Genomic DNA, 51,497 nt, shown 5'->3' with positions numbered 1-51,497 from the left:
ACCGTGAAACGACTCCACGCCGATGATAGTGCGGATACCCGTGTGAAAGTAGGTAATCGTCAGGCTCCTCATGCTCCAAACAAAAACCCCACCCCAAAAAGGTGGGGTTTTTGCGTTTGAAGCGCGGTATCTGCAAATCCGCGAAGTGCGCGTTGCGCAAGCGCTAGAATCTCTCTACAGCTTTTCAAAAAGTACGGCAGCGCCGTCGATTTCCCCATGCTACGTCTAAGCGAACTCAAGCTCTCGCTCGATCATCCCGAATCGGCTATCGAAACTGCGGTTCTCGCGCGTCTCGCGGAAATCGGCGTTGGCGCGAACGAACTCGTGAGCTTTCACGTATTTCGCCGCGCACACGATGCCCGCAAGCGCGCCGATATCAAGCTCACCTACATCATCGATGTCGAGTTGCGAGACGAAGCGTCGGTGTTGAAGCGACTGGAAGCGCATCCGCATCCGCACTGCGGCGTGACGCCCGACATGGCGTATCGTTTCGTCGCAAAAGCGCCGGCGCAATCGACGATGCTGCGTCCCGTCGTCATCGGCATGGGACCGTGCGGGCTTTTCGCCGGCTTGATCCTCGCGCAGATGGGCTTTCGGCCGATCATTCTCGAACGCGGCAAAGCGGTGCGCGAGCGGACGAAAGACACGTGGGGCCTCTGGCGTCGCAACGAGCTCAATCCGGAATCGAACGTGCAGTTCGGCGAAGGCGGCGCAGGCACGTTCTCGGACGGCAAGCTCTACAGCCAGATCAAGGATCCCAAACATTACGGCCGCAAGGTGCTCGACGAGTTCGTCAAAGCTGGCGCGCCGGAAGACATTCTGTATTTGAGCCGGCCGCACATCGGTACCTTCCGGCTGGTGAGCATGGTCGAGAAGATGCGCGCGCAAATCCATCAGCTTGGCGGGGAAGTGCGATTTCAGCACCGGGTTGAAGACATCGACATCGATAACGGCAAGGTGCGCGGGCTCAAGCTTTCGACGGGCGAAACGCTGCGCTGCGATCACGTCGTGCTCGCCGTCGGTCACAGCGCACGCGATACGTTCGAGATGCTGCACGAACGCGGCGTCTACATGGAGGCCAAGCCGTTCTCGCTCGGCTTCCGGATCGAGCATCCGCAAGGCGTCATCGACAGAAGCCGCTTCGGGAAATTCGCCGGCCACGAAAAGCTCGGCGCGGCCGACTACAAAGTGGTCCATCACTGCAGCAATGGACGCGCGGTCTATAGCTTCTGCATGTGCCCGGGCGGCACGGTCGTCGCGGCGACGTCCGAGCCGGGCCGCGTCGTGACGAACGGCATGAGCCAGTATTCGCGCGCCGAGCGTAATGCGAACGCGGGCATCGTCGTCGGCATTACGCCGGATGACTACCCGGGCGGCCCGCTGGCCGGCATCGCGTTTCAGCGCAAGTGGGAAGAGCGCGCGTTCGAACTCGGCGGCGGCGACTACTCCGCGCCGGGGCAACTCGTCGGCGATTTCATCGCGGGGCGCGCATCCACTTCGCTCGGTTCCGTGGCGCCGTCCTACAAGCCGGGCGTAAAGCCGACCGATCTGAGCACCGCGCTGCCCGATTACGTGATCGAAGCGATTCGCGAAGCGTTGCCCGAGCTCGACAAGAAGATCAAGGGATTCGCGATGCACGACGCAGTGTTGACCGGTGTCGAGACGCGCACGTCGTCGCCGATCCGCGTGCGTCGCAAGGACGACTATCAGAGCGTCAATGTGGAGGGGCTTTATCCGGCGGGAGAGGGCGCGGGCTACGCTGGGGGCATCTATTCGGCTGCGATCGACGGCATCGAAGTGGCGGAAGCGGTCGCGTTGCAGATGATGGCGCAGCACGCCGAGACGGTCTGATCGTCCGCGCTCCCAACGAGGTCGCGAACATGCCATCCGATGCGCTTCTCATCACCAATCGAGCGGTTGCTGTCGTCTTGCCGAAGCAGCCGTTCGTCGATTGGATCAACCGCGCCGATCCGGCACCAGACCCGCAGCGTCCCGTTCTTTTCGACGAGGCGCGCGACGACCCAAACACGTTCCTGATTCCATGCGGAGGCGACGATGTTATTGAGTCCGCCGAGAAATGGATCAACCGAAACTGGCAGACGATTTTCGACCAGATGCTCGACGACTGGTACACGGACGACGCATTGTGGCCGCAGAAGCGATCGCTCAAACTCTTTCGCGAATGGTGCGAAGTGCGGCTTCACGGCACAGTGTTCGACTGTTCCGACGAGCCAATCCAAATCGACCTCGGACCGGCCTGATCAAAGAAAAACGCGCCGGAACACGGCGCGTTTTTTTCACCAAAATAGAAGCCTCAAGTCACCACACCCACCTGCCAAGGCACGAACTCACTCTGCCCATACCCGTGGAGTTCGCTCTTCGACGCCACGCCTGACGCACAGTCGAGCATCATCTGGAAGATTTCGTCGCCGAGTTGTTCGATGGTCGCGGAGCCGTCGATCACGCCGCCGCAATTGATATCCATGTCCTCTTCCTGGCGTTCCCACAGCGCGGTGTTCGTCGCCAGTTTGAGCGACGGCGACGGCGCGCATCCATAAGCCGAACCGCGTCCCGTCGTGAAGCAGATCAGATTTGCGCCCGATGCAACCTGGCCCGTCGCCGACATCGGATCGTAGCCGGGCGAATCCATGAACACGAAGCCTTTCGCGTCGATGCGCTGAGCGTACTCGTACACTTCGACGAGATTCGTTGTCCCGCCTTTCGCGACCGCGCCGAGCGATTTCTCGAGGATCGTCGTCAATCCGCCGACCTTGTTGCCTGCCGACGGATTGTTGTCCATCGCCGCGCCATTGCGCGCGCAGTATTCTTCCCACCACTTGATACGCGTGAGCAGTTTCTCTCCGACCTCGCGGCTCACCGCGCGGCGCGTCAGCAGATGCTCCGCGCCATACACTTCCGGCGTTTCGGAAAGAATCGCCGTGCCGCCATGCGCGACGAGCTTGTCGACCGCCGCGCCCAATGCGGGATTCGCCGAAATGCCCGAATAGCCATCCGACCCGCCGCACTGCAAACCGACGATCAGGTGCGACGCCGGCAGCGGCTCGCGCTGCACGCGATTGGCATCGGCGAGCATTTCCTTCACCAGCGCGATGCCGCGTTCGATCGTCTTGCGCGTGCCGCCGCTATCCTGAATCGTGAAGCTCTTCAGATGCGAACCGTCCTTCAGCCCGCTCGATTCGAGCACACCGGAAATCTGATTGGTCTCGCATCCCAGACCCACGAACAGCACCGAATGAAAATTCGGATGCACCGCGTAACCCGCAAGCGTGCGCCGCAAGATGCCGAGCCCTTCGCCCTGCATGTCGATGCCGCATCCGAGACCGTGCGTCAGCGCGATCACGCCGTCGACGTTCGGGTAATCCGCGAGCGCTTCCGGATGCACGTCGCGCCGGAAATGATCGGCGATCGCGCGGGCGACCGTCGCCGAGCAGTTCACGCTCGTCAGCACGCCGACGAAATTGCGCGTGGCGACGCGGCCGTCCTCGCGGCGGATGCCCATGAAAGTCGCGGGCTTGTCGACGAACGGCGTCGGATGCAGATCGACGCCGAACTCGTGCTCGCGCGCGAAATCGGCCATCGACAGATTGTGCGTGTGGACGTGCTGCCCGCGCGCGATCGCTTCCTTCGCCACGCCGATGATCTGGTTGTAGCGCTTCACGGGCGCGCCCGCCGCGATATCGCGCGTCGCGATCTTGTGGCCCGGCGGAATCAGCCCGGCGACGACGAGATCCTCCGACGCGATCCGCGCGCCGGAGAGCAACTGACGCGTCGCGATCACGACGTCGTCGTTGGGATGCAGCCGGATGACCGCATGGTCGGTGGATGTGGTGGACATGGTTTTGTTCTCAGACTCAGACCGTGGAAGGTGCGCGACCGTCGTCGCGCCGGGCTTGCTCTTCTTCGGCGCGATTGAGCGGTTCGATCTTGCCGACAATGAAAAGATAGCTGAACGCGCCGAGGAAGCAGAAGCCGCCCGCGACGCACAGCGGAATCACGAACGAGCCCTTGGTGATCGCGAGCATCACGCCGGTGAACGTGGTGATGACGATGCCTGCCAGATTCGACGCGAAATTCTGGATGCCGCCGATCGACGCGACGTGATCCGGCGTCGGCGCGACGTCGCTCGGGAGCGACCAGATCGATGCAGCGGCGAACGCGAGACTCGCGTAAGCGATGCCGAAGAACGCGAGCATCAGATAAATGTTTTCGACGAACGCGCACAGCGTGATGACGGACGACATCAGCATGCCGCCGACCATGCAGGTCTTGCGTGCGGCGGTCAGGCTCCAGCCGCGCTTGAAGAGCGAATCGGAGATGAAGCCGCCGAGCCAGCCGCCGGGAATCGACATCAGCGCGGGAATCGTGCCGAGCGTGCCGAGCGATTTCAGCGAGAAGCCGTGCGCCTGCACGAGATAGCTCGGGAACCAGGTGATGAAGAAGTAGATCACGAAGTTCAGGCAGAAGAAGCCGAGCATCATGCCCCACAGCGTGCGGTACTTGAACAGCGACGCCCACGACACCTTGTTCTTCGGCGCAACCGGCACCGGCGCGACATCGGTTTCGCCGGTGAGATCGCCCTTCGACTTGTTACGGTAGATCAGGAACCAGCCGAGAATCCACACGAAGCCGATCACGCCGGTAATGACGAACGACGCTTCCCAGCCGAACGAGCTGATGATGAACGCGACGACCGGAATGGACAGTGCCGAACCCACGCGCGAGCCCGAATCGAAGATGCTGGTCGCGAATGCGCGCTGCGATTTTGTGAACCATTGCGACACGAGCTTCGCGCACGACGGATACGCGCCCGCTTCGCCGACGCCCAGCATCAGGCGGCAGCCGAACATGCCGACGACGCTCGTCGCAACCGCGGTCAACGCCGTGAACACCGACCACCAGCCCACCGCGAGCGGCAGTGCGATGCGTGCGCCGACGCGATCGACGAACCAGCCGAACGGCATCTGCATGAGCGCGTAGCTCCAGAAGAAGCCGCTCAGGATGAAGCCCATTTCGGCCGGGCCGATATTGAGCGCTTTTTCGATTTGCGGCGCGGCGACCGCAAGGTTTGCACGATCGATGTAATTGATCGCGATTGCCAGAAAGGCCAGAAATATCACTACCCAACGCATTTTGCGCATCGTTTGTCTCCTCAATGGGGCGGCACTTCAATGTGTTCCAGCTCGATCCGCGATGCCGGCGCGGTGAGCCGTGATTGAAAATCGGTCGGGCCGGTCGTCAGGCGGTTTCGAGTGCGTCGCGAAGACGCGTTTGTTCGATGTCGAGCTTCAGTTCGCGCGCCAGATCGATGACGGGCTGAAAGCGTCGAACTTTCTTCTCGTCGTGATTGCGCGCGATGTCAGCGAGCCGATGGACGAGAAACGGGTTCTCGAAGCGGTTGCGCACGCTCGCGAGGTAGTCGGCCGCAACGTCGCCTTTGCCGAGCGCCGCGAATACGGGAAGCACTTCGTCGCGCCACGTCGCTTCGAGCGGCTCGCGATAGGCCGGATCGCCCATCGCGTCGAGTACGGTCATGTCCGGCGAGCCGTCGCGCGTGCGCCAGATCTGCGCGAGCATCGTGTGGCCGAGATTCAGCATCAGAAGCTTGAGGCGTTCGTAGTGCGCGAGATCGTCGGTGACGACGATGTCCTCGTGCTCGCACGGCAATACCATGCCGTCCTGACGCTCGATCGCCCACAGCGCGTACGGCTCCGCGATCGCGCCGACAGGTTGTATCGGCTCCGACACGATGCGGTCCACGAGCGAATTCACCCACACGCAGTCGTTCGTCAGATAAGCGATGAACGCGTCGTCGACGTTCCAGCCGCGCGCCACGCCGATCACCAGATCGCGCAGCGTATCGCCGTTGCGCGAAACGAGTTCGCAGGGCAGAAGCGTGATCGGCGCGCCGCCGGCGCGATGCCGCGCGTGCAGCAGCACCGCGAGCTTTGCCGCGAAGCCGCGCGGCGTGCGCTGGCCGTCGAGCAGATCGGCGGTGTCTTCATCGAAAAGCGCGTACCCTGCGTCGGCGGTGTTCGAGACGATCACTTTCACGTCGCGCTTCACGCGCTCGATCAGCAAGGGCCAGTCTTCGTTCGCGTGCAGCGCTTCGGTGATGGCATCGCATTCGACCGTCATATCGATGGTTTCATCGCGCTGACGGCCACGGATGCGCACCGGATAACGCCCGGCCGAGCGCAAGGCCTCGACACGCGCGCGGCTGTCGGCGCTCGACGTCGTCTGGACGACGGTGATCTTGCCGAGCGCTTTCGCCGGATCGCGGCGCGCTGCAACGGTCACGAAAAAATCGACGTGTGCCTGCAAAAAGCGGCTGGTGCCGAATTGAAGAATCGGATTGCTCATCGTCGCGCGCGCTAGGGAGGAATTTGGTCTGGGAACGGTTCCAGATCGCCGTAAAAAAATTGGCCCACCTGGCCTTACCGGATTGCATACTAGTGTCTTGAAATAGAATTGGTCAAGCCACTTGTAAGCAGTCTGCGGACGGCAAACGCCCGCCCCACGGCGCGTCAACCCTTCCACTGATTACAATCCACGTTTTCCCCGAGACGAAAAGCAGGAGCCAGCTCGTGAGCGTCAAACCAGCCGAAACGCGTCGCCTCTATCTACAGATCGCCGACAAGCTGCGCGGGCTGATCGAACAGCAGGATTTCGCGCCGAACGGCCGCTTGCCGTCCGAGCGCGAACTGGCGCAGACGCTCGGCGTGTCGCGGCCATCGGTGCGCGAGGCGCTTGTCGCGCTGGAACTGGAAGGGCGCGTCGAAATTCGCATGGGCTCGGGCGTGTACATCGTCGCGGCGCCGTCGGCGAAGCCGGCGACGAGCGAAGCGGAACTGGGCGAAAGCCCGATCGAGATCATGAACGCGCGCGGCGTAATCGAGGGCGCGATCGCGGCGAGCGTCGCGCCGTTCGCGAAACCGAAAGAGATCAAGGCGTTGCGCGCCGTGTACGAGACGATGGCGCGCGAAGTCGCGAACGGCCAGGTGCCGATGGCGGCCGATCGCGCGTTTCACATCGCGATCGCGCAGATGACCGGCAACGACGTGCTCGTGCGAACGGTCGGCAGTCTGTATGACGAGCGGCATAGTCCGCTGTCATCGACACTACGTGGGCACTTCGAAGGAGAGGAAACGTGGGCGGCCGCGCTTGGCGAGCATCGCGAGATTCTGGAAGCACTGGAAGCGCGCGACGCCATACAGGCGCAAGCCGCGATGCAGCGGCACATGCGTCAGTCCGCGGCGCGCCTCATGACCAAACGCAAAAGCTGACGCCGGCGCGCGCTCGGAACGCGCACCGGTTTCAGACGCGCGATCGCGTCAGCCCGGATAGGCTTCATCGACCTTCAGACCCGCCAGCTTGAAGATCACGCGCAACGTTTGCGGCGCAATCTCGCGGCGTGACGCGAGCGTCGTCAGGACGAAATCCATCACCTTGGCGTACTTCAGCATGGTCAGGCACGTTTCGATATCGGTGGATCCGTCGCGCATCGATTCGGCGAGGCGCAACATCTCCACGGAAATCTCTCGTGCCATTTCGAGTTCGAGTTGCTGCTTTTCGCTCCACGCGGGCATCGCGGTCAGTGCCGCGAGCATCTCCTGAAATTGTTTCTCTGCTTTCTTGTCCGGGATCGCATCCATCGCCGTCCTCTCATGTTCATGGCGCCGGCGAGTCGCATTCGCCGCGCTGTGCGTTAGGTGTTACGTAACAAGGTGGGCGCGGGTGACGACGTTCGACGTGTCGAGGCACGGCTTGTTACTGGCTTGTTGCTCCTGCTTGCTGCATCGGTACGCAGCCGCGAGGCCACGCTGTGTCGTCTTTTCCAATGGCCTCATTGTCCGACGATGCACAATCCGTTCCATGCGTTTGCTGCCACGCATTGGCCGATCAGCCGTGGCTGGAACAAGAGCGTCTTCGCGCTTTTGGGTAAACTTCCCCTTTTGAGACGGCAGAACCAGCGGTTAGCGCACATTCGGCGCGAACTGCTCCGCTTTTTTTATTCAACACACCTTCAAGATGACCAGGAAGTCCTCCGCGTCGGCTCCGGGCACACCCGACCCATCCACCAAACACGAGATTCGTCCAGGCCAGTCGATCGAACTGCTGAAGGAACTCCATATCCTCACGCGCGACGGCAAGATGAATCAGGACAGCCGCCGCAAACTGAAGCAGGTCTATCACCTCTATCAGTTCATCGAACCGCTTCTCGCCGAAGTTCACGAGCGCCAAGGGGCCGTATCACTTGTCGATCACGGTGCAGGAAAATCCTATCTTGGGTTTATTCTCTACGATCTCTTCTTCAAGACTCTGCGCGATCGGTCACACATCTTTGGAATCGAGACGCGCGAAGAGCTCGTAAAAAAATCGGAAGAATTGGCTGGCCGACTCGGGTTTACGGGGATGTCATTTTTGAATCTGTCGGTGGCCGAATCAATTGATTCAGATCGTCTACCTGATTCGATCGATATCGTCACCGCGCTTCACGCGTGCAACACCGCCACCGACGACGCCATCCAGTTCGCTCTGCAAAAGAAAGCGAAATACATCGTCGTGGTGCCGTGCTGTCAGGCGGAAGTGGCTTCGGTGCTGCGCAAGAACAAGGGCCACTCGCTTTCGAAGAACGTGCTGACGGAAATGTGGCGGCATCCGCTGCACACGCGCGAATTCGGGAGCCAGATCACGAACGTGCTGCGCTGCCTGCAGCTCGAATCGCACGGTTATCAGGTGAGCGTAACGGAACTCGTCGGCTGGGAACATTCGCTGAAGAACGAGCTCATCGTTGCGCAATTCAAGGACTTGCCGCGCGGCCGGCCTGCGCAAAGGCTGTCTGACGTGCTGGAAACGCTCGGGCTGGACGAGTTGCGCGAGCGCTTTTTCGCGCCCGCGCACTGATCAGGACTTCTCTTTCATCCACGCTGCGAAGCCGTCGTGCCCGAGACGGCGCAGCGTTTCGATATTGCGTTCGTAGATGTCGGCCGCATCGGGAAATGCAGCCACCGCGCGATCGATGCTCGCTTCGCGGATCAGATGGAACGTCGGGTACGGCGCGCGATTCGTGTAGTTGTCGATATCGTCGGGCCCGGTGCCTTCGAACCGATAGTCCGGATGAAAACTCGCGATCTGCAATTCGCCCGCGAGTCCCAATTGATCGACGAGGCGCTCGGCGAAGAAGAGCGCGTCGTTATAGTCGGCGAAATCGGCGAACGCGTGCGGCGTGATGAAAAGCGTCGTGTCGATTACTTCCGCGTCGGTGTCGCGCAAGAGGCGAAGTTCATCGGTCAGTTCCACGACGAGGTCGTCCACGCCGCGCGCCTCGCTCACCACATAGCGAATCTGCTCTTTGACATGCACGCTCTTCGCGAACGGGCACAGGTTGAGTCCGATCACCGCGCGGGTGAGCCAGTGTCGGGTCGCCGCGATCACGTCGTCGCGGTTGCTGCTGTCATTCATGAATCTTCCTGTTTGCGATGCCCGGCGCAGGCCGCCGCGATCAGCGTGCGCGCGATGCGCGGCGCGGCGAGCAGCGGGCCCGAACCGGGGCCGTAGGTCTGGCTCGTCGCGTAGATGCCGTCGACGAGCAACGCGAGCGATTCCGCCAGTTCGACGGGATTATCCGCTCCGGCGGCCGCCGAAATTTCGGCGAGACGGGTCATCAGGTAATTTTTGTTGCGCTCGACCGATTGGCGCGCGGGATGCGCCGGATCGCCGAATTCGCACGCGATGTTCACGAACGGGCAGCCGCGGTAATCGGGCGACGACGCGCGCTTCACCAGATCTTCGAGCGCCTGGACGAGCTGTTTCGCCGGCTCGCCGGGATGTTTCGCGACGCTCGCCTCGAAGCGCCGCCGGAATCTTTCATCCATGCGCTCCAGATACGCGACGACGAGTTCGTCTTTCGACGCGAATTGCCGATACAGGCTCATTTTATTGACGCCCGCCCGCTCGACGACGGCATCGACGCCGATCGCGCGGATGCCGTCGCGATAGAAAAGCTCCTGCGCCGCGTCGAGCAATTGCTCCTGCGCGGTCGCCGCGTCCGTGCGCGCGTTGCGACGGGCGGCGGTTTTCGGCTGATCGGACGTTACTCGGGTCAAGATCGGATCCTCGATGATTTCTGCTGCATGCTTGACATGTTACCGATCGGTAACTAAGCTCGCAACTCTGATGTGACAGAACGGTAACGAAGGTTCTTGCTTGAGATAAAAATCAACCTGACGGAGCAGCGATGAATTGGGTAGCGAGACGGCTGAACGGCCGTATGCATTACGGCTGGGTCGCGGTGGGCGTCGTGTTCCTGGTGTTGCTCGCGGCGGCTGGCACGCGCGCAACGCCGAGCGTCATGATGTTGCCGCTCGAAAAGCAGTTCGGCTGGTCGCGCGGCACGATTTCGCTGGCGATTTCGATCAATCTCGCGCTCTACGGTCTCGCGGGCCCGTTCGCCGCGGCCGCGATGCAGCGTTTCGGCGTGCGCCCGACCGTGCTGGCCGCAATTGCGACGCTTGCCGCCGGCGTCGGCATTTCGTCGATGATGACCGAGCCGTGGCAAATGGTGCTCGTCTGGGGCGTGATGGTCGGCAGCGCGACGGGCGTGGCCGCGCTCACGCTGTCCGCGACGATCGTGAATCGCTGGTTCACGACGCATCGCGGTCTCGCGATGGGCATTCTCACCGCGAGTTCCGCGACCGGCCAGCTCGTGTTCCTGCCGTTCCTCGCTTCGATCTCCGAGCATTACGGCTGGCGTCCGGTGGTGTTCGTCGTCGCGGCGGCGGCGGCGATCGTGTTGCCGCTCGTCGCGTGGCTGCTGCCCGAGCGCCCGGCCGATCTCTCGCTGCGTCCGGTCGGCGAGACCGCCGACTTGCCGCCCGGCGCGCTCCCGCCGCCGAAAAATCCGATCAAGGTCGCGTTCGGCACGCTCGCGATGGCCAGCAAGACGCGCGATTTCTGGCTGCTGTTCTTCAGCTTCTTCGTCTGCGGCGCGAGCACGAACGGTTACGTCGGCACGCATCTGATCGCGATGTGCTCCGACTACGGCATGACGCAAGTGCAGGGCGCGACGCTGCTCGCCGCGATGGGCATTTTCGATCTGTTCGGCACGACGCTCTCCGGCTGGCTTTCCGACCGTTTCAACTCGCGCGTGCTGCTGTTCTGGTACTACGGCCTTCGCGGACTGTCGCTGATCTATCTGCCGTATGCGTTCGGCATCGATTTCTTCGGCCTGCCGCTCTTCGCCGTGTTCTACGGGCTCGACTGGATCGCCACCGTGCCGCCGACCGTGCGCCTCGCCACCGATGTCTACGGCAAGGAATCGGCGCCGATCGTGTTCGGCTGGGTCGTCGCGGGCCATCAGCTCGGCGCGGCGTTCGCGGCGCTCGGCGGCGGCATGCTGCGTTCGAGCCTCGGCAGCTATACCGTCGCCACGATGATCTCCGGCGGCCTGTGCCTCGTCGCCGCCGTGACGGTGCTGCGCATCAATCGCGCGGGCCGGACGATGGGCGTCGCCGCGACCTGACGATCTGCACGCGCGCGCGAGCTTGTTTATCCTTGTCGCGTTGAACGGCGCGCATCTTTGCCGATGCGCGCCGTTTGTCTTTCATCACGCCAACGAGGACCAACATGAGCACGAAACCCGCTCCGACCGATGTCGACATCCACGAACTGATCGCCGGCCGCTGGAGCCCGCGCGCCTTTTCCAATGCGCCGATCGAGCGCACGACGTTGCATCGCCTGCTCGAAGCGGCGCGTTGGGCGCCGTCGTCGAACAATTTGCAGCCGTGGCGTTTCATCGCGTTCGATCGTCATCGCGACGAAGCCGCGTTCAAGCGCGCGTTCGATACGCTCGCGCCGTCGAATCAAAAATGGAACGTGAACGTGCCGCTGCTCGTCTGCGTGACGGCCTCGACGCTCACGCCGAAAGGCGACGCGAACCGCACCGCGACTTATGACACCGGCGCGGCCGCGATGGCGCTGGTGCTCCAGGCGCACGCGCTCGGACTCGCGACGCATCAGATGGGCGGCTTCGACCGCGACGCCTTCCGTCAGGCGTTCTCGGTTCCAGCCGATGTCGAGATCATCGCGATGATCGCGATCGGGCATCACGGCGACGCGAGCGAGCTCGACGACGCGCTGCGCGAGCGCGAAGCGGCGCCGCGCGCACGCAAGACGCTGGCTGAAACGGCCTTCGAAGGCGCGTGGGACAAGGCGTTCAAGTAAGCGCGGTCAGTGCTCGTCCGCCGCCGACAGCGGACGAGCGACATCTTCGAGCGATTTGCGCTCCGCCGCGACGCCCCAGATTCCGGCGACGACCGCCGCCGCGATCATCAGCAGCGAGCCGATCAGATAGCCGACGAACACAGGGCCGCGCTCGTGCGTGTCGATCAACTGGCCGAAAAGCGTCGGCCCGATAATGCCGCCGAGCGCCGTGCCGAACGCGTAGAACACGGCGATGGCGAGCGCGCGAATTTCCAGCGGGAACGTCTCGCTCACGGTCAGATACGCGGAACTTGCCGCCGCCGACGCGAAGAAGAAAATCACCATCCACGCGATGGTTTGCGTCGTCACGGTGAGCATGCCGTGCATGAACATCCAGCCGCTCACCGTCAGCAGCACGCCCGAGATCGCATACGTCGACGCGATCATGCGACGCCGTCCGAGCACGTCGAAAAGTCTGCCGAGCAGCACCGGACCGAGAAAATTCCCGGCGGCGAACGGCAGCACGTACCAGCCGATGTGATCGCCCGGCACATGATAGAAATCGGTCAGCACGAGCGCGTAGGTGAAGAAAATCGCGTTGTAGAAGAACGCCTGCGCGGTCATCAGCACCAATCCGACGAGCGAGCGGCTGCGATGCGCCTTGAACAGCGTGTGGACGACTTCGCGGATCGGCGTGCCATCACGCGCGTGCAGACGCAGCGGCTTGACGGGCGTGTCGGGAATCTCGATGCCGTGCTGCCGGAAATGCGCCTCGATTTCCTCGACGACGTGCCTCGCCTCGTCTGCGCGGTTGTGCGTGATGAGCCAGCGCGGGCTTTCCGGCACCCACATGCGCATGAAGAGAATCGTGAGCCCGAGCGCCGCGCCGATCAGAAAGCACGCCCGCCAGCCCCAATCGGGCGGAAGCAGCGCGGGATCGAGCAGCACGATCGAGCCCGCCGCGCCGATGCCCGCGCCGACCCAGAACGTGCCGTTGATCGCGAGATCGGTCCAGCCGCGCAGGCGGGCGGGCGTGAATTCCTGAATCGTCGAATTGATTGCCGTGTATTCGCCGCCGATGCCCGCGCCCGTCAGAAAACGGAACAGTACGAACGTGGCGAGATTCCACGAGAACGCGGTCGCGGCGGTCGCGGCCACGTACAGAAAGAGCGTGATGAAGAACAGCTTGCGCCGGCCGAGCCGGTCCGTGAGCCAGCCGAACCCGAGCGCGCCGAGCACCGCGCCCGCGATATACGCGCTGCCCGCGATACCGACATCGGCATTCGAAAACTGCAGCGCCGGGCTCGATTTCAGCGCGCTCGCGACCGCGCCGGCGAGCGTCACTTCGAGGCCGTCGAGCAGCCAGGTGATGCCGAGCGCAAGGACGATCAGCGTGTGAAAGCGTCCCCACGGCAGGCGATCGAGCCGCCCGGGCAGATCGGTTTCGATGATGGCCGGGCGATCGCTGGCTGTATCGCTCAAACGGGTCTCCCGTGGCGTGGCGGTTTCGTTCATGCGTCCGGAGCGTGCTCTCGAAATCAAACAAATTGCCGCGAGGCGAGCAAGTTATATTCCGCTTTTGTCGAATAAACTCAATGGTTTAAAAATATCTGAAATGCGGTTGATGCGCCCGCGCGAACGTGTTAAAAACGCCGTCCATGTTTGAATGCGGCGTCTTCAGGACGCCGCCGATGCCCATGACTTATTGCGCGATCGATTTCGGCACATCGAATTCAGCGGTGGCTTTGCCCGACGGATTGTCGATCCGGCTGGCGCCCGTCGAAGGCGAAGCGACGACGCTGCCCACCGCGGTTTTCTTCAACACCGACGAGAATAACCAGTCCTACGGCCGCGCGGCGCTCGAAGCGTACATCGACGGCTTCGACGGCCGCCTGATGCGCTCGATGAAGAGCATTCTCGGTTCGCCGCTCGCGGACAACAGCACCGACCTGGGCGACGGCTCGGCGATCAAATACACCGATGTCATCACGCTCTTTCTGCAGCATTTGAAGCAGAAGGCGCAGGCGCTCTCCGCCGAACCGCTCACGCGCGCGGTGCTCGGCCGCCCCGTATTTTTCGTCGACGACGATCCGCGCGCCGACCATCTCGCGCAAAAGCAGCTCGAAGCGTGCGCGCACGCGGTCGGCTTGCGCGAGATCCATTTCCAGTACGAGCCGATCGCGGCGGCCTTCGACTATGAGGCCGGGCTGACGCAGGAAGGCCTCGTCCTGGTCGCCGATATCGGCGGCGGCACGTCGGACTTTTCGCTCGTGCGCGTCGGTCCGGAGCGCGCGCGGCATCTCGAGCGCAAGGGCGATGTGCTCGCGCACCACGGCGTGCACGTCGCCGGCACGGATTTCGACCGGCGCGTGGAACTCGCGACGGTGCTGCGCGAACTCGGCTATCAATCGCTCGATCCGAAAGGGCGCGAAGTGCCGAGCCCCGTGTATTTCGATCTCGCGACCTGGCATCTGATCAACACGGTCTATACGCCGAAGCGCGTGAGCGAATTGCAACTGATGCGCCATCTCTACACCGACGTGCGGCATCACGATCGGCTGATGCGCGTCGTGTATCGCCGGCTCGGGCACGCGCTGACCGCGCACGCCGAGGAAGCGAAGATCGACGTCGCCGCGGGCGGCACGACCGAAATCGACATGGAAGAGGTGGAAGAAGCGCTGCGCGTCGGGTTCGACGAGACGCAGCTCATCGCGGCCGGCGCGGACGAAACGCGGCGGATCGTCGAGGCGGCGCACGAGACGCTCAAGCGGGCGGGCGTCGCGCCGGCGGACGTGGGCGCGGTCTATTTCACAGGTGGCACGACGGGTCTGCGATTCCTGTCGGACGCGCTTTCGGCGGCGTTTCCCGGCGCGAAACCGGTATTCGGCGATCGCCTCGCCAGCGTGGCGAAAGGACTCGGAATCTACGCGCAACGCATCTTCGCCTGATGCGGATCACGCAGCCGCGCAGAAAACAAAAAACCCCGCCGAAGCGGGGTTTTTCATACGAATTCTAGCGGGTCTTAGACCGGCTTGATGTTCGCGGCTTGCTTGCCCTTCGGGCCGGTCTTCACTTCGTAGGAAACCTTTTGGTTTTCCTGAAGCGTCTTGAAGCCTTCGATGCGGATTTCCGAGAAGTGCGCGAACAGATCTTCGCCGCCGCCATCCGGAGTGATGAAGCCAAAGCCCTTTGCGTCATTGAACCACTTGACGGTACCGGTTTCCATGTTACTTGTTCCAAAAAAATGATGAATAAGGCCGAAGCCCAGGGGTGCGGAAAATCAAGGAAGGGGCAATGGGACCAACCGGAGTACCGTGATGGCGAACTCGAAAGAACCAATTCACTCGCCACTTGAAATCCTGCAAGAAGCTTTATACGGCGAAACGATTTCGCGGTCAATTAATATCCGACAACTCTGAAGGGATTTTTTTGAGATGCGTAAGCAAATTTTACAGCGCTTGCGCATCCGGTCTCGACTGGCTCAAGGAATCCCCGCTTTGGGGCGAACTTCTCTCCAATATGCACTGCATTCGAAAGGTGCAACCGTTAAACTACGCGCCTTCTTGACGGTTGCACCGATATCGCCGGCTGCCAGACATGGTCGTTGCTGGATCGGGCAACGGCGGCTCCGCGAGCCGTTTCTATTCCGGCAGTGCGAGATATTTGGAGGAAAAGTGACAGAGAAGTCGATTAAGCGAAACATCGGTCCGTTGGCGCTGATGCTGACGGGCCTCGGATCCATCATCGGGTCGGGGTGGCTGTTCGGTGCGTGGAAGGCGTCGCAGATCGCCGGACCCGCCGCGATTTGCGCGTGGATCATCGGTGCGGTGGTCATTCTGGCGATTGCGCTGACCTACGCCGAACTGGGCGCAACCTTTCCCGAATCCGGCGGCATGGTGCGCTACGCGCGCTATTCGCACGGCGCGCTGGTCGGATTCATCAGCGCTTGGGCGAACTGGATCGCGATCGTGTCCGTCATTCCGATCGAAGCGGAAGCGTCCATCCAGTACATGAGCACCTGGCCGTACGAATGGGCGCACGAGCTGTTCGTCGGACATACGCTCACGACTACTGGCCTGCTGTTGTCGGCCGTGCTGGTCGTCATTTACTTCCTGCTGAATTACTGGGGCGTCAAGCTGTTCGCGCGCGCGAACTCGATCATCACGATCTTCAAGTTCCTGGTGCCGGGTTTGACGATCGGCGGCCTCGTCTTCTCGGGCTTCCATTCGGAGAACTTCGGCACGGCGTCGAATTTCGCGCCGTTCGGATGGTCCGCGGTTCTCACCGCCGTGGCGACGAGCGGGATCGTGTTCAGCTTCAACGGCTTTCAGAGCCCGGTGAACCTCGCGGGCGAGGCGCGCCATCCGGCGAAAAGCATCCCGTTCGCCGTGGTCGGTTCGATCCTGATCGCGCTCGTGATCTACGTGCTGCTTCAGATCGCGTACATCGGCGCGGTGAATCCGGCGGATGTGGCGAAGGGCTGGCAGCACTTCAACTTTGCATCGCCGTTCGCGGAACTGGCGATCGCGCTCAACCTGAATTGGCTCGCCATCCTCTTGTACGTCGATGCGTTCGTCAGTCCGAGCGGCACCGGCACGACCTATATGGCCACGACCACGCGCATGATCTACGCGATGGAGCGCAACAACACGATGCCGAAGATGTTCGGCAACGTGCATCCGTTTTACGGCGTACCGCGTCAGGCGATGTGGTTCAACCTGTTCGTGTCTTTCGTGTTCCTGTTCTTCTTCCGCGGCTGGGGCACGCTCGCGGCGGTGATCTCGGTGGCGACGGTCATCTCGTATCTCACCGGCCCGGTCAGCCTGATGGCGTTGCGCCGCGCGGCGCCGGATCTGGATCGCCCGGTCAATATTCCGCTGATGGGCCTGGTCGCGCCGTTCGCATTCGTGTGCGCGTCGCTCGTGCTGTTCTGGGCGAAGTGGCCGCTGACCGGCGAGATCATTCTGCTGATGGTCGTCGCGTTGCCGGTGTACTTCTATTTTCAGAGCAAGGTCGGTTTCGCAGGCTGGGGCCGCGATCTGAAGGCTGCTTGGTGGCTCGTGGCCTATCTGCCGTCGATGGCGGTCATGTCGCTGATCGGCAGCAAGGACTTCGGCGGAAACGGATTGCTGCCGTACGGCTGGGACATGGCGGCGGTCGCCGTGCTCGCGCTGATCTTCTATTACTGGGGCGTGCACACGGGTTATCGCACGACCTATCTCGAAGAACGCGAAAGCACCGACGACATTCTTCACGAAGTCGGCGCGTAAGCGTTTCGCCTTCGCCGAAAAAGCCCGCCTGAGCGATCAGGCGGGCTTTTTTTCGATCAGTCGTCGGTGAAGACGTAGTTGGTCATCGCGAGCGCACGCTGGAATGTGCCGAGCGACTGGATGCCGAGCCGATAATCGTCCGCCGCCGCGCCGAGCGCGCTGAACACCGGCAGCAGATGCTCGTCGGTCGGATGCATCAGCGCGGCGTGCGGCGCGCGTGCACGATAGTCGAGCAGGGCGTCGATGTCGCGTTCGGCCATGCGGCTCTCGAACCAGTCGGTGAATTCGGCCACGCGCGGATCGGCGTCTTCAGGGCGAGCGCTGAAATCGGCCATGCGCAGATTGTGCGTGATTTGCCCCGAACCGACGATCATCACGCCGTCATAGCGCAACTCGCGCAGCGCCCGGCCGATGCGGAAATGGTGCGCGGCATTGAGATGCGGCTGAATCGATAGCTGCGTGACCGGCACCTCGGCGTCGGGGAACATCAGCAGCATCGGCACCCATGCGCCGTGATCGAGCCCGTGATTCGTCGTCGCGGCGGGAATGCCTTGCGCGCCGAGTAGCGCGGCGGCGCGCTTCGCCAGATCGGGCGCGCCGGGCGCCGGATAGCGCAGTTCGTAGAGCGCGCGCGGGAAGCCGTAGAAGTCGTGGATGGTTTCCGGGCGCTCGGCCGTGCTAGCGACCGGCTGCGCCGTGCCCCAATGCGCGGACAGCATCAAAATGGCGCGGGGGCGCGGCAGCGTCTGACCGAGCGATGCGAATTCGGCGGACGGCATCGACGGGTCGATCGGCAGCGTCGGCGCGCCGTGGGAAATGAAAACGGTGGGGAGTCGGCTCATGGCGGCAAATTCCTAAGCGGTATGCCGTGAATGTAGTACCGCTAGCTACGTTTATAAACGGTCCGGCGGGCAACGAATTGTGTCGCCGGCGTTGTCAATCCGACGCTTCGCCGCGCAGCCCGCGCCACGCGGGTGCAACCGGTTGGGCAAAGCCGAACAGATCGATGACGCGCGCGACGGTGTGATCGACCATTTCGTCGATGCTCGCGGGCTTCTGATAGAACGCCGGCAACGGCGGAAAGATCACACCGCCCATTTCGGTGACGGCCGTCATATTCCGCAGATGCGCGAGGTTGAACGGCGTTTCGCGCACAAGCAGCACCAGACGGCGACGTTCTTTCAGCACGACATCGGCGGCGCGAGTGATGAGATTGTCGGAGAGACCGTGCGCGATGCTCGCGAGCGTTCGCATCGAACAGGGTGCGACCACCATGCCGTCGGTTGCGAACGAACCCGACGCAATGGTCGCGCCGACATCGCGCACGCTGTGGACGACATCGGCGAATGCGTGGACCGCGGCTTTATCGAGTTCGAGTTCGTGCTGGATATTGAGCCAGCCGGCGCTGGAAACGAGCAGATGCGTCTCGACGCCGGACAGCCGGCGCAGCGTCTCGAGCAGACGCACGCCGTAGATGGCGCCCGTTGCGCCGGTGATCGCGACGATGAGCCGTCGTTTCGCGGCAGCGGGCGCGCTCACTTGCTAAAGACTTAAGCGGCGGCGAAAAGCTGTTGCAGTTCGCCCGATTGATACATCTCCATCATGATGTCCGAGCCGCCGATGAACTCGCCCTTCACGTAGAGCTGCGGAATGGTCGGCCAGTTGGAGAATTCCTTGATGCCCTGGCGGATGTCGTCGTCTTCGAGGACGTTCACGGTCTTGATCTGATCGACGCCGCATGCCTTGAGCACTTGGATTGCGCGGCCGGAGAAGCCGCACATCGGGAATTGCGCCGTGCCCTTCATGAAAAGGACGACCGCGTTCTGATCGACGATTTGCTTGATGCGTTCTTGCGTATCCATGGCGTTCCTGCGCTTGAGATTTCGGTGAGAGTTCTCGAAATGATAGCGGATTTCGATTACACGAGCCGGGCCGTCAGGCCGCAAACCGGCCGCCCGAGCAACGTTCGATGCCCGCGAGATCGCGCATCGAGTGCACGTCGCTGAAACCGCGTGCGGTGAGCAGCGCGCGCACCGATTCCGCCTGGTCGTAGCCGTGCTCGATCCACAGCGCGCCGTCGTGCGCGAGAAGACGCGGCGCGTTATCGACGATCGTGCGGATCGCGGACAAACCGTCGGCGTCGTCGGTGAGCGCGCCGCGCGGCTCGAAGCGCAGGTCGCCTTGTTCGAGATGCGGATCGCCGCTCGCGATATACGGCGGATTGCTGACGATCGCCTCGAACCGCAACGACGGATCGATGTTCGCGGTCCAATCGCTTTCGACGAAGGTCACGTTACCGCTCTTCAGCAGGCGCGAAGCGTTGCCGCGCGCGACATCGAGCGCGGCGCGCGACCGGTCGACGGCCCACACGCGCGCATCGGGCCGCGCGTGGGCGATCGAAATCGCGATCGCGCCGGTTCCCGTGCCGAGATCGAGCACGCGCGGGTTCGACGCATCGGCGATGGCTTCGAGCGTGAGTTCCACGAGCAACTCGGTTTCCGGCCGCGGGATCAGCACGTCGGGCGTCACGTCGAATTCGAGGCCGAAGAATTCGCGCTTGCCGATCAACTGCGCGATCGGCTCGCCGTTCGAGCGCCGCGCCGCGAGCGCCTCGAAACGCGCGACCGCGTCTTGCGGCAGCGTCTCGCGATCGCGCGTGATGAGTTCCGTGCGCCGCCAGCCGAGTACGTGCATCAAGAGAATGCGCGCTTCGAGCGGCGGCAGCGCGCACGCGCGCAATAACGCGGCGGCGTCGCTCACTCCGTTTCCCCGAGCGCCGCGAGCTGCTCCGCCTGATGCTCGGACACGAGCGCGCCGATCAGTTCGTCGAGATCGCCGTCCATGATGTACTCGAGCTTGTAGAGCGTGAGGTTGATGCGGTGATCCGTCATGCGCCCTTGCGGGAAGTTGTACGTGCGAATGCGTTCCGAACGGTCGCCCGAGCCGATCAGACTCTTGCGCGTCGCCGCTTCCTTCGCGTGCTGCTCGTGATACTGCTTGTCCTTGATGCGCGCGGCCAGCACCTTCAGCGCGCGATCCTTGTTCTTGTGCTGCGAGCGGTCATCCTGACATTCGACGACGATGCCCGTCGGCAAGTGCGTGACGCGCACCGCCGAATCCGTCTTGTTGATGTGCTGCCCGCCCGCGCCTGACGCGCGGAACGTATCGATGCGCAAATCGGCCGGATTGATGACGACTTCGCTGATCTCATCGGCTTCCGGCATCACCGCGACCGTGCACGCGGACGTATGAATGCGGCCTTGCGTTTCCGTCGCCGGAACCCGCTGCACGCGATGCCCGCCCGATTCGAACTTGAGCCGCGAATACGCGCCCTGTCCGGCGAGCCGCACGATCACTTCCTTATAGCCGCCGAGATCCGAGACGCTTTCTGACATCGTCTCGGCCGTCCAGCGATTGCGTTCCGCATAACGCAGATACATGCGCAGCAGATCGCCCGCGAACAGCGCGGATTCGTCGCCGCCCGTGCCCGCGCGAATTTCGATGAAGATGTTGCGATCGTCGTTCGGATCTTTCGGCAGAAGCATCGTCTGCAGTTCGCCTTCGATCTTCGTCATGCGCTCGCGCGCCTCGCCGATTTCCTCTTCGGCGAAATCGCGCATCGACGGATCGGAAAGCAGTTCCTGCGCGGTCGCTTCGTCGGTCAAAGCCTGTCGCCACAGAGCGTATTGCTCGACGATCGGACTGATTTCCGCGTGCTCGCGCGTGAGTTTCCGGTACTGATCCATGTCGGAAGTCACGTCTTCGCGGCTCAGCAGTTCGTTGAGATCGACCAGCCGCTTTGCAAGCTGGTCGAGCTTGCCTTGCATGCTCGTTTTCATCGGACGGAGATGACGCGGTGAGCGTCAGGAAGAACTGCGATCGGAAAGCCGCCGCGTAAATCGCGGACAGCCTTTGAGAATAGCAAAGAGAAGGCCGCTAACGTTCCGACGAATCGGACGACGAGCCGTGACGGTAGAAGCCGCTCATCAGGTCGATGAGCTGGTTGCGCTCCTCGCTGCTTGCTCGGTTGAGCGCGTGCGTCGGACCGTGAATCAGCTTGTTCGTGAGCGATTGCGAGAGCGCTTCGAGCACGGCGGCGGGGTCGTCGCCGCGCGCGAGCATCTTGCGCGCGCGTTCGAGTTCGGCGCGGCGCAGCGCGTCCGCCTGCGTGTGCATGTGGCGGATGACCGGCACGATGCTGCGCGCATCGAGCCATTGCATGAAATTCGCGACGCGCGTCTCGATGATCGATTCGGCCTGCGCGACCGCCGCCTGACGCGACGCGTTGCCCTCGCGCACGATCGCACCGAGATCGTCGACGGTGTAGAGGAACACGTCCTGCAAATTGCCGACTTCCGGCTCGATATCGCGCGGCACGGCGAGATCGACCATGAAGATCGGGCGATGCCGGCGCGCGCGCACTGCACGCTCGACCGCGCCGAGACCGATGATCGGCAGCGTCGACGCCGTGCACGACACGATGATGTCGAACTCGTGCATGCGCGACGGCAATTCGGAAAGCGGAATCGCGCGGCCGTTGAAGCGGCCGGCGAGCTTCTCGCCGCGCTCCGCCGTGCGGTTGGCGACGACCAGCTCACGCGGATTCTGCGCCGCGAAATGGGTGGCGCAGAGCTCGATCATTTCGCCCGCGCCGATGAACAGCACGCGCTGGCTGGAAATATTCTCGAAGATGCGCTGCGCGAGGCGCACGGCGGCGGCGGCCATCGAGACGGATTGCGCGCCGATTTCGGTCGTCGTGCGAACTTCCTTCGCGACTGCGAACGTGCGCTGGAACAACTGATTGAGATACGTGCCGAGCGCGCCGGCTTCGGACGCGGTGCGCACCGCGTCCTTCATTTGTCCGACGATTTGCGTCTCTCCGAGCACCATCGAGTCCAGCCCCGATGCGACGCGGAACGCGTGACGCACCGCTTCCGACTGCGGCAGCGCATAGACATGCGGCGCGAGCTCGGGAACGGGAATGTTGTGGTACTTCGAGAGCCACTGGATCGCGGCTTCGCGGGCGGCGGAGTCGTCGGTGGCGCAGTAGAGTTCTGTGCGATTGCAGGTCGAGAGAATCGCCGCTTCGGGCGACGCCTTCGCGAGCGGGCCAAGCCAAATGTCCTTCAGCGCGCCCAGCGCGGGCTTCAGCTGTTCGAGCGGAAACGCCACGCGTTCGCGCAGAGCGACAGGCGCAGTGTGGTGGTTGATTCCGATCGTGAGGAGCTGCATTTTTTTGGGCTGATGCTTTGGGCCTAAGCCGATGGCCTTTCAGATAGCCCAATATTATAGCCTTTTGCGTATTTCTTCATTTATAGGTGGCATTTGGGGCGCGACCGCGCCCGAAGTGCCGAAAACGCCCGCGCAGCCGGGCGTCGAGCGGTTTGCCGGAACCAGCGTGTGGCAGAAAGCCGCGCCTGTCAGCGGAAATACTTCGCAAGCTCGAGCGCTCGCGCCTCCAGTTCCTCGATCGGCATTTCATCGGTTCGGCGCGCCATTTGCCGGTTTCGCGCGCTATGTTCTTCCTCGCAGATCGCGGCGCGTGACGCGGAGTCATGATTCAGATGAAACAGCGAGGAATCCGGTCCGGCAAGTGCATGCCAACGCAGACCGAGCCGCGCGCCGCGGATGAACAGGTCGTCGTCCTCGCCGCCCCAGCCCGTGAACTGCGGATCCACGCCGCCGATACGGATGAATTCCGGGCGTTTAAAAAGGTTGATTGCGCCCGGCGTGTTGGCGTAGAGCACATTGATATCGTCCGGTAAATCGCCTTCCATGAACGGAGCGAATTCGTCGAAGTTTCCCGATTCGATAAACGTTTGGCGTCGATCGCCTGAAACATTCAGCACGCGCGAGAAGGGGCAAAGCACGTCGCTGGCATCGCCGTCCATTAATGCGTCGACGGCCGATTTCATCATGCGTGGATTGGCGATCATATCGGCATCGTGCATGCAGATAATCGGGCTTTTTGCCATTAACGCACCGAGATTGACGAGCCTCGCTTTCGGAAACGGGCCGGTATCGTGCACGAATACGTGCCGGATGCGCGAATCGCCGATCTCGGTCCAACTGAACGTGGGCGCGGCGTCCGCTTCGATCAGCCAGATGTGAAAGTCCGAATAGGTGCGGACAAGGTGGCGCAGAACGCCACGCAGGTTATCGCGCCTTTCCTGACCGGAGCCGCGATACGTGACGATCATTTCGAGACCACGCAGGGAAATTGGATTGGCTTCAGTCATAGGAAAATGCCGCCTTTGAAACCGTCAATTCGTCGCGTGAAAATCAGTAACGCGATTAACGAAGTGGCGATAAATGTGAGGTTCGCTTTATAAATGGCAAGAATATATATAAAGCGCAAAGATGAAAGGATTTTATCATTCGACCGAGCGGCGGAGTTTCGGAAAACTCGCATAATCTTCTCAAAAAGAAGAAGCGCGCTTTTGGTTCCCGTCGATGCGATTTCGGTACGCGCATTCCGAGCCTTGCGCTCCCCATATCCGGCCCCTAAACTCAAGCGCTACGTCGCGCCGAGGATTGCCCGAAATCATGTACATCCACCGATCTGCTCCGCTTTGCAACGAATCGACACCGATGGAGCATCGCCGCTGATGGGCTGGATCGGACTGATTTTTCTCGGTGCGGTGATCGGCGCGGCGGGCTGGTGGCTGCATCCGCTGCGCCGTGGGGGACGCGTCGCGCGCGGTCCGGCGGGCTACGTCTGGACGGCCATCGCCGCTGGCATACTGGCGACGGTTGTTGCGCGCATGCTCGGCAATATCGTCGATGTATATCACGACGGCGACACGCTCGAATGGCTCGCGTGCGCGGTCTTCGCGCTCTTCGTCGTGACGACGACTGTCGGACTGGCGGCGCGCCGCTGATCTCGATTTTGTGACGCGGGCGGGTGATCCTTGCCGCGCGTCGTGCTCTTCGCGCCCTACGCGGGCTTTCAAGCAGGTGACTTCATGAACGATCGCATTGCAGATTCAGCCATTCCGGAACCCGCCATGTTCGCGAGCCGCATCGAGTCGTTGCGCGGCCAGATGGCGCGCGAAAAGCTCGCCGCCGTGCTGATTCCATCGGCGGATCCGCATCTTTCCGAATATCTGCCGGAACGCTGGCAAGGGCGTCAGTGGCTTTCGGGCTTCACCGGCTCGGTCGGCACGCTCGTGGTGACGGCGGACTTCGCGGGCGTCTGGGTCGACAGCCGCTACTGGACGCAAGCCGAGACGCAACTCGCCGGCACCGGCATCGTGCTCATGAAGATGATGGGCGGGCAGCAGACCGCGCCGCACGTCGACTGGCTCGCTGAAAACGTCGCATCGGGCGCGACGGTCGCCGTCGACGGCACCGTGCTCGGCGTCGCGGCGGCGCGTGCACTGTCCGATGCGCTGAGTGCGCGCGGCATCGTATTACGCACCGATGTCGATCTGCTCGATGCCGTGTGGCCCGCGCGCCCCGGCTTGCCGGAGGCGGCCGTCTACGAGCATGCGGCGCCGAATGCGAGCGTCGCTCGCGCGGACAAGCTCGCGCAAGTGCGCGACGCGATGCGTGCCAAAGGCGCGCAATGGCACTTCGTTTCCACACTCGACGATCTCGCGTGGATCTTCAATCTGCGCGGCGGCGACGTGAGCTACAACCCGGTTTTCGTCGCGCACGCGCTGATCGGTCTCGACGACGCGACGATTTTCGTCGCGGACGGCAAGATTCCGGGCGCGCTCGTCGAATCGCTGTCGCGCGACAACGTGCGCGTCGCGCCGTACGCCGCCGCATCGGAATCGCTCGCGTCGCTGCCCGCGGGCGCGACGCTCCTGATCGACCCGCGCCGAATCACGCACGGCTTGCTGGAGAAAGTGCCGTCGGCGGTGAAAATCGTCGAGGCGGTGAATCCGTCGACGTTCGCGAAGTCGCGCAAGACCGCGGCGGAAGCGGAGCAGATCCGCGCGACGATGGAGCAGGACGGCGCCGCGCTCGCCGACTTCTTCGCGTGGTTCGAGGAGGCGCTGGGACGCGAGCGCATCACGGAACTGACCATCGACGAGAAGCTGACTGCCGCGCGTGCACGCCGCCCGGGTTTCGTCACGCTGAGCTTCGGCACGATCGCGGGCTTCAACGCGAACGGCGCGATGCCGCATTACCGCGCGACGCAAGCGTCGCATGCGGTCATCGAAGGCAACGGTCTGCTGCTGATCGATTCGGGCGGCCAATATCTGAGCGGCACCACGGACATCACGCGTGTCGTGCCGATCGGCGAAATCACGGCCGAGCACAAGCGCGATTTCACCGTCGTGCTGAAGGGTACGATGGCGCTTTCGCGCGCGCGTTTTCCGCGCGGCATCCGTTCGCCGATGCTCGATTCGATCGCGCGCGCGCCGATCTGGGAAGCGGGCGCGGACTACGGCCACGGCACGGGACACGGCGTCGGCTATTTCCTGAACGTGCACGAAGGCCCGCAAGTAATTTCGCACTACGCGCCCGCCGAACCGTGGACGGCGATGGAAGAGGGCATGATCACGTCGGTCGAGCCGGGCATTTATCGGCCGGGCAAGTGGGGCATCCGCATCGAGAATCTCGTGATGAACAAGGCGGCGGGCAAGACCGAATTCGGCGATTTCCTCGAATTTGAAACCCTGACGCTTTGTCCGATCGACGCGCGCTGCATCGATGTGTCGTTGCTGCGCGAAGACGAACGCGCGTGGCTCAACGCGTATCACGAAACCGTGCGGCGCCGCGTGTCGCCGCATGTGACGGGCAAGGCGCTGGCATGGCTCGATGAGCGGACCAAGGCGATCTGACCCACGGAGCAGCGAGCAATGACCATCAAGGCAGTCGTATTCGATTTCGGCGGCGTGCTGATCGACTGGAATCGCGAATATCTCTACAAGCATCTGATTCCAGACGACACCGAGCGCCGCTGGTTCCTCGACAACGTCTGCAAGATGGAATGGGTCGTGCAACAGGACGGCGGGCAGACCATCGAGGACGGCACCGCCGAACTGATCGCCGTCTATCCCGAGCACGAAGCGCTGATCCGCGCGTTCTACGCCCGCTGGCCGGAAATGGTGTCCGGCGTGCTGGAAGAGGGCGTGGCGCTCGTCGACCGGCTCGAAGCGGCGGGCGTGCCGCTCTTCGGCCTCACGAACTGGTCGGCGGAGACGTTTCCGTATGCGTGGGAACGCTTCGACGTCTTGCGGAAGTTTCGCGAGATCGTCGTGTCAGGGCGCGTGGGCCTCGTGAAGCCTGATCCGCAGATTTTCGGTTTGATGCGCGCGGAAATCGAACGGCATCTGCCGGGCGTTCAGCCGAACGAACTCGTGTTCATCGACGACAACCCGATGAACGCGCAAGCCGCGACGGCGCTCGGCTGGCACGGCGTTCACTACACCGGCGCTCTGCAAACCGAAACGAAGCTGCGCGCGCTGAATCTGCCGATCTGAAAGTAAAGCGAGAAGGCGACGCGCTATTGCCCGAGCAGGTTCTTCAGCGCGTTGCCGATTCCCCGAACCGTATCGCCCGCGCCGCGCGCGACGCCTTCAGCGCTGACGCCCAGCGCCTTCGCGAATCCCGCCGCGAGCTTCTTCGACAGACTCTCGCTCAGCGAAAATTTCGGATCGCGCAGATCGCCTTCGAGCGTGAAGTCGAGCTTGATCTGTTCCTTGCGGTCTTTGAGCGCGGCGATCGCGGCTTTCGTCGGAATCGAGAGAAAGGTGTCGAGCGCGTTGCCGGTATCGCTGATCTGCAGATGATTCAGCGTCAACGTGCCGGGCGCGTGAATGCGGTAATTCTTCACGGTTGCATCGATCGTCATGTCGATGGTGCCGCCTGTCACCGCCGCCTTTGCGCCGGCCTTCTTCAGCAGATACGGATCGAGCGTCGCGACATCGACGTTGCGCAGCGTCGCGCGCGTCTGCGAATCCTTGTTGGCGATGATCATCCAGCCGCCCCACGTGACGTTGCCCGTGTGCGACGGACCTTTGATGGAACCGGTCATCGAAAGCTCGGTGCGCTCGGTGAGCGCGGGCAGATGCAGATGATCGACAGTGGCGCGCGCATCGCCGATCAGCACGCGATACGGCGGGTTCGGCACGGAGCCGTCGAAGAACTCCATCGAGCCGCGCTCGAACGACACGCGATCGATGATTTTTTCTTCTTGCGCGTGCTCCTGACGTTCCTTGCTGTCGGGCCGGGCGTCGGCTTCGCGCGCGGTTTCCTTGAGGCCGGGCAGGATGCGTACGCGGCCATCGGCGGAGCGGACGATCGACAGATAGTAGTTGTCGACGCTCACGCTGCGCAGATGAATCGGCCTCGAGATGAGCGATTGCATGTCGACGTCGAGCACGATGCGCTCCGCGCGCATCGCGTCGCCGGCTGGCCAGTCTTTCGGGCCGCGCAGCCGCACGCGCGAGAGCGTGACGTGCCCGAAGCCGACGTCGATCTCTTCCACCGAACCGTTCGGGCCGAGCGTCTCGAGGATCCGCTCTTTCATCTGATGGACGACGAAAAACCAGCCGCCGATCACCACGACGACGAGCGCCACGACGATTCCGATTGCCCAAAGCGCTCCCCGCCGCGCGCTCGATCCCGCCATCTGCGTGTGTCTCCGTGTCGGCTTACTGGAAAGCGTCGCTCGAAAAAGTAAGTGGCGACTGCGCCCTACACAGTCGCCACTTTTACGCCTGATGTCGGTGCGCGCCCCCGCATAGGCTCTTTCGTCAGACGTTAGCGCGTGATCGGCTTGTAGCGCAGACGCTTGGGCTTCGCGGCTTCCTCGCCGAGACGCTTGCGCTTGTCGGCCTCGTATTCCTGATAGTTGCCGTCGAAGAATTCGACGTGCGAATCGCCCTCGAACGCGAGGATGTGCGTCGCGATGCGGTCGAGGAACCAGCGGTCGTGCGAAATCACCATCACGGAGCCGGCGAATTCGAGCAGCGCGTCTTCGAGCGCGCGCAGCGTTTCGACGTCGAGGTCGTTCGACGGTTCGTCGAGCAGCAGCACGTTGCCGCCCGCGATGAGCGTCTTCGCCAGATGCAGACGTCCGCGCTCGCCGCCGGACAGATTGCCGACGAGTTTCTGCTGATCGCTGCCCTTGAAGTTGAAGCGGCCGATATACGCGCGCGACGGCGTTTCGTATTTGCCGACCGTGAGGACGTCGGCGCCGCCGGAGATTTCCTCGAAGACGGTCTTGTCGGCGGCGAGCGCATCGCGGCTCTGATCGACGTACGCGAGCTTGACCGTCGGTCCCTTGACGATTTCGCCCGAATCCGGCTGCTCCTTGCCGGTCAGCATGCGGAAGAGCGTGGACTTACCGGCGCCGTTCGGCCCGATGATGCCGACGATCGCGCCCGCCGGAATCTTCATGTTCAGGTTGTCGATGAGCAGGCGGTCGCCATACGCCTTGCTGACGTTCTTGAACTCGATGACTTCATTGCCGAGGCGATCGCCGACCGGAATGAAGATTTCCTGCGTTTCGTTGCGCTTCTGGTATTCCTGGCTGTTGAGTTCCTCGAATCGCGCGATACGCGCCTTCGATTTCGCCTGACGTCCCTTCGGATTCTGTCGCACCCATTCGAGTTCTTTCTTGATCGCCTTCTGACGCGCGGATTCGCTCGCCTCTTCCTGCTTCAGGCGGTCTTCCTTCTGATCGAGCCAGCTCGAATAGTTGCCCTTCCACGGAATGCCGTGTCCGCGGTCGAGTTCGAGAATCCATTCGGCGGCGTTATCGAGGAAGTAGCGATCGTGCGTCACCGCGACGACGGTGCCCGGATAGCGCGTCAGAAACTGTTCGAGCCATTCGACGGATTCGGCGTCGAGGTGGTTGGTCGGTTCGTCGAGGAGCAGCATGTCGGGCTTTTGCAGCAGCAGCTTGCACAGCGCGACGCGACGCTTTTCGCCGCCCGACAGATGTTCGATTTTCGCGTCCCACGCGGGCAGGCGCAGCGCGTCGGCGGCGACTTCGAGTTGCTGCTCGGGGCTACCGCCATCGCTCGTCGAGAGGATGGCTTCGTACTTCGCCTGTTCGGCGGCGAGCGCGTCGAAATCGGCGTCGGGTTCGGCGTAGGCGGCGTAGATTTCGTCGAGCTTCTTTTGCGCCAGGAAGACATCGCCGAGACCTTCTTCGACGGCTTCACGCACGGTCTGCTGCGGATCGAGCTGCGGCTCCTGCGGCAGATAGCCGATGTTCAGATTGGGCATCGGCGTGGCTTCGCCTTCGATGTCCTTGTCGACGCCCGCCATGATGCGGATGAGCGTCGATTTGCCGGAACCGTTCAGGCCGAGCAGACCGATTTTGGCGCCGGGGAAGAACGAAAGGGAGATGTCTTTCAGGATCTGACGCTTCGGCGGGACGATCTTGCCGACGCGGTTCATGGTGAAGACGTATTGGGCCATATTGTCCTAGCTGGATGGATGAATGCGGGGCGCCCGGTTCGGCGCGCGAGGATGTTCGGTGGCGCGGATTCGCGCGTTCCCGCCGTGGCGTTTCGCGCAGGCGGGATGAGGTGGCATTGTACTTCGCGGTGGAGGCGGTCATTGCCAGGCGGCTACGCCCCCGTGCCGCGAGCATGTGCCGCTGTGATGCTGGCTGAAGCTGTAGGAGCCGTCGCGGCATTGCGCGGTCGCGCCCGCGGGGACAGCGCCGGAGCGCGTGCGCGCGGGCGAGTGGACGACGTTGCCGTCGCGGTTGACGTAATGACCGTGGTTGTCGAGATCGGACTCGTCGGGCTGCGGTTGATACTGGTACGGGTTGCCGCGATAGGCGAAGGCGTCGGACGTTGCGAGCAAGCTCGCCGCGATCAGCGTGAAAGCTGTGAATGCGCGCAGTGCGTGTCTCTGCATCTTGTGGTTGTCTCTCGTTGTTTTTGTCGATCGCAGCGTTGCTGCGTTGTCTCGTCCGCGCAAGAAAAAAGCGGAGTGTCCATGAAAAGACACTCCGCTTCGCGAGGCAAGCCGCTTTGACGTTTCTTTACGTCGCGCGTCAGACGTTAAACAAGAAATTCATGACATCCCCGTCGTGCACGACATACTCCTTCCCTTCGGCGCGCATCTTCCCGGCTTCCTTCGCCCCTTGCTCGCCCTTATAAGCGATGTAGTCATCGAACGAGATGGTCTGCGCGCGAATGAACCCGCGCTCGAAATCCGTGTGAATGGCACCCGCCGCCTGGGGCGCCGTATCGCCGATATGAATCGTCCACGCGCGCACTTCCTTCACGCCCGCCGTGAAGTACGTCTGCAGGCCGAGCAGCTTGAAACCCGCGCGAATCACGCGATTCAAGCCCGGCTCGTCCATGCCCATGTCGGCGAGGAATTCGAGCTTGTCGGCATCGTCGAGATCGGCGATTTCCGCTTCGATCGCCGCGCACACCGCGACCACCGGCGCGTTTTCCGCTTCCGCATGCTTGCGCACCGCGTCGAGATGCGGGTTGTTCTCGAAGCCGTCGTCCTTCACGTTCGCGACGTACATCGTCGGCTTGGACGTGATCAGACAGAACGGCTTGATGAGCAGCAGTTCTTCTTCCGTCAGCGAAAGGCCGCGCACCGGCTTCGCCTGATCGAGCTGCGCGCGCACTTTTTCCAGCACGGCGACGAGCTTGATCGCTTCCTTGTCGTTGCCCGACTTCGCCGCCTTCGAATAGCGCGCCTGCGCTTTTTCGACCGTCGCCAGATCGGCGAGCGCGAGTTCAGTATTGATGACTTCGATATCCGCGATCGGATCGATCTGGCCCGCGACGTGGATCACGTTCTCGTCCTCGAAGCAGCGCACGACGTGCGTGATCGCGTCGGTTTCGCGGATGTTCGCGAGGAACTGATTGCCGAGGCCTTCGCCTTTCGACGCACCGGCGACGAGCCCCGCGATATCGACGAATTCGACGACCGCCGGCAGGATGCGCTCGGGCTTCACGATTTCGGCGAGCGCGGTGAGGCGCGCGTCCGGCACTTCGACGACGCCGACGTTCGGCTCGATCGTGCAGAACGGATAGTTCTCGGCGGCAATGCCCGCCTTGGTCAACGCATTGAAAAGAGTGGACTTGCCGACATTAGGCAAGCCGACGATGCCGCATTGGAGGCTCATGGAATCCTTCGAACTGGTAAGACGGCGCGGGCCGCGCGGGTTTCGTCAAAAATGGTGCGCAATGAGCGGGCGAGAACCGCCCGCCACGCTACGGCCGCGTGCGGCGGCCAGGCAAACCGCTATTGTACCGCCGCACCGTCGCGGGCAAGCGCCGCCGCCGGCTCGCAAACCCGTTCGAACCCCACGGCTATAATGCCCGGATGACTCCGCATCCACTGAAATTTCACGCTATCGTCGTCGGCGGCGGGCTCGTCGGCAAGACGGCGGCGCTCGCGCTCGCGCAATCCGGGCTGCGCACCGCGCTCGTCGCGTCGCGCGCGGCTGGCCTGCCGCCGGGCGCGGCGTTCGATTCGCGCATCTACGCGCTGTCGTCGAGCTCGCAGGCGCTGCTGGAGCGTCTGCGCGTCTGGCAGGCGCTCGATCGTTCGCGGCTCGGTCCCGTCTTCGACATGCGCGTGTTCGGCGATGCCCACGCGGAATTGCACTTCTCGGCGTTTCAGGCGTCGGTGCCGCAGCTCGCGTGGATCGTGGAATCGTCGCTGATCGAGCAATCGCTCGATGCCGCGTTGCGCTTTTCGCCGAGTCTTTCGTGGTTCGAATCGCGCGCGCAGGGCATGACGGTCGAAACCGACGCCGCGCACATTGCACTCGCGAGCGGCGAAATGCTGGAGACGGATCTGATCGTCGGCGCGGACGGCGCGCATTCGTGGGTGCGCGCGCAAATGGGCGCGAAGATGAATCGGCGCGATTATCGGCAGACGGGCGTCGTCGCCAATTTCAAGGCCGAAAAGCCGCACGGCGAAACGGCGTACCAATGGTTCCGCGATACCGAAATCATCGCGCTCTTGCCGCTGCCGGGCGATCACGTTTCGCTCGTGTGGTCCGCGCGCACCGAACACGCCGACGAACTGCTCGCGCTCGATCCGGCGCAACTCGCCGCGCAAGTCGAAACGGCAACGCAAAACCAGCTCGGCACGCTCGATTGCGTGACGCCGGCGCAAGGCTTTCCGCTCGGGCTGCAAACCGTCGACAAACTCGTCGCGCCGCGTGTTGCGCTCGTCGGCGATGCCGCGCATCTGATTCATCCGCTCGCGGGGCAGGGCATGAACCTCGGCCTGCGCGACGTCGCCGCGCTCGCGGACGTCATCGCGAACAAGGAGTCGTTCCGCGATCTCGGCGATCCGATCCTCCTTCGCCGATACGAACGCGCGCGCCGTGAAGACATCCAGAAGCTCATGTTCGCGACCGACGGCCTGCAGCGGCTTTTCGCCGTGCCGGGTACGCTCGCGCGCGCGGTCCGCAACACCGGCATGGCGTTCGTCGGCGCGCAGCCGCTCATCAAGCGCTGGCTCGTCTCGGCGGCGCTCGGCTGAAACAATCTCACTTTCTCGGGCGCGATGCCGCACGACTCACAGGAAACCGCATGAAAACCACCCTCAGACTGGCCCTGGCGACGGCCGCGGCGCTCGCCGTGACGCTCGGCGTCGGCTGTTCGGCGCAGGCCGATCAGACCACCGACAAGCTGAAGTCGGCGCTCGAATCGCGCATGGGCGACGCGACCATCAAGAGCATCGAAAAGACGCCGATTCCCGGTCTCTACGAGGTGAATCTCGGCTCGCAGATCGTGTATAGCGACGCGAGCGGCAATTACGTGCTGATCGGCGATCTCGTCGATACACGGAACAGCAAGAACCTCACCGAGGCGCGGCTTGCCGAAACCAACAAGATCGACTTCGCGAAGCTGCCGTTCGAGAACGCGGTGAAGGTCGTGAAGGGCAACGGCAGCCGCAAGATCGCGGTGTTTTCCGATCCGAACTGCCCGTACTGCAAGCAACTCGAATCGACGCTGAAGTCGATCGACAACGTGACGGTCTACACCTTCCTGTATCCGGTGCTCTCGCCCGATTCGACGGCCAAGTCGAAGTCGATCTGGTGCGCGCAGGATCGCGGTGTGTCGTGGGAAAGCTGGATGCTCGATCACAAGGCGCCGACCGCGTCGGCATCGTGCGATACGACCGCCATCGACAAGAATCTAAAGCTCGGCCGCGCGATGAACGTCACCGGCACGCCGACCGTATTCCTCGTCGATGGCCGGCGTCTGCCAGGCGCCGTGCCCGCCGACCGGCTCGAAAAGGAACTGTCCGCCGTGCGCTGAGCGCGGTCCGAAACGAAGAAGGGAGGCGCGTCATGCGCCTCCTGTGTTTTTACGGCCTTGCATTTCCGAAAGCGCAGCGTAAACAAGCAAGGCGCCGGGCGCGGTTCGTTCAAGATCGACGCGCCCAGAACAAGAACAAAGGACATCGAGATGACTACGCTTTTGCAAACGGTGCAGCCCGTCCGCTACCGCATCGTTCCGAAAAATCCCGCCGCGCATCTCTTCGAAGTGACGCTGACCGTAGCCGTTCCCGATCCGGCCGGCCAGCGCTTCATGCTGCCGGTCTGGATTCCGGGCAGCTACATGATCCGCGAGTTCGCACGCAACATCGTGACGCTGCAGGCGTTCAACGCGGCGGGCCGCAAGATCGCCATCGAAAAGATCGACAAGCACGCGTGGCAAGCCGCGCCGACCGACGGCCCGATCACGCTGCGCTACGAGGTCTACGCGTGGGACATGTCGGTGCGCGCCGCGCATCTCGACGACACCGTCGGCTTCTTCAACGGCACGAGCACGTTCCTCGCGGTGGAAGGGCAGTCGGGCGCGCCGTGCGTCGTCGATATCGAACCGCCGCAGGGCGGCGCGTATCGCAACTGGCGCGTCGCGACGGCGCTTTCAGAAGCGCGCGGCACGAAGCGCTACGGTTTCGGCGCCTATGAAGCGGCGAATTACGACGAACTCGTCGACCATCCGGTCACGCTCGGCGAATTTGCGCTCGGCAGTTTCAGCGCGCACGGCGTGAAGCACGACATCGTGATTTCGGGGCGCGTCGTCAATCTCGATATGAACCGGCTCGCCGCCGACCTGAAGCGCGTCTGCGAAGCGCAGATCGCGCTCTTCGAGCCGCGCACGAAGAAAGCGCCGATGGATCGCTACGTGTTCATGACCGTCGCAGTCAGCGATGGTTACGGCGGGCTGGAGCATCGCGCATCGACGGCGCTCATCTGCAATCGCACGGATCTGCCGGTGCAGGGCCGCCCGGAAACGACCGAGGGTTATCGCACGTATCTCGGCCTGTGCAGCCACGAGTATTTCCATACGTGGAACGTGAAGCGGATCAAGCCGGCGACGTTCGCGCCGTACGATCTGTCGCAGGAAAATTACACGACGCTCTTATGGCTCTTCGAAGGCTTCACGTCGTACTACGACGATCTGATGCTCGTGCGCAGCGGCCTGATTTCCGCCGGCGATTATTTCAGTCTGCTCGGCAAGACGATCGGCGGCGTGCTGCGCGGCTCCGGGCGGTTCAAGCAATCGGTCGCGCAAAGCTCGTTCGACGCCTGGGTGAAGTACTACCGCGCCGACGAAAACGCGTCGAACGCGATCGTCAGCTATTACCAGAAAGGCTCGCTCGTCGCGCTGGCGTTCGATCTGTCGATTCGCGCGCAGACCGACAACCGCAAATCGCTCGACGACGTGATGCGTCTGCTTTGGCAGCGCTACGGTCGCGAGTTTTACAACGGCAAGGGGCGCGGCATTGCGGAGGAAGACGTCGAGGCGCTTTTCGCCGAAGCGACCGGCGCTGACCTGCGCTCGCTGTTCCGCGACGGCGTGCGCGGCACGCGCGATTTGCCGCTCGATGCGCTTTTCGAGCCGTTCGGCATCGCGCTCGCCCCCGATCTCCCGGGCAACGGCGCGGCGGTCAAGCCGTCGCTCGGCGCGCGCGTGCGTGGCGGCGCGGATTGCACGCTGGCCGTCGTCCACGAAGGCAGCGCGGCGCAGAAGGCGGGATTGTCGGCGGGCGATGTGCTCGTCGCGATCGACGGACTGCGCGTCAACGGCTCGAATCTCGATGCGCTGCTGTCGCGTTATCTGCCGGGCGCGAAAGTGGAGGTGCACGCGTTCCGTCGCGACGAGTTGCGCCGCACCGAGGTCAAGCTGGACGGACCGGAAGTCGCGCGTTACGTGCTGACGGCCATCGACGGTCGGGGTCCGTCGAAACAATGGCGCGAGCGCTGGCTGAAAGGCTGATTGCCGGAATATGTGGCGGATTGTTCTATCGGTGCAACGATCCGTCACGATCTGACGGCTTTTTCCCGAAGGTCGAAATGAGAAGAATGCTTCCTAACGGGACGCCGAGTGCGCCCGAACCTCTCAGAGACAGGAAGCCATCATGACGACGATTCTCCAGATCAACTCCGCCGCCCGTTCGCAAGGCGCTCAATCGACGCTGCTCGCCGACGAACTGACCGCGAAACTGCAACAAAGCAATCCGGGCGCGAAGGTGGTCGTGCGCAATCTGCTGGGCGACGCGCTGCCGCATCTCGACGACGCCACGCTCGGCGCGTTCTTCACGCCCGCCGATCAGCGCACCGCCGAGCAAGCCGCGATCAACGCCAAGAGCGAAGCGCTGATCGCCGAGCTGCAAGCCGCGGATATCGTCGTAATCGCAGCGCCGCTGTACAACTTCGGCATCTCGTCGCAACTGAAGACGTATTTCGACTGGATCGCGCGTGCGGGCATCACGTTCAGCTACACCGCGAATGGTCCGGAAGGTCTCGTGAAGGGCAAGAAGGTGTACGTGGTGTCGGCGCGCGGCGGCAAGTACGCAGGCACGCCGAACGATTCGCAGACGCCGTTCCTCAAGACGTTCCTCGGCTTCCTCGGCATGACGGACGTGAACTTCATCTACGCCGAAGGCCTGAACATGGGACCGGAAGCGGCTGGCGCGGCACTCGCGTCGGCGCGTGAGGCGATCGCAGCGGTTTAAGCGCTTTCGTATCGAAGAAAAACCTCGCGTGGCGGGGTTTTTTGCGTTTCAGGCGAGCAATTCAGGCTCGGCGGGCAGACGCCAGTCGATCGGCGCGCGTCCGTGCTTCGTCAGATATTCGTTCGCGAGCGCGAAGTGCCCGCAGCCGAAGAATCCGCGATACGCCGACAACGGCGACGGATGCGCCGCCTCCAGCACGCAATGCGCCTTCTGCGTGTCGTCGATCAGCTTGCGCTTCGCCTGCGCGTGCGCGCCCCACAGCATGAACACGAGGCCATCGTGACGCTGCGCCATTTCGTGGATCAGCGTGTCGGTGCATTGTTCCCAGCCGCGTTTCGCGTGGCTTCCGGCTTTATCGCGCTCGACCGTCAGCGACGTGTTCAGCAGCAGCACGCCTTGTTTGGCCCACGAATCGAGGCAACCGTGCGCGGGCGCGGGAAATCCGAGACTCGCGTGAATCTCCTTGAAGATGTTGCGCAAGGACGGCGGCGGGCGCACGGGTGCGGGCACCGAAAACGCGAGGCCGTGCGCTTGCGGCGCGCCTTTGTCCTCGCCGTGATACGGGTCTTGTCCGAGGATGACGACCTTCACGTCGGCAGGACTCGTGAGGCGCAGCGCGCGAAAGACATCGGCGGGATAGACGGTCTTGCCAGCGGCGCGCTCGGCATCGACGAACGCGCACAACGCCGCGTAATGCTTGCTGTCGATGAACGGCTTCAGATGGCGGCACCAGTCGGCGGGCAGCGCGTCGAACTGACTTTCGAGCGTCGTGGAGTTCGACGACGCGTTCGCGGCTTCGTTATCCGCGAAAAGGGAAGGCTGCTGATTCATGCGTTGCGGTTCTTGCCTTCGGGCGGCTCGCGCAGCAGATAGCCGCGCTGCGCCTTGCTGAGGTCTTCGGGAACGATCTCGGGAAACGCGCCGCGCAATTCCGCCGCGAGCATCGAAAGCGCGCTTTCCTCGCCGGATTTCAGTTCCAGCTCCAGCTCGCTGATATCCGCGCGACGCGTCGTGCCGTCGACGTCCGCCGTGATTTCGCCGCGATCCAGCGCGACTTCGATATGCGAACCCTCGCGCTCGATGTCCCAGACGATGCGCCTGAAATTGGTCTTGAACAGCGCGATCAGGTCCGGCGCGGCGCGTTGCAGCGCTTCGCGCGCGGCGTCGTTGTCGCAGGCGGCGATGAGCGCATCGATTTCGAGCGCTTCGCCTTGCACCGGCAACTCCCACTCGTGCCGGTTGCTCAGGCCAGCCACCGATTTGCCGAGCGTCTTGAACGTCTGCAGCCATTGCTCCGGCGTGCGGCGCAGGCGCAGCGCGGATTTCGCCTTCGCGAGCGCGCAGTCCGGCGTGTCGAAGTAGACGTTGGCAAGCTCGATCGGCTTGCCCGCGCCGGTGCGTTCGTCGAAGAAGCGCGCCACGTCGTCGTGTTGCGACGGCGCGAGCGCGAGTTTCAATTCCCGTTCGATGCCCATGCGGTTCCCGTCGATGAGATTTAGAAGAACATGCGCGCGAGTTCGGCGCCCGGATCGTCGGCGCGCATGAACGCTTCGCCGACGAGGAACGTATGCACGCGCATCGCGCGCAGCCGGTCGACATCGACGCGCGACAGAACGCCGGATTCCGTTACCACGATGCGGTCATCGGGAATCTGCTCCAGCAAGCCGATGGTCGTTTCGATCGTCGTTTCGAACGTGCGCAGATTGCGATTGTTGATGCCGATGAGCGGCGTCTTCAGCGTGAGCGCGTCGCGCAGTTCGTCGGCGTCGTGGACTTCGACCAGCACCGCGAGCCCGAGCGAGTGCGCGTAGGCTTCGAGATCCTGCATCTGCGAGAGTTCGAGCGCGGCGGCGATCAGCAGGATGCAGTCCGCGCCCATCGCGCGGGCTTCGATGATCTGATACGGATCGATGATGAAGTCCTTGCGCAGCACCGGCAGACTGCACGCCGCGCGCGCTTCCTCCAGATACGCGACGCTACCCTTGAAGAACTGCACGTCGGTGAGCACGGAAAGGCATGCGGCGCCGCCTTTTTCGTACGAACGCGCGATGTCGGCGGGTACGAAATCCTCTCGCAGCACGCCTTTCGACGGGCTCGCCTTCTTCACTTCCGCGATCACCGCCGCCTGATTCGCCGCATGCTTCGCGCGCAATGCGCCGACGAAATCGCGCAGGTCGCGCGAACTGGCTTCGAGCTTCAGCTCTTCGAGCGGGGCGCTTTGTTCGGCAGCGCGGACTTCCTCGCGCTTGACCGCGATGATGCGATCCAGAATGTCACTCATGTCGGCTTCCGTTCGGGTTCCGTTATTTCTTTGCGAATTGCTGCGTGAACTTCACGAGCGTCTCGACCTTCTCGCGCGCCGCGCCGCTCTCGATCGCTTCGCGCGCGGCGGCCATGCCGGCTTCGATCGAATCGACGACATCCGCGGCATAAAGCGCGGTTCCCGCATTCAATGTGACGATCTCGCGCGCGACGCCCGCCTTGTTGTTCAGCGCGCCTAGCAGCATTGCCTTCGATTCCTGCGCGTCCTGCACCTTCAGCGAACGATTCGACACCATCTGCAGGCCGAAATCCTCCGGATGAATCTCGTACTCGGTGACTTCGCCGTTTTTCAGCTCGCCGACTTTCGTCGCGGCGCCGAGCGACACCTCGTCCATGCCGTCCTTGCCGTACACGACGAGAACGTGTTTCGCGCCGAGACGCTGCATCACGCGCACCTGAATACCGACGAGGTCTTCGTGAAACACGCCCTGAAGCTGATTCGGCGCGCCGGCCGGATTCGTCAGCGGCCCGAGAATATTGAAGATGGTCCGCACGCCGAGTTCGCGGCGCACGGGCGCGATGTTCTTCATCGCCGGATGATGATTCGGCGCGAACATGAAGCCCATGCCGGTTTCGGCAATGGAAGCGGCCACTTGTTCCGGTGTCAGATCGATGTTCACGCCGAGGGCTTCGAGCACGTCCGCGCTGCCGGATTTGCTCGACACGCCGCGGTTGCCGTGCTTCGCGACCTTCGCGCCCGACGCGGCCGCGACGAACATCGATGCCGTGGAGATATTGAACGTGTGCGAGCCGTCGCCGCCCGTGCCGACGATATCGACGAAATTCGAGTTGTCCGCCACTTCGACGTGATTCGCAAATTCGCGCATGACGGTCGCGGCAGCGGCGATTTCGCCGATGGTTTCCTTCTTCACGCGCAAGCCGGTGATGATCGCGGCGGCCATGACGGGCGACATCTCGCCGCGCATGATCTGGCGCATCAGATGCAGCATTTCGTCGTGAAAGATTTCCCGATGTTCGATCGTGCGCTGCAGCGCTTCCTGTGCGGTGATGGTCATGTCGTCAGGCTCGCTTTCCGGTCGAAGAGTTTTTCACGAAGTTTTCGAGCAGCGCGTGGCCGTGCTCGGAAAGAATCGATTCCGGATGGAACTGCACGCCTTCCACTTCCAGTTCACGGTGACGAACACCCATGATTTCACCGTCGGGCGTCCACGCGGACACTTCCAGACAGTCGGGCAAAGACTCGCGCTCAATAGCGAGCGAGTGATAGCGCGTCACGTTGAAGTGTTTGGGAAGATCGGCGAACACGCCTTTACAGTCGGTTTCGATCTGGCTCACTTTGCCGTGCATGATCGTCTGTGCGCGCACGACGCGTCCGCCGAACGCCTCGCCGATTGCCTGATGGCCGAGGCACACGCCGAGAATCGGCAGCTTGCCGGAAAACTCACGCAACACGTCGAGCGTGATGCCCGCGTGTTGCGGATTGCTCGGTCCCGGCGAAAGACAGATGCGCTCGGGGTTGAGCTTCGCGATTTCGTCGAGCGTGATTTCGTCGTTGCGATACGTGAGCACGTCCTCGCCGAGTTCGCCGAAGTACTGGACCAGGTTGTAGGTGAAGGAATCGTAGTTGTCGATCATCAGCAGCATGGTCTTGTCTCCTCAGAAGTCGCTGTCGAGGCCGTCTTGCACTTGCTCGGCGGCGCGCAGCACGGCGCGCGCCTTGTTCTCCGTTTCCTGCCATTCGGATTCGGGCACCGAATCGGCGACGACGCCCGCTGCCGCCTGAACATAGAGATTGCCCTTGTGGATGAGGCCGGTGCGGATCGCGATGGCCAGATCCATTTCGCCGCTGAAGGACAGATACCCGACAGCGCCGCCGTACAAGCCGCGCTTGATCGGCTCGAGTTCGTCGATGAGTTCCATCGCGCGAACCTTCGGCGCGCCGGACAGCGTGCCGGCAGGGAAGGTGGCGCGCAGCACGTCGAAATTGCTCATGCCTTCCTTGAGCTTGCCTTCGACCGAGCTCACGATGTGCTGGACGTGCGAGTATTTTTCGATGACCAGTTTGTCCGTCACGGTGACCGACCCGGTCTGCGCGATGCGGCCGACGTCGTTGCGCGCGAGGTCGATCAGCATGACGTGCTCGGCGACTTCCTTCGGATCGTTAAGCAGTTCGGTGGCGAGTTCGGCGTCGCGTTCGGGCGTGTTGCCGCGCGGGCGCGTGCCTGCGAGCGGACGAATCGTCACAATGCGATCGTCGGCGCGCTTTTCCTGACGCACGAGAATTTCCGGCGATGCACCGACCACGTGCACTTCGCCGCCGAAGTTGTAGTAGTACATATACGGCGACGGATTCAGCGAACGCAGCGCGCGATACAGCGAAAGCGGATTGTCGCGGAACGGCTTGATGAGCCGCTGGCCGACTTGCACTTGCATCAGTTCGCCGGCCGCGATGTATTCCTTCGCGCGGCGCACGGCGTTCAGATAATCGTCCTTCTTGAATTCGCGGAACGTTTCCGTACGCACGCTCGCGGATGTCACCGGCGGTTGAACCGTCACGCGCAAACGCGCCTTCAGTTCGCGCAGCCGATGCTTCGCCTTGGCATACGCTTCCGGCTTGGTCGGATCGGCGTAGACGATGAGATAAAGCTTGCCCGCGAGGTTGTCGATGACCGCGACTTCTTCGGTCAGCAGCAACTGGATGTCGGGAAGATCGAGATCGTCGGGCGGCGCACTGTGCGCGAGCTTCTTCTCGATGTAGCGCACCGCGTCGTAACCGAAGTAGCCCGCGAGACCGCCGCAAAAGCGCGGCAAGCCGGGCCGCGTCGCGACCTTGAAGCGCTTTTGATATTGCTCGATGAACGTGAGCGGATCGCCTTCATCCGTCTCGATGACGTTGCCATCGGTCACGACTTGCGTCTTGCCGTTTCGCACGCTCACGGTCGTGCGGGCCGGCAGACCGATGAACGAGTAGCGCCCGAAACGCTCGCCGCCCACGACGGACTCCAGCAGGAACGAGTTCGCGCCGTTGCGCTCCGTCTGCGCGAGCTTGAGATAGAGCGAGAGCGGCGTTTCGAGGTCGGCGAGGGCTTCGGCGATGAGCGGAATGCGATTGAAGCCTTCGTTCGCCAGCGATTGGAATTCGAGTTCGGTCATGTTGCGATCCTTGAGCGATGCGCGCTTTCTGGGTGGCGCGGTATCGGGGAGTGCAGGGCGCTGCGGTCGGTCGAATCTCGTGATGATCGCATACGACGGCCCCGCCGCTTCGATTTGCGGAAGCGGACAGGACGACTCGCGGCACTACACGACGCGTGCGTGAGCGAGGTTCGATATACGACGATTCAACGGAAACGGCGCGGGTATGCGCAGCGAAACAAAAAACGGATGCTGAAGCGCGATCACGCATGACGGCTTCAGCGCACCTCGGGCGAGGTTAGCGCGACCAGCGACGCCAGGGCCAGGCTCCCCGGTCGATGCTGCTCAGACTCCGTTTTCTGTTGAGAAACATGAATGGATGGACTTATTCAGTCAGTGTGGTGTCCGGCGGCGCCAAGGTGGCGGCAATCGCCGATGCTGCGGTGCGCAGCGAGGAAACTATACCATCGGATTTCACCGACTGTACAGGCTTCCCATGGTTGTAACCGTACGGAACGGTCAAGGTCGCGAGGCCGGCCGCGCGGCCCGCGAGCGCGTCGTTTTCCGAATCGCCGACCGCCACGGTCTCGCGCGGCAAGACGTCCAGTCGTTCGCATGCGGTGAGCATCGGGAGCGGATCGGGTTTCTTCGCGGGCAGCGAGTCGCCGCCGAGAATCACCTTGAAGAAATCCGCAATGCCGAAGTGCGCAAGCAACTCCACGGCGAAGCGATGCGGCTTGTTGGTCACGCATGCGAGCGCGACGCCGCTTTCACGCATCGCTTCGAGGCCTTCCCTCACTTCGGGGAATAGCGTCGAGTGCTTGCCGTTGACCTTCGCGTATTCGCTTTGATAGATCGCGAGCGCGTCGTCGAACTGCGCGACCGCCTGCGACGGCGACAGCCGCACGGCGAGCACGCTGCGGATCAGATTCTCCGAACCCTTGCCGACATAGCCCGTGACTTCATCGCGCGTGACCGGCTGTTCGATGGCGATGCGCGCGAGCATTGCATTCAGTGCCGCGACGAAGTCGTCGGCGGTGTCGACCATGGTGCCGTCGAGGTCGATGATCGCCGCGCGGATCGGACGATTCACAAAGGGCGATTGCGCCGCTGCGATCTCACTCATGCTTTCGCTCCAGATTCCACCTTCGCCAGTTCGGCGCGCATTGCGTCGATGACCGCCTTGTAGTCGGGCTTACCGAAAATGGCCGATCCCGCGACGAACGAATCCGCGCCGGCCGCCGCGATTTCCGCGATGTTGTCGACCTTTACGCCGCCATCGACTTCCAGATGGATTTCGCGCCCCGTGCGATCCCGATACGCATCGATGCGCGCGCGTGCCTCGCGCACCTTGTTGAGCGCCTCGGGAATGAACGACTGCCCGCCGAAACCCGGATTTACCGACATGATGAGCACGAGATCGACCTTGTCCATTACGTGATCGAGGTAGATCAGCGGCGTGGCGGGATTGAAAACGAGGCCCGCCTTGCAGCCGTGATCGCGGATCAGCGACAGCGTGCGGTCGATGTGATCCGAACCTTCCGGATGAAAACTGATCACATTGGCGCCGGCCTTCGCGAAATCGGGCACGATGCGGTCGACCGGGCGCACCATCAGATGCACGTCGATGGGCACGTCCACGTGCGGGCGGATAGCCTCGCACACCATCGGACCGATCGTCAGGTTCGGCACGTAGTGGTTGTCCATGACGTCGAAGTGGATCCAGTCGGCGCCGGCGGCGACGACGTTGCGGACTTCCTCGCCGAGGCGGGAAAAGTCGGCGGACAGGATGCTGGGAGCGATGTGGAATTGCGCCATGGACGTATGCGGGTAGCGACCTAAAGCCGTGATTTTAACCCGCGTTTTCCGCGGAGTCCCTCGTCCGAATGGCCAACGGATGGCGCGCGGATGTGGCGGCGGGACGCCAATCGTGTTGCGGGCGCCGCTCGCATCAAGCAGAATGCCAGACCAATGGCCGCGCGCCGGCGCGCCCGTGTCTGGCGGCCAAGCGGCCGATCGAATTGGAATTGGAACAACGATGAGCCAGTACGAATTCAGCGTTTCCGTGGAGACGCGGTATTTGCCGGACCAATCAGACCCGGATAGCAGGCAGTACGCATTTGCCTACACGCTGACGATCCGCAATACCGGCCAGGTGGCGGCGCAGTTGATCTCGCGGCACTGGATCATCACCGACAGCAACGATCACGTTCAGGAAGTGAAGGGGCTGGGCGTCGTCGGGCATCAGCCGCTGTTGCCGCCGGGCGAGCAGTTCGAATACACGAGCTGGGCGGTGATCGCGACGCCGGTCGGCACGATGCGCGGCGAGTATTTCTGCGTGGCGGAAGACGGCGAGCGCTTCGAAGCGCCCGTAGCGGAATTTGCGTTGCATATGCCGCGCACGCTCCACTGAGCGAAACAGCGGCAGGCGGCGCGAATCAGCGCCGTTTCGCGGGATCGTTCGAGCGGTTCTGGTTCTTCTTCTTGCCCGATGCCGTCCATACCACGATGAAGATCAGCAAGGCGAGCGCCACGAGCGACTCGAGCGCAAAAATAAGCATTGGATATTCGTCGAACAGATCAGACATGGCGGTTCCCATCAAGAACGAGCATTGTATGCGCTTCGTGCGGCCGGCCGCACGAGCAGCGGCCTGGGCCGCATCGATTGCAACCGCTGTCCTGCTCGCCTCGTGCGGCGGCGGCAATTACGTGAAGCCGGGGCCTGCGACGGCGACCGGCACGCCGATCATCACCGGACAGCGCGCCGCTTCGCGCCTGACTGCGGTGAGCTGGCAGCAGGTGCCGGGCTGGCAGGACGATTCGCTGATCGGCGCGACCGCCGCGCTGCGCCAGAACTGCAACCGGCTCTCGCGACAGGCCAACTGGCAGAAGGCGTGCGCGGCGGCCGAGCGGCTCGACGACCTCGACATGTCGGCGGCGCGCAGCTTCTTCGAAGCCTATTTCACGCCATTTCAGCTCGCCAACACCGACGGCACGCTCGACGGTCTCGTGACCGGCTACTACGAGCCGCTTCTGCGCGGGTCGCGCACGCGTCACGGGATTTATCAGTATGCGTTGTACCGGTGGCCGTATCGATACAAGCCCGGTTCGGCGCTTCCCGCGCGCGCGCAGCTCGAACGTTCGGGCGCGTTGAACGGCAACGAACTCGTGTGGGTCGACGATCCGATCGAAGCGTTCTTTCTGCAGGTGCAGGGTTCGGGGCGCGTCGTCATGGAAGACGGCAGCGTGATGCGCGTCGGCTTCGGCGGCACCAACAACCAGCCGTATCGCTCGATCGGCAAGGAATTGCTCGATCGCGGAGAACTCACGCCCGCACAGGCGACGATGCAAGGCATCAAAGCATGGGCGAAGGCGAATCCGGCGCGCGTCGACGCACTGCTCGACGTGAACCCGCGCTTCGTCTTTTTCCGCGAGATGCCCGCTAACGAAACGATGTCCGCAAGTCTCGGCGACGGTCCCGTCGGCGCGCTCGGCGTGCCGTTGACGCCGGAGCGTTCGATTGCCGTCGATCCGTCGGCGATTCCGCTCGGCACGCCCGTTTTCCTGCAGACCACGCGTCCGCTCAGCAATCAGCCGATGAATCGCCTCGTTTTCGCGCAGGACACCGGTTCGGCGATCAAAGGCGGTGTGCGCGCGGACTATTTCTGGGGACTGGGGGACGATGCCGGCGATCTCGCCGGGCGCATGAAGCAGGGCGGCAGGATGTGGCTGTTGCTGCCCAATTCCTGATATCGCCGGTTTCCCGGCAGCTTCACAAAAAGCTCGCGGCCATCATGGCTCGCGAGCTTTTTGCTTCACGACGCGACGTTGCGCCGGTCGATCACGCGCCGCGCCTTGCCGACGGATCGTTCGATGCCGTTCACCGCGAGCACGTTCACCACGGCGCTCACACCGATCAGCGCCTTGATGTCGTAGGCGAGCGCGGACTTCGCGTTTTCGAGCGCGGTCACATCCGGCGCGGATTCGGGGCAAGGCTCGACGTTCAGCGTGAGTACGTCGAGCGGGCCTTCCTTGGTGAGCACGATCTGATAGTGCGGCGCGAGTACCGGGCGCTTGAGCAGCAACTCCTCGATCTGCGTCGGGAAAACATTGACGCCGCGCACGATCATCATGTCGTCGGAGCGGCCGGTGATCTTCTCCATGCGTCGCATCGTGCGAGCGGTGCCGGGCAGAAGGCGCGTCAGATCGCGCGTGCGATAGCGGATGATCGGCAGCGCTTCCTTCGTGAGCGACGTGAACACGAGTTCCCCGAATTCGCCGTCCGGCAGCACCTCGCCGGTTTCCGGATCGATGATCTCGGGATAGAAGTGATCTTCCCAGATCGTCGGGCCGTCCTTGGTCTCCGCGCATTCCGATGCCACGCCCGGCCCCATTACTTCCGAGAGTCCGTAGATGTCGACGGCGTCGATGCCCATGCGCGTTTCGATCGCGCGGCGCATGTCGTTCGTCCACGGCTCCGCGCCGAAGATGCCGATGCGCAGCGAGCAACTTGCCGGATCGATGCCCTGGCGCTCCAGTTCATCGGCGATCGACAGCATGTAGCTCGGCGTGACCATGATGATGTCCGGCCGAAAATCCTGGATCAGTTGCACCTGCTTCTCCGTCTGGCCGCCGCCGAACGGAATGACGGTGAGTCCCGCGCGCTCGGCGCCGTAGTGCGCGCCGAGTCCGCCGGTGAAGAGGCCGTAGCCGTAACTCACGTGCACCTTGTCGCCACGACGTGCGCCGGCCGCCCGAATGGAGCGTGCGACGAGGTTCGCCCAGTTGTCCAGATCCTGCGCCGTGTAGCCGACGACAGTCGGCTTCCCCGTCGTACCCGATGACGCGTGGATGCGCGAGACCCGCTCCTGCGGAACCGCGAACATGCCAAACGGATAGTTGTCGCGCAGATCCTTCTTGGTCGTAAACGGAAAACGGCCAAGATCCGAGAGCGACGTGACGTCATCCGGATGAACGCCTGCTTCGTCAAACTTGCGCCGATAAACCGGCGAGTTCTCGTAAGCATGCTTGAGCGTCCATTTGAGACGCTCGAGCTGCAGCGCCGCGAGTTCGTCGCGGCTCGCCTTCTCGATCGGATCGAGCGGCAGCGATGTGGTCATTGCTGTCTCCTTGATGCTGACTACGCGGCGCGGCTTTTAGATGCCGCGTCCGTTATATGAACGAGTCCGTCACACGGGAATTACGTTGCCTCTTATCTGAGCCGACTTGCCGCGGAACATCGCGACCGGCTCGCCTTCGCGATTCGTCACGCGGATATCGTAGATACCCGTGCGCCCGCTCAGCGTTTGCTCGATCGCTTCGGCAGTCAGGCGATCGCCGCCCTGCACGGGCCGCAAAAACTCGATCGAGCAGCCCGCCGCGACCGTGCTGATGTTGTACGAGTTGCAGGCGAACGCGAACGCGGAGTCCGCCAGCGTGAACATCAGGCCGCCGTGGCAAATCGCATGGCCGTTCAGAAAGTCGGGGCGCACGTCCATTTGCAGACGCGCATAGCCGGGCCGGACTTCGATCAGCTCGATGCCGAGCGCGCGCGAGCATGCGTCCGCTTCGTACATGGCTTTCGCCGTGGCTTCCGCGAGTTGTTGTGGCGTCACAGATATCTCCAGTTCGATTCGGTTCTCACAGACCTTCGAAGCGCGGTGCGCGCTTCTCCTTGAACGCGGCGACGCCTTCGATGTAATCCGGCGACGCACCGAGCTCGCGCTGAAGATCGCGTTCGAGATCGAGCTGCTGGTCGAAAGTCCTGTTCGCGCTCGCGCGGATCGCTTTCTTGATCGCGACGACCGCGCGCGCCGGCTGCTGCGCGAGTTGGGCGGCCAGTTGCGCGGCCGCTTGCTGCAGCTCGGCATCGTCGACGACGCGCCACACGATGCCCCACGCCTCCGCCTTCTCGGCGCTGAGTTTTTCGCCCGTCAGCGCGAGCCCGAGCGCACGCGCCTCACCGACGCGGCGCGACAGCAGCCATGTGCCGCCCGAATCGGGCAGGAGGCCGATCTTCACGAATGCCTGAATGAAGCTGGCCGAGCGCGCCGCGACGACGAAGTCGCACGCCATCGCGAGATTCGCCCCGGCTCCAGCGGCCGTGCCGTTCACTGCCGCGATGACCGGCATCGGCAAAGCCTGAAGCCTGCGCACGAGCGGATTGAAGTGCTCGTCGATGAGATCGCCCAGATCCGACATCGAGCCAGGCGTGAAATCCAGATCCGCGAGATCCTGTCCCGCGCAGAAGCCGCGACCCGCGCCGGTGATGACGAGCGCGCGCGCATTGCCCGCTTGTATTTCAGTGAGCGCCTGATTCAACTCGCGATGCATCTCGCGCGTGAAGCTGTTCAGTTTGTCGGGGCGATTGAGCGTCAACGTCGCGACGCGCGTCTCGACATCGACGTGAAAGAACACGGACTTCTCTGTCATTACATTTCCTCTCTCGACGAATCCGGCTGCGGCGGCGCGTGCTCGCCGCCATTCCTTGCATCCGATACTAGCCGCGCGACCGCGAGCTTTCCATTAGGCCGAATGGCATAAGCCGTTTGCACGGCGATCCGGCCTTTGGATCGTTTGTGTCGATTGGCTTATGCCGTCTGGCCAGCTTCCGCCGACGCGGCCTTCGGTGCAACATGGACGCGGCTTTGCACTACTCGGAAGCGATTTGCGACGAAAGCTGCATCCGAAAGCGCTGCGTTGGCCGCGGGGTTCGCGCCCGTGCCGTGGAAGTCGGAGAATGCCGCGGTCTGATTGACGAAGACGCCGCCGGTGAGGTTGATCGAGAGCGCGACACCGCCTTCAATGGCTGCTTCGTGCGCGGCTTCGATCACCTTGTCGTCGGTGCTGTAGACCGAGAACGTCAAGGCGCCGTGCGTGCGCGCGATCGACCCGGCGAGTTCGAGCGATTGCGCGGTCGAGTCGGTCGCGACGACGAACGAAATCGGGCCGAACCATTCCTTGGTGAATTTCGCTTCGTCGGTGCGCGCGTCGAGCTTGAGCATGAGGGGTGTGTGAACGCGGGCTCCGGGAAACGCAGGGTGCGTGAGAGATTGGCTGTCGAGCAGCATGTCGCCGAGCTTGCGCGCTTCGGTGACGCGTTCCACGACGCCATCGTTCTGAATCGCTCCCGTGAGCTCGACGGCGCGGGCCGGATCGGATGCGAGTTTTTCGACGGCGCCCGCGAGCGCTTTCGCGACGTCATCGAAGCTCAGTTGGCCTTCGGCGGTGCGGATGCCATTGCGCGGCACGTAGATGTTCTGCGGCGCGGTGCACATCTGACCGGAATAGAGGGCGAGTGAGAAGGCGATGTTGCGCGCGGCGGACTTCATGTCGTCCACGGAATCGATGACGATCTGATTCACGCCCGCCTTCTCGGTGTAGACCTGCGCCTGATGCGCGTTGCGCTCGAGCCAGGTGCCGTTTTGCGTGCTTCCCGTGAAATCGATGAGCTTGATTTCGGGACGCACGGCGAGTTCCTGGACCAACGCGCCGTCGTTGGGTTCGGTGGCCAAGAGCGTGACGACGTTCGGATCGAAGCCGGCCTCACGAAGCACTTCACGCGCGATTCGCACGGTGATCGCGAGCGGCAGGATCGCGCCGGGGTGCGGCTTGACGATGACGGCGTTGCCGGTTGCGAGATCGGCGAACATGCCGGGATAGCCGTTCCAGGTCGGAAACGTGCAGCAGCCGAGCACAAGCCCCGTGCCGCGCGGGACGATGGAGAAGCGCTTTTGCATCGCGAGCGGCGGATTTTTGCCCTGCGGCTTTTCCCAGTGCGCTTCGGCGGGGATGCGACGTAGCTGGTCCCACGCATAGACGACGGCTTCGAGCGCCCGGTCTTGCGCGTGCGGGCCACCGGCCTGGAATGCCATCATGAATGCCTGGCCGGTCGTGTGCATCACGCCGTACGCGATCTCGAAGCTGGCGCGGTTCAGGCGCGACAGGATTTCGAGGCTCACGCCCACCCAAGCCTGCGGGCCGGCGGCGCGCCAGGCGGACTGCGCCTTGGCCGCAGCTTGAGTCAGCGCGTCGGGATCGGCCTTCGGATAGCGGACGTCCAGCGCGATGCCGAACGGCGAACGCTCCTTCCCGACCGTTTCGCCCGTCGAAGGCTGATCGAGTTCGAAAGTCTTGCCGAGATGAGCTTTGAATGCTGCCTCTCCATCGGCGCTGGCCGTTTCCCCGTACACTTTGGGGCTCGGCATTTCGGCGAACGGGCTCCAGTAGCCGCGCGTTTCGATGGCTGCGAGCGCTTTGTCGAGCGTCGCTTCGTGCTTCGTGAATAGCGGATGTGTCATGGTCGCGAGAAGAGAAGAACGAGGGAAAGGTGCCAGGCCGAATAATTAACCGACCGGTTGGTTGGTGATGGTAGCATTATCGAGATGCAGTGACGAATGACTTTTCATTAGGGCTTACCTGAGGATCGCAAGGAGGAGCGAATGGCTTACGAGAATCTGCTGGTCGAGACGCGTGGTCGGGTCGGACTGATTGCGCTGAATCGTCCGAAAGCGCTGAACGCGCTGAATGACGCGCTGATGGACGAACTGGGCGTCGCGCTCAAGGCATTCGACGCCGATGGAGACATCGGCGCAATCGTGCTGACCGGCAGCGAAAAGGCGTTCGCGGCGGGTGCGGACATCGGCATGATGGCCGGCTACTCCTATATGGATGTCTACAAGGGCGACTACATCACGCGTAACTGGGAAACGATCCGCACGATTCGCAAGCCGATCATTGCCGCGGTCGCGGGTTTTGCGCTCGGCGGAGGTTGCGAACTCGCGATGATGTGCGACATCGTCATCGCCGCCGACACGGCCAAGTTCGGTCAGCCCGAGATCAAGCTCGGCGTGATTCCGGGAGCGGGCGGCACGCAGCGCTTGCCGCGCGCTGTATCGAAAGCCAAGGCGATGGATATGTGCCTGACTGCGCGCATGATGGACGCGAGCGAGGCCGAACGGGCGGGGCTGGTGTCGCGCATCGTCGGGGCGGATCGCCTTCTGGACGAGGCCGTCGAAGCGGCGACGATCATCGCCGGCTTCTCGCTGCCCGCCGTGATGATGGCCAAGGAGGCTGTTAATCGCGCTTACGAGACAACGCTCGCAGAAGGTGTTCATTTCGAGAGGCGTCTGTTCCATTCTCTGTTCGCGACGGAGGATCAGAAGGAAGGCATGGCGGCGTTTGTTGAAAAGCGTAAGCCGGTTTTCAAGCATCGGTGACGTTCATGTGAGAAAGCGCTTGCGCTCCTCGATTCCGCTCACTAGAATTCCGTTCCTTCGCGATTCGATGAACGCGAAGGAAGCGGGAGAGGGCGGTATCGGCGGTGTGCTCGGGGGTAGGTTGTAGAAGGCTCCGGGCGCGGATCGGCAGGAAAAAGAAACTTCGAATTCTTGTTGACACGAACCGAAACGTTCTTCATAATCTCGTTTCTCTGCTGCTGATGCAGCGACGCAAGGCGGAACTTGAAGTAAGACTTGTCTTGCGATGTGCTCTTTAAAAACTAACAGCCGATAAGTGTGGGCGCTTGATGGCGAGTGCGGCTGGTTCTTCGGAATCGGTAATAGCAAAGGTATCAAGAGTCTCACACGAAGTATCAGAGGAAGGTTTGTTCATCTTTGGATGGAATAAATCATCGTCAGTACGTTGAGTGAGCGACCT

At 62.8% G+C, this 51,497-nt stretch carries 50 protein-coding genes; 19 read left to right on the top strand and 31 right to left on the bottom strand.

Annotated features, from left to right (window positions below; genetic code table 11):
- The first annotated feature begins 216 nt into the window (after window positions 1–216).
- Window positions 217–1,851 (top strand): NAD(P)/FAD-dependent oxidoreductase, encoded by a 1,635-nt coding sequence (locus QCE49_RS11655; RefSeq protein WP_250435243.1) that lies wholly within the window; start codon window positions 217–219, stop codon window positions 1,849–1,851.
- Window positions 1,852–1,880: 29 nt separating this feature from the next.
- Window positions 1,881–2,261, top strand: a complete 381-nt coding sequence (locus QCE49_RS11650) for a hypothetical protein (RefSeq protein ID WP_250460034.1) — start codon at window positions 1,881–1,883, stop codon at window positions 2,259–2,261.
- A gap of 53 nt (window positions 2,262–2,314) precedes the next feature.
- Here QCE49_RS11650 and QCE49_RS11645 read toward each other — a convergent pair whose 3' ends face one another.
- The 3 genes from QCE49_RS11645 to QCE49_RS11635 form a co-directional block, all read right to left on the bottom strand.
- Window positions 2,315–3,856: a UxaA family hydrolase gene (locus QCE49_RS11645; protein ID WP_008344367.1), complete on the bottom strand. Its 1,542-nt coding sequence runs from the start codon at window positions 3,854–3,856 to the stop codon at window positions 2,315–2,317.
- 16 nt (window positions 3,857–3,872) lie between these two features.
- On the bottom strand, window positions 3,873–5,159 hold the full coding sequence (locus tag QCE49_RS11640) for an MFS transporter (protein WP_008344369.1): 1,287 nt from the start codon (window positions 5,157–5,159) through the stop codon (window positions 3,873–3,875).
- A gap of 97 nt (window positions 5,160–5,256) precedes the next feature.
- Window positions 5,257–6,381 carry a mannitol dehydrogenase family protein gene (locus QCE49_RS11635; RefSeq protein WP_250460036.1) on the bottom strand — a complete coding sequence of 375 codons (1,125 nt, stop codon included), beginning with the start codon at window positions 6,379–6,381 and terminating at the stop codon, window positions 5,257–5,259.
- 224 nt (window positions 6,382–6,605) lie between these two features.
- Here QCE49_RS11635 and QCE49_RS11630 point away from each other — a divergent pair, with 224 nt between their 5' ends.
- Window positions 6,606–7,304, top strand: a complete 699-nt coding sequence (locus tag QCE49_RS11630) for a FadR/GntR family transcriptional regulator (RefSeq protein ID WP_175983099.1) — start codon at window positions 6,606–6,608, stop codon at window positions 7,302–7,304.
- Between the two features lie 48 nt (window positions 7,305–7,352).
- On the opposite strand, the gene QCE49_RS11625 is transcribed toward QCE49_RS11630, so the two are convergent.
- Window positions 7,353–7,673 carry a hypothetical protein gene (locus tag QCE49_RS11625; RefSeq protein WP_008344375.1) on the bottom strand — a complete coding sequence of 107 codons (321 nt, stop codon included), beginning with the start codon at window positions 7,671–7,673 and terminating at the stop codon, window positions 7,353–7,355.
- 460 nt (window positions 7,674–8,133) lie between these two features.
- Between QCE49_RS11625 and QCE49_RS11620 the strand changes: the two genes are divergently transcribed.
- On the top strand, window positions 8,134–8,925 hold the full coding sequence (locus tag QCE49_RS11620) for an SAM-dependent methyltransferase (protein ID WP_309806069.1): 792 nt from the start codon (window positions 8,134–8,136) through the stop codon (window positions 8,923–8,925).
- Here the strand turns inward: QCE49_RS11620 and QCE49_RS11615 are convergent, their stop codons facing one another.
- Entirely contained in the window at window positions 8,926–9,483 is a 558-nt protein-coding gene (locus QCE49_RS11615) for a DUF1415 domain-containing protein (protein ID WP_008344378.1), read from the bottom strand. It lies immediately after the preceding gene.
- Window positions 9,480–10,127 carry a TetR/AcrR family transcriptional regulator gene (locus QCE49_RS11610; protein ID WP_250460038.1) on the bottom strand — a complete coding sequence of 216 codons (648 nt, stop codon included), beginning with the start codon at window positions 10,125–10,127 and terminating at the stop codon, window positions 9,480–9,482. Before QCE49_RS11610 ends, QCE49_RS11615 begins: the two co-directional genes overlap by 4 nt.
- Window positions 10,128–10,258: 131 nt before the next feature.
- Between QCE49_RS11610 and QCE49_RS11605 the strand changes: the two genes are divergently transcribed.
- Together QCE49_RS11605 and QCE49_RS11600 are read left to right on the top strand one after the other, a co-directional pair.
- The gene (locus QCE49_RS11605) at window positions 10,259–11,542 is read left to right on the top strand and encodes an MFS transporter (RefSeq protein ID WP_033536108.1); all 1,284 of its coding nucleotides are present in this window, start codon (window positions 10,259–10,261) and stop codon (window positions 11,540–11,542) included.
- A gap of 104 nt (window positions 11,543–11,646) precedes the next feature.
- Window positions 11,647–12,243, top strand: coding sequence for a nitroreductase family protein (locus QCE49_RS11600; protein ID WP_250440230.1), 597 nt, complete (start codon window positions 11,647–11,649; stop codon window positions 12,241–12,243).
- Between the two features lie 6 nt (window positions 12,244–12,249).
- Here QCE49_RS11600 and QCE49_RS11595 read toward each other — a convergent pair whose 3' ends face one another.
- Entirely contained in the window at window positions 12,250–13,737 is a 1,488-nt protein-coding gene (locus tag QCE49_RS11595; protein WP_175983103.1) for an MFS transporter, read from the bottom strand.
- A gap of 182 nt (window positions 13,738–13,919) precedes the next feature.
- Between QCE49_RS11595 and QCE49_RS11590 the strand changes: the two genes are divergently transcribed.
- Window positions 13,920–15,170 (top strand): Hsp70 family protein, encoded by a 1,251-nt coding sequence (locus tag QCE49_RS11590; RefSeq protein ID WP_250460059.1) that lies wholly within the window; start codon window positions 13,920–13,922, stop codon window positions 15,168–15,170.
- Between the two features lie 74 nt (window positions 15,171–15,244).
- Here QCE49_RS11590 and QCE49_RS11585 read toward each other — a convergent pair whose 3' ends face one another.
- Window positions 15,245–15,448, bottom strand: coding sequence for a cold-shock protein (locus QCE49_RS11585; RefSeq protein WP_007000074.1), 204 nt, complete (start codon window positions 15,446–15,448; stop codon window positions 15,245–15,247).
- 493 nt (window positions 15,449–15,941) lie between these two features.
- On the opposite strand from QCE49_RS11585, the gene QCE49_RS11580 reads away from it, so the two are divergent.
- Complete coding sequence (locus tag QCE49_RS11580) at window positions 15,942–17,492, top strand: APC family permease (protein WP_075583595.1); 1,551 nt, start codon at window positions 15,942–15,944, stop codon at window positions 17,490–17,492.
- 56 nt (window positions 17,493–17,548) lie between these two features.
- Here the strand turns inward: QCE49_RS11580 and QCE49_RS11575 are convergent, their stop codons facing one another.
- From QCE49_RS11575 to QCE49_RS11545, 7 genes are all read right to left on the bottom strand, one after another.
- Window positions 17,549–18,334, bottom strand: coding sequence for a class III extradiol ring-cleavage dioxygenase (locus QCE49_RS11575; protein WP_250460040.1), 786 nt, complete (start codon window positions 18,332–18,334; stop codon window positions 17,549–17,551).
- 94 nt (window positions 18,335–18,428) lie between these two features.
- Window positions 18,429–19,031 (bottom strand): UbiX family flavin prenyltransferase, encoded by a 603-nt coding sequence (locus QCE49_RS11570; protein WP_034473917.1) that lies wholly within the window; start codon window positions 19,029–19,031, stop codon window positions 18,429–18,431.
- An 11-nt stretch (window positions 19,032–19,042) separates the two neighbouring features.
- A complete protein-coding gene (gene grxD / locus QCE49_RS11565; protein ID WP_008344391.1) occupies window positions 19,043–19,354 on the bottom strand; it encodes a Grx4 family monothiol glutaredoxin in 312 nt (103 codons plus the stop codon).
- Between the two features lie 73 nt (window positions 19,355–19,427).
- Window positions 19,428–20,252 (bottom strand): peptide chain release factor N(5)-glutamine methyltransferase, encoded by an 825-nt coding sequence (gene prmC / locus QCE49_RS11560; RefSeq protein WP_239295460.1) that lies wholly within the window; start codon window positions 20,250–20,252, stop codon window positions 19,428–19,430.
- Window positions 20,249–21,331 carry a peptide chain release factor 1 gene (gene prfA / locus QCE49_RS11555; RefSeq protein WP_034473922.1) on the bottom strand — a complete coding sequence of 361 codons (1,083 nt, stop codon included), beginning with the start codon at window positions 21,329–21,331 and terminating at the stop codon, window positions 20,249–20,251. Before prfA ends, prmC begins: the two co-directional genes overlap by 4 nt.
- Before the next feature lie 97 nt (window positions 21,332–21,428).
- Window positions 21,429–22,724, bottom strand: coding sequence for a glutamyl-tRNA reductase (gene hemA, locus QCE49_RS11550; protein ID WP_250435234.1), 1,296 nt, complete (start codon window positions 22,722–22,724; stop codon window positions 21,429–21,431).
- A 188-nt stretch (window positions 22,725–22,912) separates the two neighbouring features.
- Window positions 22,913–23,692 (bottom strand): glycosyltransferase family 2 protein, encoded by a 780-nt coding sequence (locus tag QCE49_RS11545; RefSeq protein ID WP_250435233.1) that lies wholly within the window; start codon window positions 23,690–23,692, stop codon window positions 22,913–22,915.
- Window positions 23,693–24,100: 408 nt separating this feature from the next.
- Here QCE49_RS11545 and QCE49_RS11540 point away from each other — a divergent pair, with 408 nt between their 5' ends.
- From QCE49_RS11540 to QCE49_RS11530, 3 genes are all read left to right on the top strand, one after another.
- Entirely contained in the window at window positions 24,101–24,373 is a 273-nt protein-coding gene (locus tag QCE49_RS11540) for a hypothetical protein (protein ID WP_239295468.1), read from the top strand.
- A 126-nt stretch (window positions 24,374–24,499) separates the two neighbouring features.
- Complete coding sequence (locus QCE49_RS11535; RefSeq protein ID WP_409017215.1) at window positions 24,500–26,287, top strand: aminopeptidase P family protein; 1,788 nt, start codon at window positions 24,500–24,502, stop codon at window positions 26,285–26,287.
- Window positions 26,288–26,305: 18 nt separating this feature from the next.
- The gene (locus QCE49_RS11530; protein ID WP_175983109.1) at window positions 26,306–26,929 is read left to right on the top strand and encodes an HAD family hydrolase; all 624 of its coding nucleotides are present in this window, start codon (window positions 26,306–26,308) and stop codon (window positions 26,927–26,929) included.
- 23 nt (window positions 26,930–26,952) lie between these two features.
- On the opposite strand, the gene QCE49_RS11525 is transcribed toward QCE49_RS11530, so the two are convergent.
- From QCE49_RS11525 to ychF, 4 genes are all read right to left on the bottom strand, one after another.
- Window positions 26,953–28,080, bottom strand: coding sequence for a DUF748 domain-containing protein (locus QCE49_RS11525; RefSeq protein WP_034473928.1), 1,128 nt, complete (start codon window positions 28,078–28,080; stop codon window positions 26,953–26,955).
- A 131-nt stretch (window positions 28,081–28,211) separates the two neighbouring features.
- Window positions 28,212–29,879, bottom strand: a complete 1,668-nt coding sequence (gene ettA, locus QCE49_RS11520) for an energy-dependent translational throttle protein EttA (RefSeq protein ID WP_008344405.1) — start codon at window positions 29,877–29,879, stop codon at window positions 28,212–28,214.
- Between the two features lie 138 nt (window positions 29,880–30,017).
- Window positions 30,018–30,326, bottom strand: a complete 309-nt coding sequence (locus QCE49_RS11515; protein WP_008344406.1) for a DUF3761 domain-containing protein — start codon at window positions 30,324–30,326, stop codon at window positions 30,018–30,020.
- Window positions 30,327–30,465: 139 nt separating this feature from the next.
- A complete protein-coding gene (gene ychF / locus QCE49_RS11510) occupies window positions 30,466–31,560 on the bottom strand; it encodes a redox-regulated ATPase YchF (protein WP_034473932.1) in 1,095 nt (364 codons plus the stop codon).
- A 200-nt stretch (window positions 31,561–31,760) separates the two neighbouring features.
- Here ychF and QCE49_RS11505 point away from each other — a divergent pair, with 200 nt between their 5' ends.
- The 4 genes from QCE49_RS11505 (at window position 31,761) to QCE49_RS11490 (ending at window position 36,425) form a co-directional block, all read left to right on the top strand.
- Window positions 31,761–32,933 (top strand): UbiH/UbiF family hydroxylase, encoded by a 1,173-nt coding sequence (locus QCE49_RS11505; protein ID WP_239295457.1) that lies wholly within the window; start codon window positions 31,761–31,763, stop codon window positions 32,931–32,933.
- Between the two features lie 50 nt (window positions 32,934–32,983).
- Window positions 32,984–33,715: a DsbC family protein gene (locus QCE49_RS11500; protein ID WP_008344412.1), complete on the top strand. Its 732-nt coding sequence runs from the start codon at window positions 32,984–32,986 to the stop codon at window positions 33,713–33,715.
- A 171-nt stretch (window positions 33,716–33,886) separates the two neighbouring features.
- Entirely contained in the window at window positions 33,887–35,686 is a 1,800-nt protein-coding gene (locus QCE49_RS11495) for a M61 family metallopeptidase (protein ID WP_250440234.1), read from the top strand.
- A gap of 142 nt (window positions 35,687–35,828) precedes the next feature.
- On the top strand, window positions 35,829–36,425 hold the full coding sequence (locus tag QCE49_RS11490) for an FMN-dependent NADH-azoreductase (protein ID WP_008344416.1): 597 nt from the start codon (window positions 35,829–35,831) through the stop codon (window positions 36,423–36,425).
- Window positions 36,426–36,473: 48 nt separating this feature from the next.
- On the opposite strand, the gene QCE49_RS11485 is transcribed toward QCE49_RS11490, so the two are convergent.
- The 6 genes from QCE49_RS11485 to trpE are packed head-to-tail and all read right to left on the bottom strand — an operon-like array spanning window position 36,474 to window position 41,861.
- Window positions 36,474–37,256: a uracil-DNA glycosylase gene (locus tag QCE49_RS11485; protein WP_250460045.1), complete on the bottom strand. Its 783-nt coding sequence runs from the start codon at window positions 37,254–37,256 to the stop codon at window positions 36,474–36,476.
- The gene (locus tag QCE49_RS11480; protein WP_244807655.1) at window positions 37,253–37,900 is read right to left on the bottom strand and encodes a CYTH domain-containing protein; all 648 of its coding nucleotides are present in this window, start codon (window positions 37,898–37,900) and stop codon (window positions 37,253–37,255) included. Before QCE49_RS11480 ends, QCE49_RS11485 begins: the two co-directional genes overlap by 4 nt.
- A 20-nt stretch (window positions 37,901–37,920) precedes the next feature.
- Window positions 37,921–38,706: an indole-3-glycerol phosphate synthase TrpC gene (trpC, locus tag QCE49_RS11475; protein ID WP_008344421.1), complete on the bottom strand. Its 786-nt coding sequence runs from the start codon at window positions 38,704–38,706 to the stop codon at window positions 37,921–37,923.
- 22 nt (window positions 38,707–38,728) lie between these two features.
- A complete protein-coding gene (gene trpD, locus QCE49_RS11470) occupies window positions 38,729–39,763 on the bottom strand; it encodes an anthranilate phosphoribosyltransferase (RefSeq protein WP_008344422.1) in 1,035 nt (344 codons plus the stop codon).
- A gap of 4 nt (window positions 39,764–39,767) precedes the next feature.
- Window positions 39,768–40,352, bottom strand: coding sequence for an aminodeoxychorismate/anthranilate synthase component II (locus tag QCE49_RS11465; RefSeq protein ID WP_034473938.1), 585 nt, complete (start codon window positions 40,350–40,352; stop codon window positions 39,768–39,770).
- Between the two features lie 12 nt (window positions 40,353–40,364).
- On the bottom strand, window positions 40,365–41,861 hold the full coding sequence (trpE, locus tag QCE49_RS11460; protein WP_250435227.1) for an anthranilate synthase component I: 1,497 nt from the start codon (window positions 41,859–41,861) through the stop codon (window positions 40,365–40,367).
- Between trpE and QCE49_RS11455 the strand changes: the two genes are divergently transcribed.
- The gene (locus tag QCE49_RS11455; protein ID WP_160172923.1) at window positions 41,860–42,024 is read left to right on the top strand and encodes a hypothetical protein; all 165 of its coding nucleotides are present in this window, start codon (window positions 41,860–41,862) and stop codon (window positions 42,022–42,024) included. The two genes, trpE and QCE49_RS11455, sit on opposite strands and share 2 nt — an antisense overlap.
- A 201-nt stretch (window positions 42,025–42,225) precedes the next feature.
- Here QCE49_RS11455 and QCE49_RS11450 read toward each other — a convergent pair whose 3' ends face one another.
- The gene (locus QCE49_RS11450; RefSeq protein WP_008344428.1) at window positions 42,226–42,966 is read right to left on the bottom strand and encodes a phosphoglycolate phosphatase; all 741 of its coding nucleotides are present in this window, start codon (window positions 42,964–42,966) and stop codon (window positions 42,226–42,228) included.
- The gene (gene rpe / locus QCE49_RS11445; protein ID WP_008344430.1) at window positions 42,963–43,658 is read right to left on the bottom strand and encodes a ribulose-phosphate 3-epimerase; all 696 of its coding nucleotides are present in this window, start codon (window positions 43,656–43,658) and stop codon (window positions 42,963–42,965) included. The genes QCE49_RS11450 and rpe overlap by 4 nt, the downstream gene beginning before the upstream one ends.
- A 220-nt stretch (window positions 43,659–43,878) precedes the next feature.
- On the opposite strand from rpe, the gene apaG reads away from it, so the two are divergent.
- Together apaG and QCE49_RS11435 are read left to right on the top strand one after the other, a co-directional pair.
- Complete coding sequence (apaG, locus tag QCE49_RS11440; RefSeq protein ID WP_008344432.1) at window positions 43,879–44,253, top strand: Co2+/Mg2+ efflux protein ApaG; 375 nt, start codon at window positions 43,879–43,881, stop codon at window positions 44,251–44,253.
- A gap of 95 nt (window positions 44,254–44,348) precedes the next feature.
- A complete protein-coding gene (locus QCE49_RS11435; RefSeq protein ID WP_174447762.1) occupies window positions 44,349–45,590 on the top strand; it encodes a murein transglycosylase A in 1,242 nt (413 codons plus the stop codon).
- A gap of 65 nt (window positions 45,591–45,655) precedes the next feature.
- On the opposite strand, the gene paaK is transcribed toward QCE49_RS11435, so the two are convergent.
- The 4 genes from paaK to paaN form a co-directional block, all read right to left on the bottom strand.
- Window positions 45,656–46,960 carry a phenylacetate--CoA ligase PaaK gene (gene paaK, locus QCE49_RS11430; RefSeq protein ID WP_008344438.1) on the bottom strand — a complete coding sequence of 435 codons (1,305 nt, stop codon included), beginning with the start codon at window positions 46,958–46,960 and terminating at the stop codon, window positions 45,656–45,658.
- Between the two features lie 69 nt (window positions 46,961–47,029).
- Window positions 47,030–47,416, bottom strand: coding sequence for a hydroxyphenylacetyl-CoA thioesterase PaaI (gene paaI, locus QCE49_RS11425; RefSeq protein WP_235366211.1), 387 nt, complete (start codon window positions 47,414–47,416; stop codon window positions 47,030–47,032).
- Between the two features lie 64 nt (window positions 47,417–47,480).
- A complete protein-coding gene (gene paaG / locus QCE49_RS11420; RefSeq protein ID WP_250460049.1) occupies window positions 47,481–48,272 on the bottom strand; it encodes a 2-(1,2-epoxy-1,2-dihydrophenyl)acetyl-CoA isomerase PaaG in 792 nt (263 codons plus the stop codon).
- A 158-nt stretch (window positions 48,273–48,430) separates the two neighbouring features.
- Window positions 48,431–50,140 (bottom strand): phenylacetic acid degradation protein PaaN, encoded by a 1,710-nt coding sequence (gene paaN / locus QCE49_RS11415; RefSeq protein ID WP_250460051.1) that lies wholly within the window; start codon window positions 50,138–50,140, stop codon window positions 48,431–48,433.
- A gap of 141 nt (window positions 50,141–50,281) precedes the next feature.
- Here paaN and QCE49_RS11410 point away from each other — a divergent pair, with 141 nt between their 5' ends.
- Window positions 50,282–51,058: an enoyl-CoA hydratase gene (locus tag QCE49_RS11410; RefSeq protein WP_250460053.1), complete on the top strand. Its 777-nt coding sequence runs from the start codon at window positions 50,282–50,284 to the stop codon at window positions 51,056–51,058.
- Window positions 51,059–51,497: the final 439 nt, after the last annotated feature.

The organism is Caballeronia sp. LZ008, from assembly GCF_031451435.1.
GTDB lineage: Bacteria > Pseudomonadota > Gammaproteobacteria > Burkholderiales > Burkholderiaceae > Caballeronia > Caballeronia zhejiangensis.
Note: the sequence above shows the minus strand (reverse complement) of the source record. Positions and strands in the feature narration are given on the sequence as shown.

Coding starts and splice junctions, on each gene's coding strand:
- QCE49_RS11505 (WP_239295457.1), top strand. CDS start 31,761: ATGACTCCGCATCCACTGAAATTTCACGCTATCGTCGTCGGCGGCGGG.
- QCE49_RS11595 (WP_175983103.1), bottom strand. CDS start 13,737: ATGAACGAAACCGCCACGCCACGGGAGACCCGTTTGAGCGATACAGCC.
- paaK (WP_008344438.1), bottom strand. CDS start 46,960: ATGACCACATCGCTGCCGCTCGATCCGATCGAGAAGGCGAGCCGCGAC.
- QCE49_RS11455 (WP_160172923.1), top strand. CDS start 41,860: ATGTTGCGATCCTTGAGCGATGCGCGCTTTCTGGGTGGCGCGGTATCG.
- QCE49_RS11500 (WP_008344412.1), top strand. CDS start 32,984: ATGAAAACCACCCTCAGACTGGCCCTGGCGACGGCCGCGGCGCTCGCC.
- ychF (WP_034473932.1), bottom strand. CDS start 31,560: ATGAGCCTCCAATGCGGCATCGTCGGCTTGCCTAATGTCGGCAAGTCC.
- QCE49_RS11585 (WP_007000074.1), bottom strand. CDS start 15,448: ATGGAAACCGGTACCGTCAAGTGGTTCAATGACGCAAAGGGCTTTGGC.
- QCE49_RS11640 (WP_008344369.1), bottom strand. CDS start 5,159: ATGCGCAAAATGCGTTGGGTAGTGATATTTCTGGCCTTTCTGGCAATC.
- paaG (WP_250460049.1), bottom strand. CDS start 48,272: ATGACAGAGAAGTCCGTGTTCTTTCACGTCGATGTCGAGACGCGCGTC.
- QCE49_RS11635 (WP_250460036.1), bottom strand. CDS start 6,381: ATGAGCAATCCGATTCTTCAATTCGGCACCAGCCGCTTTTTGCAGGCA.
- QCE49_RS11650 (WP_250460034.1), top strand. CDS start 1,881: ATGCCATCCGATGCGCTTCTCATCACCAATCGAGCGGTTGCTGTCGTC.
- QCE49_RS11575 (WP_250460040.1), bottom strand. CDS start 18,334: ATGAGCCGACTCCCCACCGTTTTCATTTCCCACGGCGCGCCGACGCTG.
- QCE49_RS11490 (WP_008344416.1), top strand. CDS start 35,829: ATGACGACGATTCTCCAGATCAACTCCGCCGCCCGTTCGCAAGGCGCT.
- QCE49_RS11535 (WP_409017215.1), top strand. CDS start 24,500: ATGTTCGCGAGCCGCATCGAGTCGTTGCGCGGCCAGATGGCGCGCGAA.
- grxD (WP_008344391.1), bottom strand. CDS start 19,354: ATGGATACGCAAGAACGCATCAAGCAAATCGTCGATCAGAACGCGGTC.
- QCE49_RS11540 (WP_239295468.1), top strand. CDS start 24,101: ATGGGCTGGATCGGACTGATTTTTCTCGGTGCGGTGATCGGCGCGGCG.
- QCE49_RS11605 (WP_033536108.1), top strand. CDS start 10,259: ATGAATTGGGTAGCGAGACGGCTGAACGGCCGTATGCATTACGGCTGG.
- QCE49_RS11580 (WP_075583595.1), top strand. CDS start 15,942: ATGCTGACGGGCCTCGGATCCATCATCGGGTCGGGGTGGCTGTTCGGT.
- QCE49_RS11655 (WP_250435243.1), top strand. CDS start 217: ATGCTACGTCTAAGCGAACTCAAGCTCTCGCTCGATCATCCCGAATCG.
- paaN (WP_250460051.1), bottom strand. CDS start 50,140: ATGACACATCCGCTATTCACGAAGCACGAAGCGACGCTCGACAAAGCG.
- QCE49_RS11465 (WP_034473938.1), bottom strand. CDS start 40,352: ATGCTGCTGATGATCGACAACTACGATTCCTTCACCTACAACCTGGTC.
- QCE49_RS11590 (WP_250460059.1), top strand. CDS start 13,920: ATGACTTATTGCGCGATCGATTTCGGCACATCGAATTCAGCGGTGGCT.
- QCE49_RS11600 (WP_250440230.1), top strand. CDS start 11,647: ATGAGCACGAAACCCGCTCCGACCGATGTCGACATCCACGAACTGATC.
- hemA (WP_250435234.1), bottom strand. CDS start 22,724: ATGCAGCTCCTCACGATCGGAATCAACCACCACACTGCGCCTGTCGCT.
- apaG (WP_008344432.1), top strand. CDS start 43,879: ATGAGCCAGTACGAATTCAGCGTTTCCGTGGAGACGCGGTATTTGCCG.
- QCE49_RS11480 (WP_244807655.1), bottom strand. CDS start 37,900: ATGGGCATCGAACGGGAATTGAAACTCGCGCTCGCGCCGTCGCAACAC.
- QCE49_RS11515 (WP_008344406.1), bottom strand. CDS start 30,326: ATGCAGAGACACGCACTGCGCGCATTCACAGCTTTCACGCTGATCGCG.
- rpe (WP_008344430.1), bottom strand. CDS start 43,658: ATGGCGCAATTCCACATCGCTCCCAGCATCCTGTCCGCCGACTTTTCC.
- trpD (WP_008344422.1), bottom strand. CDS start 39,763: ATGACCATCACCGCACAGGAAGCGCTGCAGCGCACGATCGAACATCGG.
- QCE49_RS11525 (WP_034473928.1), bottom strand. CDS start 28,080: ATGGCGGGATCGAGCGCGCGGCGGGGAGCGCTTTGGGCAATCGGAATC.
- trpE (WP_250435227.1), bottom strand. CDS start 41,861: ATGACCGAACTCGAATTCCAATCGCTGGCGAACGAAGGCTTCAATCGC.
- QCE49_RS11485 (WP_250460045.1), bottom strand. CDS start 37,256: ATGAATCAGCAGCCTTCCCTTTTCGCGGATAACGAAGCCGCGAACGCG.
- QCE49_RS11410 (WP_250460053.1), top strand. CDS start 50,282: ATGGCTTACGAGAATCTGCTGGTCGAGACGCGTGGTCGGGTCGGACTG.
- QCE49_RS11615 (WP_008344378.1), bottom strand. CDS start 9,483: ATGAATGACAGCAGCAACCGCGACGACGTGATCGCGGCGACCCGACAC.
- trpC (WP_008344421.1), bottom strand. CDS start 38,706: ATGAGTGACATTCTGGATCGCATCATCGCGGTCAAGCGCGAGGAAGTC.
- paaI (WP_235366211.1), bottom strand. CDS start 47,416: ATGTACGAAGCGGACGCATGCTCGCGCGCGCTCGGCATCGAGCTGATC.
- QCE49_RS11625 (WP_008344375.1), bottom strand. CDS start 7,673: ATGGATGCGATCCCGGACAAGAAAGCAGAGAAACAATTTCAGGAGATG.
- QCE49_RS11545 (WP_250435233.1), bottom strand. CDS start 23,692: ATGATCGTCACGTATCGCGGCTCCGGTCAGGAAAGGCGCGATAACCTG.
- QCE49_RS11530 (WP_175983109.1), top strand. CDS start 26,306: ATGACCATCAAGGCAGTCGTATTCGATTTCGGCGGCGTGCTGATCGAC.
- QCE49_RS11645 (WP_008344367.1), bottom strand. CDS start 3,856: ATGTCCACCACATCCACCGACCATGCGGTCATCCGGCTGCATCCCAAC.
- QCE49_RS11450 (WP_008344428.1), bottom strand. CDS start 42,966: ATGAGTGAGATCGCAGCGGCGCAATCGCCCTTTGTGAATCGTCCGATC.
- QCE49_RS11435 (WP_174447762.1), top strand. CDS start 44,349: ATGAAGATCAGCAAGGCGAGCGCCACGAGCGACTCGAGCGCAAAAATA.
- ettA (WP_008344405.1), bottom strand. CDS start 29,879: ATGGCCCAATACGTCTTCACCATGAACCGCGTCGGCAAGATCGTCCCG.
- prfA (WP_034473922.1), bottom strand. CDS start 21,331: ATGAAAACGAGCATGCAAGGCAAGCTCGACCAGCTTGCAAAGCGGCTG.